Origin of the sequence: Bifidobacterium choloepi, assembly GCF_010667615.1 — a bacterium.
In the GTDB taxonomy this organism is placed as follows: Bacteria; Actinomycetota; Actinomycetes; order Actinomycetales; family Bifidobacteriaceae; genus Bifidobacterium; species Bifidobacterium choloepi.
Genome location: NZ_VYSG01000001.1, coordinates 517,904 through 575,574, shown reverse-complemented (window position 1 = coordinate 575,574; position 57,671 = coordinate 517,904). Strand labels below are relative to the sequence as shown.

Sequence of the window (57,671 nt, the reverse complement as noted above, 5' to 3'; positions counted from 1 at the left end):
CGCGGTCGACCCCTCGGCTCGGCTTCGCCTCGCCGATCCCCTTCCAAGGGATTTTTCTGCTGAATGGTGTCTCGCCGGCAGGCGCCGGCACGATTCCTGCGGGCGAATCGTTCCCGCGGAAGAATCGTGCCACTATCCCAACCAGCGTCGCCGGCCACTGGGCCGGCGGAACTTGAAAGAAGCATCCGACATGAAAATCCTCATCGCTCCCGATTCGTTCAAGGGGTCGCTGACGGCCCGGCAGGCCGCCGACGCGATGGAACGGGGCGTGCGCCGCGCGATGCCCGACGCCGAGATCGTCTGCGTGCCGATGGCCGACGGCGGCGAGGGCACCGTCCAGTCGCTCGTCGACGCGACCGGCGGCCAGCTCGTCACCGCGACGGTGACCGGCCCGCTCGGCACGCCCGTCGACGCCACCTACGGCATCCTTGGCGACGGCGCGACCGCCGTCATCGAGATGGCCGCCGCCAGCGGTATCCAGTTCGTCGACGACAACACGAAGAACCCGCTCGTCACGACGACCTACGGCACCGGCGAACTCGTCCGCGACGCCCTCGACCATGGCGTGCGCTCGTTCATCGTCGGGCTCGGCGGCTCGGCGACGAACGACGGCGGCGCCGGCATGGCGCAGGCCCTCGGTGTGAAGTTCCTCGACGCGGCGGGGGAGGAGCTGCCGTTCGGCGGCGCCGCGCTCGCCGACCTCGCGACGCTCGACGTGTCCGGCCTCGACGCCCGGCTCGCCGAATCGACGATCCGGCTGGCTTCCGACGTCACGAATCCGCTGACCGGCCCGACCGGCGCGTCCGCCGTCTTCGGCCCGCAGAAGGGCGCGACGCCGACGATGGTCGCCGAACTCGACGCGGCCCTGGGCCACTACGCCGCCGTCGTGCGCGAGTCGCTCGGCCGCGACGTCGAGACGGTGCCGGGCGCCGGCGCCGCCGGAGGCCTGGGCGCCGGATTCCTCGCGTTCACGAACGCCGACATGCGTTCCGGCGTCAAGCTCGTCGTCGACGCCACGCACCTCAAGGACGCCGCCGTCGGCGCCGACGTCTGCCTGACCGGCGAGGGCGGCATCGACCGGCAGACGAAGTTCGGCAAGACGCCGATCGGCACCGCCCGTGCCGTCAAGTCCGTCGCGCCCGACTGCACCGTCGTCGCGATCGCCGCCAACGTCGGCGACGGCGTCGACGAGCTGTACGGCGAGGGCATCGACGCGATCTTCGGCATGCTGCCGGGCGTCGAGACGCTGCCGCAGGCGATCGCCGACGCATCGGCCAACCTCGAGCACGCCGCCGAGAATGTCGCCAGGCTCGTCGCGCACGCCGCCTGACCCTGCGCCGCCGGCCATCCGTTCCGGCGGCGGCCGGCGGCACCGGCGACGATTCTTCCCGGACAGCCGCGTTTCCCGGCGACTGTCCGGTCCCAGGAGCCGCCCTTTCCTTTCTCTCTCCCGACGGCGCCTGTTTTTCCGGTCCGTCCGGCCTTCTCCGGCCGGGCGGACCGGTGTCGTTGGCGAAACGTTTTAGCAATTTTGCTTTCTCCCGGCCAGTCCCGGCAAAACTCCTGATAGCATGAAACAGTTCCGTCAAGGGAGAGAGAGCAACCATCATGCAGTATCTAGTCCTGCTTCTCGTCGTCGTTGTCGTCGTGCTGATCTTCGCGCTGTCCGGCAACCGCGGCGTCGACAAGATCGAGGCGTCGTTCGAGGACGTCACCGACGAGCAGTACGCCATCCTCAAGGATTCGCTCATCGAGGTCGTCTCGAAGGACGAGCACATCTGGAACCAGGTCGGCCTCGTCTCGTCGATCAAGCCTCACGGTGCCAAGGACACGGTGCGCGTGCTGTGGTTCAACAAGGTCATCAGGAACGATTCGTACGGCCAGATCGCCATCGCGCAGATGTTCATCTCGAAGAAGACCGTCAAGGACCACGACCTGCACGTCGGCGACTACGTCAGCCTGCGCCTCGACGCCCAGCGCGGCGCCAGCATCAACTTCCAGTGACCACCGGGAATCTTCCCGTCCCCGACATGTCAGGAACGGAAGAATCGTTCCATTTTTCTTCTTGTCCGGCGACGACGCTGGTACAGTGGACGACTAACGGACACTCGGGAAGGGGAACGGCCATGCTGATTGCCGTCGACATCGGAAACACGAACATCGTGATGGGATTCCTCGACGAAGGCAAGATCGTCGGCAGCTACCGGCTGACGACGAAGGTCGAGCACACGTCGGACGAATACGGCATGATGATCACGCAGTTCCTCAGCCTGAGCGGCTACGAACCCGACGACGTCGACGACGTCATCGTCGCGTCCGTCGTGCCGAAGGTCATGCACTCGTTCCGCTCGTCGCTCATCAAGTTCCTCGACATCGACCCGATGGTCGTCGGCCCCGGCGTCAAGACCGGCATGAACGTGCGGATCGACAATCCGAGCACGCTCGGTGCCGACTGCCTCGCCGACTGCGCCGGCGCCTACTATGTCTACGGCGGCCCGGTCCTCGTCATCGACTTCGGCACCGCGACGACGTTCAACTACGTCGACGAACGCGGCACGATCTCCGCCGGCCTGATCACGACCGGCATCCGCACGGCCGCCGCCGCGCTGTGGGGCAACACGGCGCAGCTGCCGGAAGTCGAGATCACCCGGCCCGACTCGATCATCGCGACGAACACGAAGGACGCGATGCAGGCCGGCCTCTACTACAACTTCCTCGGCGGCGTGGAGCGCACGATCCAGCAGTTCCGCGACGAGATCGGCGAGGACTTCAAGGTCGTCGCGACCGGCGGCCTGGCGAGCGTCTTCCGTGACGACACCGACCTCATCGACGTCGTCGATCCCGACCTCATCTTCAAGGGCATGGACGTCATCTACGAGAAGAACGCCGACTGAAGTCAGTCCTCGATCGTGAAGCCCTGGTTGGCGCCGTATTCCTTGAGATTGGCCTGCCACTCGGCGATGCCGGCCTTGAGCGTGACCTCCTCGCCCGGCTCCGACGGCAGCGACGATTCCGGCTTGATGCCGTTCTCGACGAGCTTCAGCGCGTCGCGGTACTTGTTTTCCGCCGTGGCCCACGTGTACGCCTTGCCGACCGTCGACTTGAAGTCGGTGCGCGCGTACACCTCGAACGGCAGGTACTGGTAGCCGGTCGAGACCCGCTTGGCGGCCTCGGCGAGCACCTCGTTGTATTTCTGGCCACCGAAGAAGTTCACGGCGACGCCGCGCTCGTCGGTCACCGTCGTCCGGTTGAGGAAGTCCGAACTCTCGAGCGTCTGGATGTCGGCGGGGAACGCGCCGCCGTCGACGCGGGTGTTGATGCCCTCCTGCGACTTGCAGACGTACCGGATGAACCGGAACGCGGCGTCCGGCACGCGGCTCGTCGTCAGGATGCCCAGCGCCGAGCCGCCGTTCTCGGCGTTCGTCGCCTCGCCGTTCTCGGTCGGCATCTGTCCGACCCTCCACAGGCCCGCCGACGCCGGCACGTCGGCCAGCAGCAGCGACGGCATCCATGCGCCGGCGAACAGCGACGCGATCTCGCCGTTGCCGACGGCTTCCTTCCAGCCGTCGGACCATGTCGTCAGCGTCGTGTCGACAAGGCCCTCGTCGATCATCTTCTGCCAGAACTCGGTGAACGTCATCGTCCCCTCGTCCTTGTTGAGATTGATCGAGACTTCCTTGCCGTCGTGCGACGTCGAGAACGGCCGGCCGCCGGCCAGCCAGATCATCGATTCGTAGAAGCTCGCGTCGCTGCCGGAATCGGCCGTGATGTACACGCCGATCTGCTTGAGTTTCTTGGCCGCGTTGTAGTAGTCGGCCCAGGTCTTGATTGTCGTCGGGTCGACGCCGGCCTGCTCGAAGACGTCCTTGTTGTAGAAGAACGCCATCGGGCCCGAATCCATCGGCACGCCGTAGACGTCGCCGTCGAGCTGCACGGATGCCCACGTGCCCGGCGTGAACACGTCGTCGTAGCCGGCCGTCCGGTCGGTCAGGTCGACGAGCTGGCCGCTGACGGCGTACTGCGGCAGCGCGTAGTATTCGAGCTGCACGACGTCCGGCGTGTTGTAGCCGTCCTGGATGGCCGAGTTGAGCTTGTCGTAGCTCGCCGTCGAGACCTGCTTGATGACGATGTCGGGATTCTCGTGTTCGAAGTTCTCGATCAGCGTCTTCATGCTCGGCTCCCACGACCACACCGTCAGCACGGTGCGGCTGTCGGCGTTGCCGCACGCCGCGACGGCGATCGTCATCGTCAGCGCCGCCGCCAGCGACAGCACTCTCTTCGCCCAGTTGGACACGGTTCTGTTCTCCCCGAAACGTTTCGTCACAAGTCGCGAACCCATGTTCGCGAACGATTCGACCAGTCTACCGTCACGCCGTCATTTCGGCGGAAATCGTATATGAAAGAGAATCAATTAAGCACTAGTTTACTGGTGACTATCTCATGGACGATATAGAATACGATATGTTATATGTCAGCAAACCAAGTCGGGAGAATCGCATGAAATACGTACCGACGAAAGTGCGGCGGGACTTGAGGCTCATCGGGGAGCGGTTTCAGCAGCAGCGCAAGCTGCTCAACCTGACGATCGCCGACGTCGCGCAGCGGGCCGGCGTCTCGCCAACGACCGTCGCGAACGTCGAACAGGGCAAGTCCGTCAGGACCGACTCGCTGCTGAGCATCGCGCGGATCCTGCAGCTCGCCGACCCGCTCGTCGCCGCCGTCGACCCTTATACGACCGATCTGGGCCGCATCCGCGCCAACCAGATCCTTCCCCAGCGTGTCCGTCACTGACCATCGGAGGCCCAGCCATGACCATGCAGCTTTCCCCACGCGCCACCGTGACCGTCGCGACGACGACGGCCGACGGAGAGGAAATTACCGCCGGCACGCTGTACTGCAGCGGCGACGACCTGACGTTCCGGTACTCCGGCTCCTATCTCGAGCGCAATGGCGCCACGCCGCTGTTTCCCTCGCTGCCATTGTCGTCGGCGTCCTACTATTTTCACGGCCTCGGCCCCTTCTCCGACGCGGCGCCGGACCGCTGGGGACGCAAGGTCCTTGCCCGCGATCTCAAGCGCACCAGACTGACCGAAAGCGAATACCTGCTTGGTGTCAACGACCTGACCCGGCAGGGAGCACTGCGATTCCTCGACGATGGTGTTCCGCTCGCCGGCGAGGAAGGTGTGCCGGTGCTCGCCAACCTGCCCGAACTGCTCAACACCGCCGACGCCGTCGAGGAAGGTCGCGAGATCGACGACACGGAACTCCGTCGGCTCTACCGCGCCACCGGCTCGCTCGGCGGCGCGCGACCCAAGGCATCTGTCATGGATCGCAACACCCTCTGGCTTGCCAAGTTTCCCAAGCCGAACGGCGACGAATGGGATGTCATCGGCTGGGAGGCCGTCACGCTCGAAATCGCCGCGATGGCTGGCATCGACGTGCCGGAGCATCGTACCGTCGGCATCGCCGACGTCAATGGCAACCAGCGCACCGTCCTGTTGACGGAACGATTCGACCGACTCGGCGGCTCCGCTCCGGACACCATGCAGCGCATTCCGTACATGTCCGCCATGACGGCGCTGGAAGCCGTCGACGGCGAAGGTGGCGATTGGCTGGATCTCGCCGAGGAAACCCGCACGCTGGGCGCCGACACGGTCCAGCTCTGGAAACGAGCCATGTTCGGCGCCGCCATCGGCAATCTCGACGACCACCTGCGCAACCACGGATTCCTGCGTCTCGCCCCGGGTGACGGATGGCAGCTGGCCCCGGCCTTCGACCTCAATCCGGAGCCATGGGACGATCATGCCGGCGACAGTCATCAGCTGGCTCTCTTTGGCGATGCGGAGGTAACTGTCGGCCGCCTAATGGGTGACGACAGCCTGTCGCTATTCGGCGTGACGCCTGTGGAAGCCGCGCAATGGCTGCCCATCCTGCGGTCCGCCGTGTCCCAAATGATGCCCCGGGCCTCGCTGCGCCATGTCGACAACCAATCCCGTTCCGTCATGGAATCCCGGCTCGGCCACGCGCTGTCCGTACTCGACGAGCTCTGAACTGTGGTGTTTTCCGTTGTACGTCGCGACTGGTGATCATGTCCTTGAACGATTCGATGCGGGCTTGAGGAGGGGCGTCGGGTTCCGCTCTCCGTAGGCACGTGTTTTGTGGTCCGGAAATGCGGGCTTGAGGAGGGGTGTCGCCATTCCATCTCCTTAGGCCCGTGTTTTTCCGACGAAAACCAAGGGCTTGGAGTGGGTGGTCGCCAGGCAGCCTCCATGGGCCCGTGTCCGGCTGAAGCCGGGTGATAGTTGGTCCACAAGAACCGCGCAGACGACATTCGTGGCGGTTTTTGGCGGTCTTGTAGTGGAAAGAGTCGGCATGTGCGTGACCCGCTGGCAAGCATATACAATGACCGCCATGGAAGGGAACCGGTTGGTGACCGCGATGAAGCGGCATCTTGCGAATCTTGAAGAGTCTGCTCCGCGGGTGAAGGATGCATACGGACTTATTGGCAGGCTGTGCGAATCGAACGATTCTCGCGTGGCATTCGGGGCGCGCATGAAGGGGATTCCCTGGCATTCGTTGCCGTTGCTCTACGATCTCGATATCAAGACGATGACGCGTGCCGTCAAGTCTCTCGAACAGGACCTGGCACAAGGCGACCCCGACCCCGACAGGGTGGAGAGGGAGGAAGAACGGTTCGTCAACCTGTACATTCCGATTTTCCAAGCCATTCAGGAAGAACTGCAACTGCTAGATCTGGCCGTGGCTGCCGAAAGCGCTTCTACGGAAGCCTTCGCCGCGCAACTGTCCGACGGGGACCGCGCCCGCATCGACAACGGCATCCGCCACTTCCTCGAGACCACGATGTTCCGCCCGAGGAATTCCACATCTCCGGATAGGGAAGGCATCGATAATGCGCAGACCGTGAGTCAGCGTGAATCGTCGCCACAGAATGGGAAAGAAGCCGGATTCGCCTACGATACCGACCTGCATACCCCCGCTGCCCGGGCACTCGCGACCGGCGACTACCGCACGATGGCCATCTATGCCGCGCTCGCCGACGAACCGATGTGGGATGCCGCCAGGCAGCGGTACCGGGAACTTCACCGGGAGGAGCGGGAACGCAAGAAACGGGAAGCCGAGCGGCGCAAGGCCGAACGCAGGATCCGCAAGCGCGAGGAGATCGCGGCGAAGGCCAAGGCGACGCCGTTGCCGGAGTCCAGCCCGTGCTTCGACGTGGCGGGCGCAGTACATGACATGCGATGGCTGATGGGACATGCGGAGGAGGAGCCGATTGCGTATCCGAACGGGCTCCGCCACGACGTTGGCGATCTGGACCGTTTCAATCCTGGCAAGGATCCGGACAAGCCGGACGAATCGTTGCCGCGACTGGTCAATCCCCACGACAACATTCCCGTCCGCGAACTCGCCGGCGGCTGGTACTTCAGGCATGACGATCCGATCATCGGGCCGCTGCTGCCATCCATCTACATCACCATTCCCGTCTGGCAAGACGGTCGCGTGGTCGGTCGCGACCGCCTCTGGTGCTATCCGATGGTGAAAGTCAGGCACACCGGCGTGGTCACGACGTGGGAGCACGCCGGCGACGCGCCGTACGGCATCGCCTGCTATCACGATGTGCGCAGTGACGACTACTGCACCGACGAAGTCGACGTGTCCGACCCCGAAGGCGACGAGGCGCTCGGCTGGGCTGTCGACTACTACGCCGACGGCGTGCGCTTCACGGCACCCGAAGACCGGCAGGACCGGATCGACAGCTTCCGCGCCGCCGAAATCCTGTTCCGGCACGCCGCCGGCCGCGGATCGGCGCTGGCGTGGCTGTGTCTGGGCTACCTGTACGAATACGACCGTGCCGAAGGCCAGTACTATCGCTCCGCCTTCGACTGGTCACCCGAAAGCGAGACCGAACAGGGACGCCGGTTCTACTCCGCTCCGAAGAAGCCCGAGCTACCGGTGCGCGCCGCGGCATGCTTCCGCCGCGCCGCCAGCGCCGGCATCGCCGAAGCCTGCTTCGCCTACGCCGAACTGCTGCGCAAGCATTCTGACCTGTCGGACAATCCGTGGGTGGTCGGCGAAATCCGCGCGGCCGCCGAGGAAGACGCCGAGGTGCCGATGCTGTTCACGTCCGGACTGCTCACGGGACCGGACGGCGATCCGGACGCCGGCGTCACCGCCGCCGACTGGTACCGTCGCGCCCACGACATGGCCATGCTCCAGCACAACACGCGCATCGCCGGCTCGGCGGCGCTGCGTCTCGGCGACATGGCCGCCAACGGCGAAGGCGACGAACATGGCCAGCCGGACTACCGCGAAGCGCTCGGCTACTACGAGACGGCCGTCACCAGCCTCGAACAGACCGTGCGCTCCGGCCTCGACCTGTTCGACCAGCTGCTGGGCGAAGCACAGGACGGCGTGACGACGATGACGCAGCTGCTGGGCAACGCGCAGGACGGCGACGCATCATGACCGGCATGACACATGACGAGCTGCTCGCCACGCTCGAACAATGCCGCGGCACATTGGCGGACGCGCTGGCCACCTACGACCAGATCAGGCAGCAGGCACTGCCGCAGGTCAGAGCCGACTACGCGCTGAAAATAGGCGTGTGGGAAACACGGCTCGTCGAGACATCGCTCGAAGCCGCCCGGGAAAAACGGCGATTCGCGCTGCTGCAGACACTCGTCAACCAGGGCAGCACGCTCGACGAACACCATCTGCGAGCCGTCGAGGCACAGCTGGTCGCGGAATACCAACAGTGGATCGAATCGCTGGAGCAACAGCGCAAGATACTGACGCAGCTGCTCGACCAGCGAGCCGAATCGTCCATGCTCAAGCCCGACGACGCGAGGAAAGTCAACAAGCTGTTCCGCACGCTGGCGCGGCGGCTGCATCCCGACCTGCATCCTGGCGACGCACGGCGCGCCGAATACTACCGGATGGCGCAGGCGGCACTCGCGAACGGCGACCTGACTGCGCTCGAGTCGCTGGTAGTCCTGACGGCAAGCCAGGCCGACGACCCCGACTACGGCACGTTCTCCGACGACGAGCTCGCCCATGAAATCGAGATGATGCAGGCGAAAATCGAGGAACTCGGGCATCGCGTCGACGAGCTGCTGAACACGCCGCCGCTCGCGTACCGGGAACAGCTCGGGGACCCGGCGTGGATCGAGGAGCGGACGGCCGGTCTCAAGAGTTCCGTCGCTGCCTACGAACGGCAGCGCGACCACTACCGCGAGCGCATCGCGGCGCTGAAGAAAGGACAGTCATGACTGACGGCCACGATTCGCACGACCTGTTGTCGTTCGAGAACCTTGGCGGTGGCGAACAGGCCATTGCGCTCGCGAACCTGGCGGCGAACGGCGGCTTGCCGCAGCCGTACGGCCAGGAGATCCTGCTGATCGAGCGCACGTATCTCGTGGCGAACCGCGGTTTTCACGATCCGCATCGTCCCGACCCGTACGATCCCGCGAAACTGCAGCCGCTGGTCGACGGGACGGCGCGTGGCACGAAGCTGACGTTCCGTCGTCACCCAGACGACATGGCCGACCGGTGGACCGTCGAAGTGCTGCTTGGCGAACGGTCGCTGGGTTTTCTGCGCGCGCACGAGAACGAGATCATCGCGCGGCTGATGGACGCCGGCAAGCGCGTGTTCGGCGAGCTGCTCTATGGCGAGCGGCTCGGCAACTACCTGCGCATCTACGTCAACGTGACGATGGAAGACTGATTGGACGCACAAGATTTTCGCCGTTTTGAAATTCCATGCGTTTTCTCACAAAACCGAACAGTGAGCATGGCCATGTTCCAGCGTTTTTAAGAGTCAAGCGCGGAAGGTGACGCACAGGATTTTGAATGGTGAAAAATCCTGTGCGTGCATCAGGGGCATGCACGTTACAAGGTTGCGAATCCTGTGACAAGTTCCCTATGTTTTTCTTTCCTGTGACTGCTCGCTTCTCGCGGATATCGCCATCCCGCGATCGGATTACGGGATTGCGACATCCAGGGGAAGTGCAGCACAATTGATCGCGAGGAGGGAACCATGGCGAAGAAAATCGACACCGAGACGGAGCGCGATTCCGGTTCGCGGCCGTTCAATGCCGTGGTCTATGACATCGTCCGTCGTATTCCCCGGGGGTGCGTGGCGACATATGGACAGGTGGCGGCGCTGGCGGGGCGGCCGCGCAATGCGAGGATGGTCGGATATGCGCTGCATGCCAATCCGGCGGAAGGCGAGATTCCATGCCACCGCGTCGTGTTTCGCGACGGATCGCTTGCGCCGGGCTTCGCGTTCGGCGGTCCCGACGTGCAGCGCGCACGGCTCGAGGCGGAGGGCGTCCCATTCATCGGCGAATCGTCCCGCGGCAACGCCGGTGCCCCGGGCTTGCGCGTCGACCTTGCCGCCTGCCAGTGGCGGCGGTAGCGGAGCAGGTCTTTTCGATGTCGCAAACCCGGGCTCGCAGCTCGGGTTTGTGACATCTTGGGGAACCGGCCGGCTTGCGCCGGCGGGGGGATCCGCTATACTCGGGAACCGGGCAGCCGACCCGGGTTCGGGCGGTGAGCTGACAAGACAACACATGACACAACCAGACGGAGCCATGGTGGCTGCGGACGCGGGCAGGCGGGGAGAATCGTACCTTCTTCCGGCCCGCAAGCCATGCCGCCAACGTGACCGGCACTGCCAGATGCAGGCCGGCCGCGCCGCCATGACCGTCGAGGCGCGACGGACCGCATAGGGAACCCCGGCGCGCCGGGGGAGAAGACAGATGACGAAGAAGAACAACGGGACGACCGTCAACGGGATGACGCTCGACCCGACGCTGGCCGGACGGCTGAAGGGGCCGAAGTCCGGCGTGCCGAAGCGGTGGGTGGCCGTGCTCGTGATCGTCGCGTTCATCGCGGCGTTCCTCGTCGCGTGGATCGTGCCGAAAAGCCAGGCCGAACAGCCCACGCGACAGGACAGCGTGACGATCGGGCTGAAACTGGCGCCGACGAACCTCGACATTCGCGGCACCGCCGGATCGGCGCTCGACCAGCTGCTGATCGGCAACGTCTACGAAGGCCTCGTCGCCCGCGACGAGTCGAACGGCGTCAAGCCGGCGCTCGCGAAGAGCTGGACCGTCAGCGACGACGGCCTGACGTACACGTTCTCGCTCAACCGCGACGCGACGTTCTCGAACGGCGACAAGCTGACGGCGGCGGACGCCGTCTGGTCCATCCAGACGCTCGTCGACAACCAGTACCACGACTACGACCAGCTACGCAACTTCAAGTCGGTCAGCGCACCCGACGACTACACCGTCGTCATCGCGCTAAGCGAGCCGTACCCCGACCTGCTGTGGGCGCTGACCGGCCGCGCCGGCCTCGTCTTCGACAGCAAGGTCGAATCGAACGCGGCGACGGCGACCGACATGAAGACGTCGGCGCTCGGCTCCGGCCCGTACGCCGTCGCCAGCTTCAACGAGAACGATTCGGTCGTGCTCAAGGCCAACCCAGACTACTGGGGCGAGTCGAAGGCGCAGACGGCCACCGTCGTCGTCAGGTACTTCACCGACGACAACGCCGCCGTCAACGCGCTGAGCTCCGGCGACGTCCAGGTGCTCGCGCCGATCAGCTCGTCGCTCGCGACGACGTTCGAGAACAATCCGGCGTACATTGTCCAGGCCGGCGACGGCACCGACAAGTACGTGCTCGGCATGAACAACGCCGCCGACAAGGCGACCGGCGACATCCGCGTGCGCCAGGCCATCCGCTACGCCATCGACCACGAACAGCTGATCGCCTCCCGCGGCGGCACCGACAAGCTGCTCGGCGGCCCGATCCCGTCGCTCGACCCCGGCTACGAAGACCTGACCGGCCTCTACCCGTACGACCTCGACAAGGCGAAGGAACTGCTCGAGGAAGCCGGCTACGACGAGAACAACCCGCTGAAACTCACGCTGACGTACGCCAACACCTACGGCACCGAAATCGGCGACCAGCTGCGCTCGCAGCTCAAGAAGGCGAACATCGACCTGACCGTCAACGTCGTCGAGTTCTCGACGTGGCTGCAGCAGGTCTACACCGACAAGGACTACGACCTGTCGATCGTCGACCACAACGAGAGCCACGACTTCTCCAACTACGCCAACCCCGACTACTACTTCAACTACACCGGCGACCACGCCGCCGACGTGCAGCAGCTGACGGCGCAGGCGCTGTCGTCAGCCAGCGAATCCGACAGCGAGACGCTGCTCGCCAGGGCCGCGCGTCTCGTCTCCGAAGACGCCGTCTGCGACTGGCTGTTCAACTACCGCGTCACGACGGCGATGGCCGCCGGTGTCTCCGGTTTCCCGGTCAACATGAACCAGACCGTCATGCCGCTCTACGACGTGGTGTACGTCGCGTAAGGATAGCCCATGAAATTCACGCTCCAACGACTTGGATTGCTCGTCGTGGCGCTCGCGGTCGTCTCGGTGCTGATCTTCGCGGCCATCCGCGTGCTGCCCGGCGACGTCGCCGCCGTCATGGCCGGCATGAACGCGTCGCCGGCCCGCATCGCCGCGCTGCGCGCCGAACTCGGCCTCGACGAACCGCTCGTGGTCCAGTACTTGAGCTGGCTCAAGGGCGTCGTCACCGGCGACTTCGGCACGTCGATGCTCACCGGCCAGCCGATCGCCGCGATCGTCGCCGGCCGCGCCGCCGTCACGTTCCCGCTGATCCTGCTCGGTCTCGCCATCGCGCTTGTGCTCGGCATCTCGCTCGGCTGCGCCGCCGTCCTCGCGCGACGCTGCTGGGTCCGCTCGCTGCTGCAGGCCATCGCCGTCGTCGGCGGCGCCGTGCCGGCGCTGTGGGCCGGGCTGCTGCTCATCCTGCTGCTCGGCAGCGGCACCGGCGTGCTGTCGGTGCTGCCGACGCAGGGCTTCCCGCAGGACGGCTGGGCGTCGCCCGGCCGCGCGCTGACCTGCCTCGTGCTGCCGGCGCTGACGGTCGGCATCATCGTCGGCGCGTCGATCATGCGCTACACGCGCTCGGCACTGCTCGACGTCGAGACGAACGGCGACGTCATCGCGCTCGCGATGGCATGCGGCATGACGCGCCGTCGCGCAATGGTCACCGTCGGCCTGCGGCTCGCGACGCCGCAGCTCGTCTCCGTCGTCGGCCTGACATTCGCCGAGATGATCACCGGCGTCATGGTCGTCGAGAACCTGTTCGCATTGCCCGGCATCGGCACCGGCCTCGTCACCGACATCGGCCAGCGCGACCTCATCGCCGTCCAGGGCGAGCTGCTGATGCTCGCCGCCTTCTTCCTCGTCGTCGGATTCGCCGTCGACGTCGCCCACCGCACCCTCGACCCACGACTGGAGCGTGCCGCATGAATCGCAATGTCACTGGCAAGAGTTCCCGGTTGCGCATCGTCTGCGCGTCGATCTGGCGCCGGCCGACCGGCAAGTTCGCCGTCGTCGTGCTCGGCCTGTGGATCGCCGTCGCCGCCGTCTCGCTGTTCTGGACGCCGCGGTCGCTGTGGGACACCGACGGCTTCAATACGTGGGCCGCGCCGTCGGCCGCCCACTGGCTCGGCACCGACGGCACCGGCGCCGACGTTTTCAGCTGGCTGATGGCCGGCTCGGCGACGAACCTGCTGATCGCCGTCCTCGCGGTGCTCGTCGCCGGCCTGCTCGGCACGGCGCTGACGGCCGCGATGATTTCGGCACGATTCTCCCGCGGCGACGCCGACCGCGGCCGTGGCGCCGATGCCGACGATACCGGCAGCGTGTCCGGCACGCGCCGGAATGTCCGCGTCGCCGGACCGGCAGGATCGTCGGCGCTGGCGCACGGCTCGGTCGTCGCCGTCGACGCGTTGATCTCGATCCCGACCATCCTCGTCGCGCTGATGCTCGCCGTGCCGTTCGGCGGCTCGATCTGGGTCATCGTCGCCGCCTGCGGCCTGAGCTACGGCCTCAACCTCGCGCGCGTGGCACGACCGGCCGCGCTGCTCGTCGCGAACAGCGCCTATGTCGAGGCCGCGCGCCGGGCGGGAGGATCGTCCTGGAATGTGCTTGTCCACCATGTCCTGCCGAATATCCGGCCGGTCATGACGGTGCAGCTGTCGATGGCCGCCGGCACGTCGGTGCTCGCCGAGGCGGGCCTGACCTACCTTGGCGTCGGCGTGCCGTCCGGCACCGCGAGCTGGGGCCATTCGCTGGCGACGTCGGCGAAATTCATCGCCGTCTATCCGGCGACGGTGCTGTGGGTGGGCCTGACCGTCACGCTCGCCGTCCTCGCGCTCAACCTGTTTGGCGACGCCCTGCGCGACGCCGCCGATCCGCTGACGAATCCGGCGTTGCGGCAGAACAGCGCGCGGATCGTCACCGATGACGATGCTGACGGCGACCACGACTACGTGACAGTCAGTATCAGGATTACGGAGGCGGACGAATGAGCGTGACCATCGAGAACCTGACCGTCGACTACGGCGGCCGGCGGATTGTCGACGACGTGACGATGACGGTCGGCGACGGCGAACGCGTGGGGCTGATCGGCTCGTCGGGCTCCGGCAAGTCGATGATCTCGCGGGCCGTCATGGGCCTGCTGCCGGACGGCTTCGACGTCGGCGGCCGCATCGACGTCAACGGCACGCAGGTCGTCGGGCTGCCCGACGACGTGATGGCGCTGCTGCGCGGTGCCGGCATCGGCATGATTTTCCAGAATCCGCAGGCGGCGCTCAATCCGGTGCAGACCGTCGCCGGCCAGGTGGAGCTGCCGCTGAAGCTGCACTACGACCTGACGAAGAAGGAGCGGCGTGCGCGGGTGCTGGAGATGCTGGCGAAAGTCGGCTTGCCGGAGCAGTTCGCCGACCGGCCGGTGACGGCGCTGTCCGGCGGCCAGCAGCAGCGCGTCGCGATCGCGACGGCGCTGGTGACGTCGCCGCGGTTCATCATCGCCGACGAGCCGACGACAGCGCTCGACTCGACGACGCAGAAGCAGATCGTCGACCTGCTCGTCTCGCTCGTCGACGGCCTCGGCGCGTCGATGCTGTTCATCACGCACGATTTCTCCGTCCTCGCGCACGCGACGACGCGAAGCTACGTGCTCGACGACGGCAGGATCGTCGACGAGGGCGCGACGGCGGACCTGCTCGCCGCGCCGTCGGTGGCGCGGACGAGGACGCTCGTGACGGCGGCGAAGACGCTGAGCCTGCGGTGAGCCGAATGTCTGGAAGGGAAGAACGATTCATGGAAAGCAACGCAAGGCGGCACGATGTCAACGGAAACCGGCCGGTCGTCGAGGCGAGGGGACTGGTCAAGTCGTTCGGCCGCGGCCGGAAGGCTGTCGAGGTGCTGCACGGCGTCGACGTGACGGTGCGCGAGGGACAGTGCGTCGCGATCATCGGCGAGTCGGGTTCCGGCAAGACGACGACGTCGCGGATCCTGTTCGGCATGGACGTGCCGGACGCCGGCACTGTCACGTGGCATGCCGCCGACGGGGGCGCGGCCGGCGACGGCACGATTCCCGCGACCGGCGTCGTCTACCAGAATCCGTTCGACTCGCTCGATCCGCGCTGGACGGCCGCGCAGTCGATTGCCGAACCACTGCGGCTGCGCGAGCCGGGGCTGTCGCCGGTCGACGTGGAGCGGCGCGTGGCCGAGGCGCTCGAGATCGTCGCGCTGTCGCCGGCCGAGTTTGCCGGCCGCTATGCGTGCGACATGTCCGGCGGCCAGGCGCAGCGCGTCGCGATCGCCCGGGCCCTCGTCGTCAGGCCGTCGGTGCTGCTCGCCGACGAGCCGATGAGCGCGATCGACGTCGCCGCCCGCGTGCAGATCCTCGAGGCGCTGCAGGCCGCCCGCGCCGTCAACCCGGCGATGGCGATCGTCGTCGTCTCGCACGACCTCGGCGTCGTCCAGCACCTCGCCGACTGGATCGTCGTCATGCATGACGGCCATGTCGTCGAGTCCGGTCCCACCGCCGACATCCTCGGGCATCCCGGGGCTGACTACACCCGCGAACTGATTGCCGCCGCTCGCCTGTAAGGCCGTGATGTCATGTAAATCCGCGTGATAGTATTAGTAAAATCCTTTACTAAAAGGTCGCGAGGTCGCGGCCGGGGGAAGCACGGGGAGGATTATTCGATGGTCACGATCAAGGAGATCGCCGAGAAGTCCGGCTATTCGCAGGCGACGGTGTCGCGGCTGCTCAGCGGCGACGACAGGCTGTCGATCAAGGACGCGACGCGACGCAAGATCATCGAGACATGCGAACAGCTCGGCTACGAAATCCAGGGCGGCCACGGCACGCTGCCGCGCACCATCGCCGTCCTCGACCTTGTCAATCCGGAGGACCATGTGCAGGACGAGTATTTCGCCGCGCTGCGCACCATCGTCGTGGAATGCGCGGCCGAGCAGCACATGACCTGCACGTTCCACCGCGACGTGCCCGGCCTGATCGCCGCCGCCGGCGACTATGACGGATTCGTCGCCGTCGGCGCGGAACTCGACGACTACGCCGATCTCGCCGCGCTGCACGACGTGCTGCCGTACGGCGTCTTCCTCGACACGAACCCGGCGCCGAACATGTTCGATTCGGTGGCACCGGACCTGTCGCAGACCATCCTCGACGCCCTCGATGCGTGCGTGGATGCCGGCATGTACCGCGTCGGCTACATCGGCGGCCTGGGCCACATCATGGGCACCCATGACTATCCCGACGACATGCGGCACGTCGCATTCGAGAACTGGGCGCCGCGGCTCGGCCTCGACATCGAGGGTCTCGACTTCATCGGCGGCACGTTCAACGTCGAGAGCGGACGGCGACTCGGGGAACGAATCGTCGCCGAGCTCGGCACGAAGCCGGGCTCGCATCCGGCCGGCGGCAAGGGGCTGCCCGACGCCTTCATCTGCGCCGCCGACGTCATCGCCGTCGGCGTGCTGCAGGCGTTCACGGCCGCCGGCGTCATCGTGCCGCGCGACGTCAGCCTGATCTCGATCAACAACCAGCCGATCGCCCAGTACACGTCGCCGGCGCTGACGACGTTCGACATCGACCAGCACGAACTCGCGAACACCGGCATCCGCACGCTCGCCGACGCCATCGCGACGAAGCGCACGGTCCGCCATCACGTCACGTTGTCGACGAGCCTCGTCTGGCGCGACATCAAGAGAGGAGAAAGCGGGGAAAGGAGAGGGGCTGCAGGCTACTTCAGCCGGATCGTCACGTCGAGGACGAGCGGGTTGAAGCTGTCGAGCTGGTACTGGCGGTGGACCGGGGCGCCCCACGAATCGTCGCCGCCGACGCCCATCTGGCCGGCCAGCAGCCGCAGGAACGTGTGACGCACCGGCGGCAGCTCGTCCGCGTGCGTCGCGTTCTCGATCGCCAGCGACGAATAGGGCAGCAGGCTCGCCGCGAACGGCTCGCCGGCGGCAGTCACGCGCATGCCGTGGCCGTCGGCGTCGAACGCCTCGATCCAGCGCACGTCCTCGTGATTGCCGGTTTCCTGCGGCACCAGGTACGGCGCGAAGTCGTCGGCCGCCGTCGACTCGAAGATGCCGAGCTTGCCGCCGGCCTTGCGATCGCGGTAGGTTTCCGCCGGTCCGCGACCGTACCAGCGCAGCCGGTCGACCGACGCCGGCAGCGCCCACTCGAGACCGAACGCCGGAATCGTCGCCGCGTCGACATCGCCCGGATACGTCGCCGTCAGCCGCAGCGTGCCGTCGGCCGTGGCCCGGTAGCGCACCGTGACGAGCGGACGCTGCGGACACGCCAGCTCGAACGTGTATTCGGCGACGATGCCCGTGCCGGCACCGCGCCGCACGGTGCCGTCGCTGTCCGCCGGCAGCGGCGCCGGCGTGGCTTCGCCGCCGTCGAGTGTCCAGAACTCCGACTTGACGCAGCGGGCGTAGCGGCCGGCGCCGAACCACTGGGCACGCTCGAAGCCCGACCCGTTGCCGCGGTCGTTGTCGGTCAGCGGACGGAACGTCAGCAGCTGCGGCGGTGCGACGACGAGGTCGGGACGGCGCGGGTCGCGCCGGCGCAGCGAGACGATGCCCGGCTTCGCGCGCGACAGCAGCACGTCGACATCGGTGCCGTCGGCGGTGTCGCCCGCCTGCAGGCCGAGATTCCAGCGGCCGTCGACGACGGTCGCGGAAGCCGCCGGCGCGGTGTCTGTCTTCTGCTTGTCTGTCTTCTGCCTGTCCGTCGGCTGTCCTTCCGGCGTGCGAATTGTCATCTGCCCGAAGCCGAGTTCCTCCATGCCCGGCACCCACTCGGTTTCGACGGCGTTGAGCAACGCCACCTCGAACGTCCATTCCGCGTGCACGTCGTCGATGGCCGGGAAGTCGATGTCGTGGCGTTCGGTGGCGCCGGCCGGCACGTCGAGGCGATAGTCGCCCGACCAGACCGGTTCGCCGTCGCGCAGCAGCCGCGCGCGGAACACGTAGGCGTCGCCGGTCGAGACGAACAGGTTGCGGTTCTCGACCGTCACGCCGTGCTCGTCCGGCATCAGCCGGACCGGGCAGTACAGCTGGCGCACTTCCTGCGCCTTCGGCGACAGCGTGCGGTCGGCGAACACGATGCCGTCGCCGGCGAACTCGCCGTCGTTCGGCCGGTCGTCGAAGTCGCCGCCGTACGCCAGCCGCGTCTCCAGTCGCGCCGACGGACGGCCGGCCGACCGGTGCTGCGTTCCGGAAACAGTCAGGTCGCCGTCGCCGGCTGCCGGAATCTCCTGCTCGAGCGCCTGGTCGATGAAGTCCCAGATGAAGCCGCCCTGATAGCGCGGGTAGAGGTCCTCGAGCGCCGTGTACAGCGACATGCCGCCGACCGAGTTGCCCATCGCGTGCATGTATTCGCAGGAGACGTACGGCTTCGCGGCCGCGTCGCCAGTCAGCGTGCCGCCGAAACCGTCGGCGCCCTGCGTCAGGTAGTCGACGATGTCGTCGGGCTTCGCGTACATGCGGCTCTCGATGTCGGACACGTCGCCGAACTCGCGGGCGTGGAAGACGCCCTCGTAGTGGACGAGCCGGTGCGGGTCGAGCGTGCGCGCGGCGGTCGCCATCGAGCGGAACACGTCGCCGCCGAACGACTCGTTGCCGAGCGACCAGACCAGCACGCTCGGATGGTCGTAGTCGCGGCGCACCATCGAGACGGTCCGGTCCACGCAGGCGGCCCGCCATTCGTCGCGGCTACCGGGGATCGCCGTCGCCGGCGTCTCGACGTCCGCCGGTCCGGCCCACGTGCCGTGCGTCTCGAGATTCGTCTCGTCGACGACGTAGATGCCGGCCTCGTCGCACAGCTCGTACCAGCGCGACTGGTTGGGGTAGTGGGAGGTGCGCACGGCGTTGATGTTGAGCCGCTTCATCGTCGCGATGTCGCGGCGCATGTCGTCGTCGGTGACGGCGCGGCCGGTGCGGCAGTCGAATTCGTGACGATTGACGCCGCGGAACACGATCCGCTTGCCGTTGAGTTTCATGACATGGTCGTCGGCATCGAGTTCGAACCGGCGGAAGCCGAGCCGCTGCGTCGCCGTCTCGACAATCCCGACAGGTTCGGCCGTCGCGGCTGCTTCGGCGGTTCCGTCCGTTGCGGTGGCGTCGCCGTCACGTTCCAGCGTCACCGTCAGCCGGTACAGCGTCGGCTGCTCGGCGCTCCACGGCGCGACGTCGTCGATGGTCGCCTCGACATGCGCGGTCGCGCGGCGACCGTCGGCACCATCGGCGGACACAAAATCGACCGTGAACGATTCTTCCCACGCGGTGTCGCCCGCGGCGTCGGCCAGGACGGCGTGCACGGTGCAGGGGGCCGGCGCGGCGAGGGAGCCGTCGGTGCCGACGGCGGCCTCGACGACGACGTCGCCGGCCAGCGTGCCGGTGCCGGTGGATGGATCGTAGTCGGCGACGAACGGCATGTCGACGACATGGAAGGCGGGACGGGCGTCGAGGTGGACGCTGCGGAACAGACCGTGCAGCCGCCAGTAGTCCTGGTCCTCGAGCCAGCTCGCCGAGCCGTACTGGTAGCAGGCGACGGCCAGCACGTTGCCGGACGGGCGCACGACGGCCGAGACGTCGAACTCGCTCGGCGTGAACGAATCCTCGCCATAGCCGACGAACACGCCGTTGAGCCAGACATAGATGGCCGTCTGCGCGCCGTCGAACGTCAGCGTGACCGGACGGCCGTCGCCGATCGCCGCAGCGACCGCCTCGCCGGCGTCGAACGACTTGCGGTACAGCGCCACGAAGCCGTCGGCCGGAACGTCGGGAGCCTGTGGTGCCTCGTGGCCGTCCCACGGGTACTGGATGTTGACGTACTGCGGCCGCGCGAAGCCCTGCGTCTCGAGGTTGCCGGGCACGTCGATAAGCGAGAATGCCGATTCGTCGAGGTCGGGCCGGGCGAAGTCCGGGCGCTCCGGATCGAACCGGTCGGCGCGGTCCATCAGGACGAGCCAGTCGTCGCCGTCGAGCGACTGCCTCAGGCCGGACGGCGCGGCGAGATCGTCCGGCGTGCCGGCGAACACCGCATGGGAGGTGTGGGCGTCGAGCCGGTTGACGGCGAAGACGCCGGGATCCGTCAGCCATGCCTTGCGGGGGAGGTCCTCGTGCATGGCGGAAGCCATGGGGAGCAGGAGATTCGCAGATGCCGGCGAAGCCTCGGTGAACGTCGTTGTAGTCAGGGCCATCGTGCCGCTTCCTTTCTGTTGAACACTTCTTCGTGTCATCATAGTGAACGAAATTAGTAAATATATTTAGTAAATGATGATAGTCGCGATAGGGGTAGACGGCAAGCGGCGTTCGTTGGCAATCTGCCCGGTTTGGGCATTCAATCCGCTTCGGCAGCGGTGACAACGCCGGGAAAGTGGCTTTAATGGCGGCTTGACAGGGCGGACGAATCGTTCGATTGTTGACGGAAAAATTGCGCCGAGAAGAAACGGGTGGCAATGACGACACGCCTGAATTTTACTAAAACTAGTAAATAATTTTACAAAAATAGAAAAATGATTTATTGTTAGTCGTGGCGGTCAGCGATGACCGCCACCGATAACGACATCGGCACCATAACCGAGCCCACCGCGCGGCAGTCCCGTGACGGGACGATCCACCTGGTTCTTCTAAGGAGAAGATCGATCATGCAGGAAGCCTCTCAGCAGACCGGCGGCGCCGTCGCCGCCGGATCGACCGGTAACGGCACCGGCAAGAAAGTCAACTACGGACGCCGCGTCGCCTACGCGTTCGGCAATCTCGGCCAGGCGGCGCTCTACAACGCGCTGTCCACCTACTTCGTCGTCTACGTGACGAGCGCGATGTTCGCCGGCGTCGACCAGGCGCTCGCGACGAAGATGATCGGCATCATCACCGGCCTGATCGTCGTCATCCGCATCGCCGAGATCTTCATCGACCCGCTGCTCGGCAACCTTGTCGACAACACGACGACGAGGCTCGGCCGCTTCCGTCCGTGGCAGCTCATCGGCGGCATTTCGTCGGCCGTCCTGCTGATGATCGTCTACACTGGCCTGTTCGGCCTCGTCAACGTCTCCGAAGGCTGGTTCATCGTCCTGTTCGTCGTCGCGTTCATCGTCCTCGACGTCTTCTACTCGCTGCGCGACATCTCCTACTGGGGCATGATTCCGGCACTGTCCGAGGACTCCCACGAGCGCTCCGTCTACACGTCGCTCGGATCGTTCACCGGCTCGATCGGCTACAATGGCATCACCGTCGTCGTCGTGCCGCTCGTCTCCTTCTTCACCTACAAGTTCACCGGCCAGTGGACCGAAGGTCAGTCCGGCTGGAGCGCGTTCGGCGTCATCGTCGGCATCTTCGGCATCCTGACGGCGCTGTCCGTCGCGTTCGGCACGAAGGAAAGCGACAGCGCGCTGCGCCAGAAGGCCCAGAAGAACGGCAACCCCATCCAGGCGTTCGCCGCCATCGCCAAGAACGACCAGCTGCTGTGGGTGGCGCTGTCCTACCTGCTGTACGCGATCGCCAACGTCGCCACCACCGGCGTGCTGTTCTACCTGTTCAAGTTCGTGCTCGGCATGCCCGACGCCTTCTCGATCGCCGGCGTCGTGCCGATCGTCATCGGCCTCATTGCCGCGCCGGCCTACCCGGTCCTCAACCGCGTCATTCCGCGCAAGTTCCTGTACGTCGCCGGCTGCGTGTTCATGATCGGCGGCTACCTGCTGTTCATCTTCGGCTCGAAGAGCCTGCCGGTCATCGTCGTCGCGCTGGTCCTGTTCTACATCCCCGGCACGCTGATCCAGATGACGGCGATCCTGTGCCTGACCGACTCGATCGAGTACGGGCAGCTCAAGACCGGCCGGCGCAACGAGGCCGTCACGCTCTCCGTGCGCCCGATGCTGGACAAGATCGCCGGCGCGTTCTCGAACGGCATCGTCGGCTTCATCGCCGTCGCCGCCGGCATGACCGGCACCGCGACCGCCGCCGACATGACCGCGTCCAACATCCACACGTTCTCGATCTTCGCCTACTACATTCCGCTCGCGCTGATCGTGCTGTCCCTGATCGTCTTCCTGACGAAGGTCAGGATCGACGAGAAGGAACACGCGAGGATTGTCCGGGAACTCGAAAAGGAACTCGCCGACGGCGAACTTGTCGAGGAGGCCGTCCCCGACGAGGGCGCCGACCTCACCGAGGCGCCGGTTCTGGCGGAAAATCCGGGTATTGGGGGTGCCGGCCGGGCGGCATAGGCAGGGGAGACTTCGCACTTTCCGGAAGGGCATTTGGAAAGTGCGAGGATCCCGGCCTCGCCCGACTGATCTCCCGAAGGGAGGAGATGACGGAATCCCGCCATCTTCTCCCTTTTTCTCGTTTTCTCCGGAAAGAAAAACCTCGCACTTCCCAAATGACCGGTCGAAAAGTGCGATGTCGCACCCATGCATGGACAACCGGCCCCTGTCGTCCGTGCCGGGGAGAACGGATACTGCCGAACTTGGAAAGCGTCGGCCTTGCGCCTCTGTTGTCCGTGCGGGGGAGAGCCTGTCGGACGCCGACAAGTATCTTTGCCGCGACTGACTTGCGCCCCTGCTGCCCGTGCGGGGGAGAGCGGCCGGATTCCGGGCGACACGCGGAGCGGAATATGTCGAATTTGCAAAAGTGGTTCACCGGTGTATCATCTTCTTCAGGTACAACAGTGTACCAACCGGAAATACAACGATCTGTATTGCCGGATGTCATTTCGCCGTCTTCGAAGTTGAGGACGCCGATGGCAATGTTCACGGTTCGAAAGAAGTAGAGCAATGAGAGCACGCAAATTCACTCCGGTCCTCGCTTCGCTGGCAGCCCTGGCCACCGTCATGAGCCTAACGGCATGCGGCAGCGGCAGCAGCAGTTCGAGCGGCGCGCAGGGCGACGCCGACAACGCCGAGATCACGTTCTGGGGCTGGGATTCCGGTGGCAGCATGAGCAAGCTGATCGCGGCGTTCGAGAAGGCCAACCCCGGCATCACCGTCAAGTTCAGCTCCACCGGCAACGCCGAGAACACGCAGACGGCACTGGCCAACGCGGTCGCCGCCGGCAAGGGCGCCCCGGACGTCGTCATGCTGGAGGACGCCACCGTCATGCAGTTCGCCGTTACCGGCGACCTCGTGGACCTGAAGCAGTACGGCGCCGCCGACGAGGCCGACAAGTTCGTCTCCGGCCCGTGGAACATGCTCCAGTACAACGGCGACCCGTACGGCATGCCGATCGACTCCGGCCCGGAAGTGCTCTTCTACAACAAGGCCGTCTTCGACAAGGCCGGCGTCAACGCCGACGACATCAAGACGTGGGATGACTACTACGAGGCTGCGAAGAAGATCCGCGCCACCGGTTCCTACATCACGAACAACTCCGGAAGCTCGATGGACTACCAGCCGTTCACGGCCCAGGCCGCGCAGGCCGGCGCCAAGCCGTGGACCGTCGACGGCGACAACATCACGATCGACATGAACGACGAGGGCATGCAGAAGTACACGGCGTTCTGGCAGAAGCTCATCGACGAGGACCTCGTCGACACCTCGATCGCCAACTGGTCGGACGACTGGAACCGCGCCCTCAACGACGGCACGATCGCGTCGCTGACGATCGGTGCCTGGATGCCGGTCAACCTGATGAGCGGCGCCCCGGACCAGTCCGGCAACTGGCGCGTCATGCAGCTGCCGCAGTGGACCGAAGGCGAGGACTACACGGCCGAGGACGGCGGATCGTCGCTGGCCATCTCCTCCCAGTCGACGAACCAGGCCGCGGCCTATAAGTTCATCGAGTACATGACGCTCGGCGATGGCGCCGTCACGATGTCCGAAACCGGTACGTTCCCGGCCCTGAAGTCCATTCTCAACTCCGACTCCTTCGTCGACCCCGACTCCGACGCCAACAAGACGACCAACGAGTACTTCGGCGGCCAGAACGTCAACAAGATCCTCGCCGAGGCCGCCCAGCGCCCGGTCAACACGTTCCAGTACCTGCCGTACAACTCGTTCGCCCAGACCGAGTACGGCGACGACATCTCGCCCGCCTACACCGGCAAGGAAACGCTCGCCGACGCGTTCAAGACCTACGGCGAGAAGCTCGCCGAACACGGCACGCAGGAGGGCTACACCGTCACGAACAAGGACTGAGGCGCCACCCGACGCGCCATTGTCACGCAACCGACCGCCGGTTCCGGTCACGGTCACGACCAAGGTCAAGGACCAGGGACCCGTGACCCGGGCTCCGGGAACCGAAACCGGAAACCGGTGCCGGCGGTCGGCATCCATACCCAAGTAGCCATGCATCATTAGGAAAGGCAAGAATCATGAGCGCTACGACTGCCCAGGCGGCGAACATGCAGGCGCAGGGAGAGCCCCGCGTGAATCGCAGGCGCCGCGACTGGCGCGGATGGAAGTTCATGTGGCCATTCGCCGCGGTCTTCCTGTTCGTCACCGTCATCCCGATCTTCTACGCGATCTACATTTCGTTCTTCCAGAACCGCATGATCGGCGGCACCGTCTTCGTCGGCTTCGCCAACTACGTGCGGCTGTTCAAGGATCCGCTGTTCTGGAGCGCCGTGGGCCGCGTAGCGCTCTTCACCGTCGTCCAGGTGCCGATCATGCTGTTCCTCGCCGCGCTGATGGCGCTGGCGCTGGACTCGATGAAGCTGTACGGCACGAAGTTCTTCCGCATCTCGTCGTTCATGCCGTACGCGGTGCCCGCCGTCGTCTCGACGATGATCTGGGCGTTCATGTACAGCGCGAAGTACGGCCTCGTCGGCTCCCTCAACGACTGGTTCGGCACGCACCTCAACGTACTGTCGCCCAGCGTCCTGCTCGCCGCGATCGGCAACATCAACACGTGGGAATTCACCGGCTACAACATGCTGATCTTCTACAGCTCGCTGTCCACCATCCCGCACTCCCTCTACGAGGCCGCCGCCATCGACGGCGCCAGCGAATGGCAGATCGTGCGCCGCATCAAGCTGCCGGAGCTCAAGGGCTCCCTCGCGATCACCGTCATCTTCTCGATCATCGGATCGTTCCAGCTGTTCAACGAACCGAGCATCATGCAGAACATGGTGCCGGGCAACGCGATCAGCAGTTCCTACACCCCGAACATGTACGCGTACACGCTGAGCTTCTCCGGCGGCCAGACCAACTACGCCGCCGCCCTGGCCATCGTCATGGCCATCATCACGATGGCGATCGCCTATCTCGTCCAGCTCAAGAGCATGAAGGAGCAGATGAATTGAGCACCGCAACCCTCCAGGAAACTGCCGCTCCCGCCGTCCACAGCCGCCGCGACGCGCGCCGCAAGGAAAAGGAACTCGAGCGCCGCCGCCTGCGCGACGAGAAGGCCGAGCGCCGCCGCGCCCGCCAGGCCGGCTTCGCGAACGTCGCCAACCCCCGCCGCTCGAAGATGCTGACGATCGTCTGCGCCATCTTCGCGATCTACTGCCTGTTCCCGTTCCTCTACCTGCTCATCAACGCCACGAAGACGCAGGCCGATTTCACGTCGACGTTCGGCCTCGGCTTCGGCAAGACGTTCGCGCTGTGGGACAACATCAAGACGGTGTTCACCTACCAGGACGGCATCTTTAGCCGCTGGTTCCTCAACACGATCCTCTACGTCGTCGTCGGCGCCGGCGGCGCCACGCTGCTCGCCGTCATGGGCGGCTACGCGCTCGCCAAGTTCCGCTTCCCGGGACGCAAGGCCGTCTTCGTCGTCATCATCGGCGCGATCTCGGTGCCCGGCATCGCGCTCGCCGTCCCGCAGTTCCTGCTGTTCGCGCAGATCGGCCTGACGAACTCGCCGTGGGCGATGATCATCCCGTCGCTCGTCAGCCCGTTCGGCCTCTACCTGATGTGGATCTTCTCGGAGCAGGCCGTGCCGACCGAATTGCTGGAGGCCGCCCGCGTGGACGGCGCCAGCGAGATGCGCACGTTCTTCACCGTCTCGTTGCCGCTGCTGGCGCCCGGCATCGTGACGACGGCGCTGTTCACGATCGTCGCGACGTGGAACAACTACTTCCTGCCGTTGATCATGATCAGGGACTCGAGCTGGTATCCGCTGACAATCGGCCTGAACCAGTGGAAGGACCAGGCGTCGAACGCCGGCGGCCAGGCCATCCAGAACCTCGTCATCACCGGCTCGCTGATCACGATCATCCCGCTCGTCATCGCGTTCCTGCTGCTGCAGAAGTACTGGCAGTCGGGTCTGGCGGCCGGCGCCGTCAAGGAATGAGAACGATTCGTCCCGCCGACGGATCACCATCGAACATGCCGCCCGTTCCGGCGGGCGGCCCGAATCCAACTCACGAGGAGCAACCAGCGTGAAGAATCGTGTACAGAACTGGCCCGAACTGCTCGGCGACCATGCCGGTGGCATCGCCTACGGCGGCGACTACAACCCCGACCAGTGGCCGGAAGACACCTGGGCCGACGACATCCGGCTCATGAAGGAAGCGGGCGTCAACGTCGTCGCGCTCGGCATCTTCAGCTGGGACCGCATCGAGCCGGCGAAAGGCGAATGGAACTTCGACTGGCTCGACCGCATCATCGGCATGCTCGGCGACGCCGGCATCTCCGTCGACCTCGCGTCGGCCACGGCCAGCGCGCCGCTGTGGCTGTACGAACGGTATCCGGAAGTGCTGCCGGTCGACAAGTACGGCCACGTCGTCCACTCCGGCAGCCGCCAGTCGTGGAGCGCCTCGAGCCCGGTGTACCTCGAGCACGCGCTCGACCTGTGCCGCAGGCTCGCCGAACGCTACGGCGACCATCCGGCCGTCACCGCCTGGCACGTCGGCAACGAATACGGCTGGAACAACCACTTCGACTACTCCGACAACGCCCTCAAGGACTTCCGGAAGTGGTGCGAGCGGCGCTACGGCACCGTCGACCGGCTCAACGACGCCTGGTGCTCGGCGTTCTGGTCGCAGGAAATGCGTTCGTTCGACGAGGTCCAGCTGCCCCGCCACATGGGCGCCGACGCGATGGTCAACCCGGCCCAGCAGCTCGACTTCGAACGGTTCAGCAACGACAACATGCTCGCCTTCTTCCGCAGGGAGCGCGATGTCATCAAGTCGGTCTGCCCGGACAAGCCGGTCACCACCAACTTCATGGTCTCCACCGACCAGTGCTGCATGGACTACGCCACGTGGGCGCCGGACGTCGACTTCGTCTCGAACGATCACTACTTCCACGAGGGCGCGCTGCACCTCGACGAGCTGCTGTGCTCGGACGCGCTGGTGGAATCGCTGGCCGGCGACCGCCCCTGGTACCTGATGGAGCATTCGACGTCGTCGGTGCAGTGGAAGCCGGTCAACGCCCGCAAGCGCCACGGCGAACTCATGCGCGACGCGATGGCCCACGTCGCGATGGGCGCCGATGCCGTCAACTTCTTCCAGTGGCGCCAGTCGCGCGGCGGCGCCGAGGCATTCCACTCGGCGATGCTGCCGCACGCCGGAGAACACACGGCCATCTTCCGCCAGACATGCGAGACCGGCGCGGCGCTCGACGCGCTGTCGAAGGCCGGACTGGCCGGCACGACCGTCGTGCCGTCGCGCATCGCCGTCGTCTTCGACGCACAGTCCCAGTGGAGCACCGCCATCCCGACGCTGCCGACGACGAAGCTCGACCACTGGCACGACGTGCGCGACTGGTACCGCACGTTCCTCGACGCCGGAGTGCGCGCCGATGTCGTGCCGCTCGCCTCCGACTGGAGCGGCTACGACCTCGTCGTGCTGCCGACGGTGCTGATGCTGTCAGACGACGACGTCGCCCGGCTCGAACGGTACGTGGCGCAGGGCGGACGAATCGTCGTCAACTACGCCACCGGCCTGGTGGACGAATCGTTCAGGGTCGGCCTCGGCGGCTATCCGGGCGCTGGCGACGGCACGCTGCGCACGATGCTCGGCGTCGGCGGCGAGGAATTCAACATCGTCGGCGGCATCGACGGCGAACCCGACGCCGTCGAGGTCGCCGGGTTCGGTTCGTCGACGCTGTGGCAGACCGTCGTCCGCGACGTCGCCGACGACGTGCGGATCGTCGCCGCCTACACCGGCGACGGCGCGCGATCCTGGGAACTCGACGGCGTGCCGGCCATTGCCGAACACGACTACGGCAGCGGAGCTGCATGGTACGTCGGCTGCGACCTCGCCGTCGACGAGCTGGCCAGGCTCGCCGAAACGACATTGCTGCCGGCGATCGGCATGACCGGCGGCGCCGGCGACGTGACCGTCGTCGAGCGCACCGACGGCGCGAACCTGTTCCGCTTCGCGTTCAACCGGCGCGGCGAGGACGTCGCGATGCTGCAACCCGACGGCGACGACGAGGAACTCCTGCTGTTCCGAGGTCGCCGGGAGGGGGATATAGTGACGCTGCAAGCCAATGGGCTGCTGATCACGAAGGAGCCGGCGACGCGGCGACGATGAACGTCCGCGGCCCGGCGGACCGACGACGGAACGAGGCGAGGCGATCATGGAAGAACACGGTTCCCGCAAGCGCGTGACCCTGCGCGACGTGGCCGCCCGGGCCGGCGTCTCGCTCAAGACGGCGTCGAACGTCGTCAACGGCAACGGCCGCATGACCGACGCCACCCGCGAGAAAGTGCAGCGGGTCATCGACGAGCTCGGCTACCAGGTCAATATCGCCGCCCGCAATCTCAACCGGCGCAAGACCGGCTTCATCACGCTCGCCGTGCCGACGCTGACGCCGCCGTACCTGGCCGAGCTGGCCAACCGCGTCATCGATGAGGCGCGCCGGCGCGGCTGCAGCGTCTACGTCACCACGTACGCCGAGGGCACGGCCAAGGGGCTGCAGGACCTGCTGCGCGACTTCAACTCGACCGTCTCCGACGGCATGATCCTGTCGCTGAGCGAGGTCGCCTCCGTTTCCACCGACGACCTCGACGTGCCCTATCCGCTCGTCTGCGTCGGCGGCCGCGACACCCGCGGCCGGGTGGACCATGTCACGCCCGACGACATCGCCGCCGGCGCGACGGCCGCCGGCTACCTCATTGACCGCGGCAGCACGCGGCTGTCCGTCATCGGCGCCCGTGCCGACTACGCCGACGGCTTCGACAGCCTCAAGGACGTCACCGAAGGAAACGCCGAACTGCGCCTGCGCGGCATCGTCGAGGAGCATGCGCGCCGCGGCATGGCGCTGTCGACGGACCTCGTCGGCTACACCGGCCAGGACTGGTCGATCGGTTCCGGCGTCGAGACGATGCGGCGCGTCATCGCCTCCGGCCACCCGTTCGACGGCGTGGTGGCATTGAACGACCAGCTGGCCATCGGCGCCAGCGTGACGCTCGCCGCGGCCGGCATTCCGGTGCCGGACGCCGTCCAGGTCATCGGATTCGACGACATCGAGGAAGCCGCCTACCTGCCGACGCCGCTGACGACGATGGCGTCGCGCCTCGACTGGATCGCCGCGACGGCCGTCGACCGCATTCTCGGCCGCATCGCCGGCACCGTCACCGAACCCGAACTCATCCGGACCGAATCGTACGTCATCGCCCGCGCCACCACCCGGTAACGCCACCGGGTCACGTACCCGGTAGCGCCGCCGTCGGTGCGGGACGGCAGCTTGCCCGTCGAATGCATCATGGACGGTCCCCGCATGGACGATTCGCGCATGGACGATTCGCGCATGGACGATTTGCGCGGGAACAGTCCCGCCCGACTGTCCCCGCCTGACTGTTCCCGTGCGGCACGCGATCCGGCGCCGGACGACACGAAATGGCCATCCTGTCGCAACAGATCCGGCGTCGCTGCCCGACTTCGGCCACAATGCGGGCGTCCGGCTGCCGACGGAACGGCGGACGGCGATAATCGGGCCCAAGCGGAGACGAAACACTCCGGAACGGGGTTGCCGGAAACGGCGACCGATCCGACAGCGCCTGCCGGATCGGTCCGCTCGTGACGGCGACGACGGAGGACGAAAGGGGTCCGGCCATGGGAATGATCACGAGAGTCGGCATTGTCGGCATGGGACACGTCGGCGCGCATGTCGCGAACAGCCTGCTGCTGCAGGGCGTCGCCGACGAGATCTATGTCACCGAGCAGTGCACAGGTGCCGACGATCACACGGCCAAGCTGCGGGCCGAAGTCCAGGACCTGCGCGACTCGCTCGCGTTCTGCCCGCACAATGTCGCGATTTTCGACTGCGGTGACGACTACGGCCGGCTTGCCGCCTGCGACGTCATCGTCAACGCCGCCGGCAACGTGACATTGTCGGCGACGGACCGCGACGGCGAACTGTTCTACACGACGGAAACGGCGAAGAAATTCATCCTGCCGCTCGCGGCCGCCGGCTTCGACGGCCGGTGGGTCAACGTGTCGAATCCGTGCGACGTCGTCGCGACCGAGATCTGGAAGCTGTCCGGCTGTGATCCGCGCCGCGTGCTCGGCACCGGCACGGCCCTGGACTCGAGCCGCTTCAAGAACGTGCTGTCGCAGACGACCGGCATCGACCAGCATTCGATTACCGCCTACATGCTCGGCGAGCATGGCGCCAGCATGTTCGCGGCGTGGAGCGCCGTCGCGTTCGGCGGCAAGCCGCTCGCGCAGCTGCGCGACGAGCAGCCCGACCGGTTCCGCTTCGACCGCAACGTCCTCGAGGAGGCGGCCCGCCGCGGCGGCTACGTCACGTATGCCGGCAAGCAGTGCACCGAATACGCCGTCGCCGACGCCGCCGTGCGGCTCGTGCGCGCGATCGTCTCGAACGAGCACGTCATCATGCCGTGCTCGACGCTGATGACCGGCGGCGAGACGACGTACGGCGAGGAGGGCTTCTTCACGTCGCTGCCGTGCGTCATCGGCGCCGACGGCGTCGAGGAGATCGTCCACCTCGACCTGACGGCATCCGAAGAGGAGCAATTCCACGCCAGCTGCGCCCATGTCAAGGCGAACGCGCGCCGCGTGGGCCTGGCATAGACGACCGGTCTCGCACTTTCGGAAAGGGCACTTGGAAAGTGCGAAAATTCCGAAGGAACCGACCACACCGTGAAAGGGGAGGAATGGCGGATTTCCGCCATTCCTCCCCTTTCACTTGTCATGATGCTCCCGCGGGATCTTCGCACTTTTCGAATGCCCTTCCCGAAAGTGCGAAGTGGAGTCCCTTACTTCAATACCGACGGCCGGCGTGTCGCCTCGACGACGTCGCCGAAACCGTTCGCGATCATCCAGTCGTCGTTGAAGATCTTCTCGAGATAGCCGCGGCCGGAATCCGGCGCGAGGACGACGACGGTGGCTTCCTTCGACAGTTCGTGCTCGCGGGCGTAGTCGATCGCCGCCGCGACCGCCATGCCCGACGAGCCGCCGACCAGCAGCCCCTCCTCGGTGGCGAGCCGGCGTGTCATCGTCAGCGCCTCGGCGTCGCCGACCGTCACGAGCTCGTCGGGAATCGACCGGTCGTAGGCGGTCGGGAAGAAGTTCTTGCCAACGCCCTCGATGACATACGGATGCGTGGAACCGTCAGGCGAGTTGAAGATCGAGCCGTCCGGGTCCGCGCCGACGACGGTCACGGCACCGTTCGAGACTTCCTTGAGATACCGTCCGGTGCCGGAGATCGTGCCGCCGGTGCCGATGCCGGCGACGAAGTGCGTCACCTTGCCGTCGGTGTCGCGCCAGATCTCCGGGCCGGTCGTCAGGTAGTGGCTTTCCGGACCGTTCGGGTTCGAGTACTGGTCGGGCTTGAACGCGCCGGGAATCTCGGCGGCAAGCCGGTCGGACACGGCGTACGACGACGTCGGATCCTCGGGCGGCGCGCTCGCCGAGGCCATCACGAGCTCGGCGCCGTAGGCGCGCAGCACGGCCCGCTTCGACTCGCTCACCTTCTCGTCGATGACGAAGACGGTCCGGTAGCCCTTCTGCTGGGCGATCATCGCCAGGCCGACACCGGTGTTGCCGCTCGTCGGCTCGACGATGACGCCGCCGGGCTTGAGCTTGCCTTCCCGTTCCGCCACGTCGATGATCCTCGCGGCGATGCGGTCCTTCGACGAACCGCCCGGATTGAAGTACTCGACCTTGACGGCGATCGTCGCGTCGACGCCGTCGGCGACATGGTTGAGCCTGACCAGCGGCGTGTTGCCAATCAGTTCGGATACGTTCTCGACAATGGCCATGCGATCCTCCTCGTGATCGTGAAAGGAAGAATAAATGGAACGATTCTTCCCACATCGTGTCACATCGGGTGAACACGACGACCCGCGGTTTCCTCCCCGGAGAAAGCCGCGGCTGATGCTACTTTCCCAGCGCGGCGAAGGCCTGCGCCAGATCCGCCTGCAGGTCCCGGACATCCTCGATGCCGACCGAGAGACGGACGAGATTTGACGGGACTTCCAGCGTGGTGCCGGAGACCGAGGCGTGCGTCATCGCGCCGGGGTGCTCGACGAGGCTTTCCACGCCGCCCAGCGACTCGGCGAGCGTGAACAGCTCCGTCGATTCGGCGAACTTCTTCGCGTTCGCGAACTTCTCGTCGTCGTTCGCGCCGCCAAACTGGATGGAAATCATCCCGCCGAACCCGCCGTCCATCTGCCGCGCGGCGACGTCGTGGCCGGGATGGGATTCGAGACCCGGATACCAGACACGCTCGAGCGGGGCCGACGGCTCGTCGGGATCCGCCAGCGTTTCCATCCAGCGGGCGAGTTCCAGCGCGTTCGACGAATGACGGCGGACGCGGAGTTCGAGGGTCTTCAAACCGCGGATGTCAAGCCAGGAATCGAACGGCGACGGCACGGCGCCGGCGGCGTTCTGCAGGAACGCGACGGGCTCGGCAATGGCGGGATCGTTCGTCAGCACGGCGCCGCCGATGACGTCCGAATGGCCGCCGATGTATTTCGTCGTCGAGTAGACGACGGCGTCCGCGCCGTCGGCGAGCGGATGCTGGAGAATCGGCGATGCGAACGTGTTGTCGACGACGACGTTCGTCCCGCGTTCGTGGGCGAGCGCGGAGACGGCGGCGATGTCGGTAATCCCCAGCAGCGGGTTCGACGGCGTCTCGACCCACAGGTACCGGTAGTCCTTCTCCCGCAGCGCATGGCCGACGGCGGCCGGATCGGTGATGTCGACGACGTCGAGCGTGACGCCCCACGGCACGAAGACCTTCGCGAGCAGGCGGTAGGTGCCGCCGTAGACGTCGTTGCCGATGAGGATGGCGTCGCCGGGACGCAGCGTGGAACGCAGCAGGACGTCGATGGCGGCCAGGCCGGACGAGAAGCTCGTGGCGAACTCGGCGCCCTCGACGGCGGCGAGCTGCCTGTCGAAACCGTTGCGGGTGGGGTTGACCGACCGCGAATAGTCGAATCCGTTGCGGGGACGTCCGACGCCGTCCTGCTTGAACGTCGACGTCATGTAGATCGGCGTGGAGACGGCGCCGGTGACGGGATCGGGTTCCTGGCCGGCATGGATGGCGCGGGTGGACCGGGAGGCGGATGAGAGATTGGTCATGATGAAGTCTTTCTGTTTTTCTGTTTTTCTGGTTCGCGGCTTCCTCCCCGGAGGGAGCCGGGCAATCCGGCAGGATGCTCGATGGGAACTGGCGGGGATGCCGGAAGGCGGAATTACGACAGGGCCGGAGCGCGGTCGGCGGCGAGGGCGGCATCGACGAGGCTTGGCTGGCTCGTCTCCGCGACGACGTCGGCGAAGCCGTGGTCGATCATCCAGCCGTCGTCGAAGATCTTGTCGAGATAGCCGCGTCCGGAATCCGGGGCGAGGACGACGACGGTGGCGGCTTGCGGCAGGTGGTGGTCGCGGGCGTAGCGGATGGCGGCGGCGACCGCCATGCCGGACGAGCCGCCGACAAGCAGCCCTTCCTCGGTGGCGAGGCGCCTGGTCATCGCGAACGCCTCGGCGTCGCCGACCTGCACGATGTCGTCGACGACGGACCGGTCGAACGCCGCCGGATAGAAGTCCTCGCCGACGCCTTCGGTCAGGTAACCGTGGACGTGCTCCGGATCGGAGTAGATCGATCCCTCGGGATCGGCGCCGACGACGGTCACGGCACCGTTCGAGACTTCCTTGAGATAGCGGCCGGTGCCGGAGATCGTGCCGCCGGTGCCGATGCCGGCGACGAAATGGGTGACTTCGCCGTCCGTGGCGTTCCAGACTTCCGGACCGGTCGTCGCGTAGTGGCTGGCCGGGCCATTCGGGTTCGAGTACTGGTTCGGCTTGAACGCGCCGGGGATCGTGGCGGCGAGACGGTCGGAGACGGCGTAATAGGAGCGGGGGTCGGACGGTTCGACGTCGGTCGGCGTCACGACGACCTCGGCGCCGTAGGCCCGCAGCACGGCCCGCTTCGACTCGCTCACCTTGTCCGGCACGACGAAGATCGTGCGGTAGCCCTTCTGCTGGGCGACGAGCGCGAGGCCGACGCCGGTGTTGCCGCTCGTCGGCTCGACGATGACGCCGCCGGGCCGTAGCCGGCCTTCGCGTTCGGCCGCGTCGATGATCCTCGCGGCGATGCGGTCCTTCGACGAGCCTCCCGGATTGAGATACTCGACCTTGACGGCGATCGTCGCCTCGACGCCGTCGGCGACATGGTCGAGCCGGACGAGGGGAGTGTTGCCGATGAGTTGCGTGACGGTATTGGCAATGGTCATGATTCGTTCCTGATTTCATGCGATTCGCGCGCCCGACCGGCCGGAAACGCCGGCCGCGGGCGCTGGATGTTCGATTGGACGGGATATGTGACGAAGATGTCGCCCGAAGCCCGCGTACGACGGGAAAATCGATCGGAACCGCTGAAATCCGGAACCATGACGATGTCGACGATAAGACGTCGCAAACGTGAACAGATGACCCGTTCATGGACGAGTCGTCACGGCCGGGAAAGCCGGAATGGCAGATCTCAAGTCATGCGTCGGTGACCGCGCGCGTCAGGCGTTCGGTTAGCGACAACAACATGAGCGATTGATCATGGCCGCCACCGTAGCACGACGGGGGCCCGGCATGCGCCGTCCGTGTCTCGTATCGTGGACACCGGTTGTCGGCGAACGGGCCCGCGACGCCGGTCGGGGACGGTGGCCATGGCGTCCGATCGGCGCTGCGGTAGACTTGAATCCTCACGTTCGCCAACGAATCGGGGGAGAAGGATTGCGCAATACGGAGGCGCTCGCGGCGCTGCAGAAGTACTTCGGGTACGAATCGTTCAGGACGGGACAGGCCGACGTCATCGACGGAGTGATGGACGGACGCGACGTCCTCGCCGTCATGCCGACCGGCGCCGGCAAGTCGATCTGCTATCAGGTGCCGGCCGTGCTGCTGCACGGCGTGACGATCGTCATTTCGCCGCTGATCTCGCTGATGAAGGACCAGGTCGACTCGGCGAACGACAACGGCATTCCGGCCGCCTTCGTCAACACCACGCAGGCGCCCGACGAGCAGGCGATGGTCTTCGCGCAGGCCGAGGCCGGCGACGTCAAGCTGCTCTACGTCGCGCCGGAACGACTCGAAACGCCAAGGTTCCGCCAGTTCGTGGCCGCCGCCGACATCGCGCTCGTCGCCGTCGACGAGGCGCACTGCGTCTCGCAATGGGGCCAGGACTTCCGCTCGAGCTACCTGGGGATCGGCGACTTCCTGCGTTCGCTGCCGGACCGTCCGCCGGTCGCCGCGCTGACGGCGACGGCGACGGAAAAGGTGCGCGCCGACATCGTCGGCCTGCTGGGCCTCGACGATCTGTCCGTCACCGTCACCGGCTTCGACCGGCCGAATCTCTACTTCGACGTGCAACGACTCGCCCGCAAGGACAAGACCGACTGGATTGTCGACTACGTCGCGTCCCACCCGGACGAATCGGGCATCGTCTACTGCGCGACGAGGAAGGAAGTCGAACAGCTCGCCGACGACCTCAGCGCGCTCGTGCCGGCCAGGCTCGGCAGGTGTCCCGACGACGACCATCCGGTGGCGTTGGGATACCACGGCGGCATGGCCGCCGACACGCGCGAGCATGCGCAGCGCATGTTCGTCAACGACGACGTGCCGGTCATCGTCGCGACGAACGCGTTCGGCATGGGCATCGACAAGTCGAACGTGCGGTTCGTCATCCATAACAACATGCCCGAAAGCGTCGAGGCGTACTACCAGGAAGCCGGCCGCGCCGGCCGCGACGGCGAGCCGAGCCGCTGCACGCTGCTGTGGAACGACGGCGACATCAACACGCGCCGCCGCCTGATGGACATGGACCACGACAACGAGCGGCTGTCGGCCGAGGAACAGGACATCGTCCACGTCGCCAAGCGCCACCTGCTCGACGGCATCGTCGGCTACTGCCGCACGACCGAATGCCTGCACCGCTACATGACGCGCTACTTCGGCGAGACGGTGTCGCCGGCGCTCGCGGGAAACGGCGCCGATCCCGCCGGGGAAGCGACCGGCGACGGCAAGGCGACCGGCGCCAACGGCGGCCCGCGATGCGCCGGCGGCTGCGTCAACTGCGACAGCGAGTTCGAGACCGAGGACATCTCGGCGATCGCCCGCGCCATCAGCATGTGCGTGCACGACGTCCACCAGAACGTCGGCACCGGCAAGATCGTCAACATCGTGCGCGGCTCGAAGTCCGCCGACATCCTCGCGATGGGCGCCGAACGGATGATGTCGTACGGCAAGCTCGCCGCCGTCCCGCAGGACAAGGTGCGCGACGTCGTCAACCAGATGGTCGCCGACGGCTTCCTGAGGATCGCCGACGGCAAGTACTCGGTCGTCCTGTTCGGCCCGCGCGCCGCCGAGACCGTCGACCCGTCGTTCCACTACGAGATGAAGAAGATCGTGCGGCCGTCGCGCCGCCCGGCCGGCGGTGTCTACGGCTCGCGTGGCCGCGGCGACGGATTCGGCGCGCCGTCCGGCGGCACGAACCGGCGGGTTGTCGACTTCGGCGTCGATCCGGCCGACAACGAACTGTTCGAGAAGCTGCGCGCGCTGCGCCTCGAGATCGCCCGCGAGATCGGCAAGCCGCCGTACATCGTCTTCTCCGACCGCTCGCTGCACGACATGGCCGCCCGCAAGCCGACGACCGACGACGAATTCCTCGAGGTCGGCGGCGTCGGCGAAAGCAAGCTCAGGAAGTACGGCGAACGCTTCATGGCCGTCATCCGCGACAACTGAAAAACGCCCTGGAAGGGAGCCGGGTGGGATGGAGCGACATGCGCCAAGAAGAGCGGTGTAGCATGGGGCGGAAGAATCGTACAGAACCTGCCGAAAGGAACGGAAGATGACGGACAGCAAGCCGGTGGTCGAAAGCTTCCAGCTCGACCACACGAAGGTGAAGGCGCCGTACGTGAGGTATATCGACACGCAGACCGGACCGAACGGCGACGTCATTTCCAACTATGACCTGAGGCTCGTGCAGCCGAACGAGAACGCCATCCCGACCGGCGGCCTGCACACGATCGAGCACACGATCGCCGTGCTGTTGCGCGAGCGCATTCCCGGCTACATCGACTGCTCGCCGTTCGGCTGCCGCACCGGCTTCCACCTGCTGACGTGGGGCGAGCACTCGACCGAGGACGTCGCGAAGGCGCTCAAGGAGTCGCTCGAGTTCATCGCGAACGAGGCGACGTGGGACGACGTGCCGGCGACGACGATCGAGAGCTGCGGCAACTACCGCGACCACAGCCTGTTCACGGCGAAGCAGTGGGCCCGCGACATCCTCGCCCAGGGCATCAGCTCCGATCCGTTCGAACGCAAGGTCGTCTGAGCGGTGACGTCGACAGACACGACAGCCCCGACCATGCCGAAGACGACGGCGCCGGAAACGTCGGCTCCGTCGCCGCAGGCCACCGCACGTCCGGAACGACGCTTCCGGCGCGCGACGATGGCCGACTATCCGGCGATGGCGGCGATCTACGAGCATGCGCGGCGCATCATGCGCGAGAACGGCAACCCGACGCAGTGGGGGCACGAGTTCCCGCGCGAGTCGGTCGTGCTCGACGACATCGCGAACGGCCGCACGATGCTGCTCGTCGACCGGCCGGAAGGCGAACAGGCCGGCATGGACTGCGACGATCCGTCCGCCGAAACCGATTCCGAAACCGACGGCGAGACGCTGCCGTTCGGCATGCTGGCGACCGGCGAGCGGATCCTCGCGCAGTTCGCGCTGTGCCCCGGCATCGACCCGACCTACGTGTCAATCGAGGGCAGCTGGCTCGACGACGATCCGTACGTCACGATCCACCGCATCGCCGCGTCCGGCCTCGGCCCACACGCCGCGCGCGACTGCCTCGAGTGGGCGCTCGCGCACTACGGCAACGTGCGCGCGGACACGCATCCGAACAACAAGGCCATGCAGCACGTCCTCGAAACCGGCGGCTTCGCGCGCTGCGGCCTGATCCAGCTCATCGACCGGCCGAAGGACACCACGCGCATCGCGTACCACCGTCACGAATGGTGACTGTCGAAGCGGCCCCGGAAGGCAGCTGCCGGCAAAGCCGGCCGAGGGCCGGCTGGTGCCGACAAGCCGCCAGCCCGCGCCTTTGTTACGAACGGGGGCATGGCGACAGTCATCACGGTGAGCAAGAATGGGAGCCATGACTCTGAGCGCAGCTCCGCAATGGAGCTTTTCATCCGACCAAGGCAACGCCAACTACCGGGACGCCCGCCGCCGCTATCCGGCGCAGGCCGTCATCGACATGCGCGCGCTGCGGGACAACATGCGCCGGCTCGTCGCGATGGCGAACCAGCCGGCGGCCGGCCAGGGGAAGGCCGGACGGCAGGCGAACGGCCACCGCACCGAAGTGATGGGCGTCGTCAAGGCCGACGCCTACGGCCACGGCCTCGTGCCGACGGCGCTCGCCGCGCTCGCCGGCGGGGCGACATGGCTCGGCACGGCGCAGGCCCGCGAGGCGCTGCTGCTGCGCCATGCCGGCATCGGCGTCGACCGCGCCCGCATCCTGACGTGGGTCAACAATCCGCTCGAGGTCGCCTACGACGAGCTCATCGCCAACGACATCGACATCTCCGTCGGCACCGCCACGGCGATGGAGAAGGTCGCCGCCGCGGCGAAGGCCGTCGGCAAGCCGGCCCGTGTCCACGTCAAGGTCGACACCGGCTTCGGCCGCAACGGCTTCACGCCGGCACAGGCCGAGGAGGCGTTCGCGCGCCTCGGGGATCTCGCCGACGAGGGCCTGCTCGACGTCGTCGGCCAGTGGAGCCACCTCGCCGTCGCCGACGCTCCCGACATCCCCGAGTTCGTCGAGGAAACCGACCACCAGATCGCATTGTTCGAACGATTCACGCGACAGATGACGAACGCCGGAATCCCGCCGAAAATCCGCCATCTGGCCAACACGGCCGCGACGCTGAGCCGGCCGGCCATCCACTACGATCTCGTGCGTCCCGGCGTCGGCCTGTACGGCTACGAGGCCGATCCCGCGATGGGCACGCCCGCCGACTTCAAGCTCGTGCCGGCGATGACGCTGCAGGCGCAGCTGAGCTCCGTCAAGGACATGCTGCCGGGCATGGGGCTGTCGTATGGCCGCGTCTACCTGACCGAGGAGCTGACGTCGACGGCGATCGTGCCGGTCGGATACGCCGACGGCATCCACCGCTCCGCGTCCGGATTCGACCTGTCGGGCTCGCGGCACACGTCGAAGCCCGGCGGTCCGGTGCGCGTGATGACGAACGACGGTCCGAAGCTGTTCCGCGTCTCCGGCCGCGTGTGCATGGACCAGTTCATCATCGACCTGCACGGCTCCGCCGCCGAGCTCGGCGTCGGCGTCGGCGACACCGTCGTGCTGTTCGGTCCCGGCCGCGGCGAGGCGTACGCCGAGCCGACCGCCGACGACTGGGCACGCGCCGCGGACACGATCAGCTACGAGATCTTCACCTGCCTGCGCAATCGCGTCCCGCGCCTCTACCTCAACGCCCCCGAAGTCCTCTCCGAATCCGATCTCGCCCTGCTCGATCCGGCCTCGATCCTGTAGGAGGCCTCCGGTGTTTGCCTGTCGAGGTCCCGTGACCGGATCACGGGACCTCGACAGGCATCAAACCGTGAACGCGAGAAGCCCTGGCGTGCTAGGTTGGTGTCACAAGAGTGGCTACTCGGGGAGGTGGCGCGATGGGCGAGGACGACCGGGACGGTGCCGGCGGCAACGGGATGCGCGACGGCTACACGGCCCATGACACCGAACGCTGGGCGCCCGAGCCTCCCAAGTCGGCCAGCCGCACCGAATTCGAACGCGACCGCGCCCGGCTCATCCATTCGTCCGCGCTGCGCCGCCTCGGCGCGAAAAGCCAGATCCTCGTCGCCGGCACCGACGACTTCGCCCGCACGCGCCTGACGCACACGCTCGAGGTCGCGCAGATCGGCCGGCAGGTCGGCGCCCTGCTCGGCTGCGATCCCGACGTCGTCGACTGCGCCTGCCTCGCCCACGACCTCGGCCACCCGCCGTTCGGGCACAACGGCGAACGCGCCCTCACCGACATCGCGAAGGACATCGGCGGCTTCGAGGGCAACGCCCAGACGTTCCGGCTGCTCACGCGCCTCGAGCCGAAGATCTTCTTTCCCGACGACTACGCCGGACCGGCCGGCCCCGGCATCGGCGCCGCGGACTTCCGTTCCCGTTCCGGATCCGGTTCGTCCGCGCGAATCGTGACAATGAAGCCGTCGCCGCTGGCCGGCCGTTCCGCCGGCGTCAACCTGACGCGCGCCGCGCTCGACGCCGCCGTCAAGTATCCGTGGACGTACGCCGAGGCCGCCGACCATCCGAAGGGGGAGCGGAGCCTGAAATTCTGCGTCTATCCCGACGACGAGGCGGCGTTCCGGTGGCTCAAGTCCGGCGCGCCGCGCAACGCGACGCCAATGGAATGCCAGGTCATGGACCTCGCCGACGACATCGCGTACAGCGTCCACGACGTCGAGGACGCGATCGCGACCGGCACGCTCGACCCGGCCGACCTGCGCCGCGCCGACATCGCCGACAAGCTCGTCGCCGACACGCGCGCCTGGTACGGCCGCCAGTGGGACGGCGACCGGCTCGCCGCGGCGTTTCTGCGGCTGCGTCGCCTCGGCGCGTTTCCGGACATGTTCTCCGGTTCGCGGCGCGACCTCGCGCACCTCAAGAACATCACGAGCATGCTGATCGGCCGGTTCGCCGGGTCGGTCGAGGCGGCCACGCGCGAGACGTACGGTCCCGGCCCGCTGACGCGCTACTGCGGCTCCGTCGTCGTCCCGCAGGACACGCGCTACGAAATCCTCGTGCTCAAGGGCATCGCCGTCCACTTCGTCATGGCCCCGCGCGAACGCGAGCCGCTGCACGGCGAGGAACAGCAGATCGTCCGCGACCTCGTCGCCGTCATGATGAACGATTCGCCCGCTCCGTCCGTCGCCCTCGAACCGGTCTTCCTCGACGACTGGGCCAATGCCGCCGACGACGCCGGCCGCCTGCGCGTCGCGATCGACCAGGTCGCCAGCCTGACCGACGGCTCCGCCATCGCCATGCACAGGCTGCTGTGCGGGTGAGCTTTCGCCCGGTCTCGTTCTTCTTTGCATTATCGTATCCCGGTGTCCCGGTCCCGTGATCCGGTCGCGGGACCGGGACATGCGGAAGACAGGGACGGAAATGTGACATGTCGGGGGAGAGGCGAGGCTCGACGGAGGCGTTTTGGTATGCTGGGAGCTTATGGCCGGCATGATCAAGAAGGAAGACATCGAGAAGGTCCGCGCAGCGGCGGACCTGTATGACATCGTATCCGCGAGCGTGCGGCTCAAGGCTTCCGGAGCCGGCGCGTACGTCGGCCTGTGCCCGTTCCACGACGAGAAGACGCCAAGCTTCAACGTGCGTCCGTCGGTCGGCATGTGGCACTGCTTCGGCTGCGGCAAGGGCGGCGACGTCTTCAAGTACGTCGAGGAAATGGAGAGCCTCGATTTCCGCGACGCCGTCGAGTTCCTCGCCGACAAGTACCGGATCGAACTGCACTACGACGCGCCGCGCGGCAACCTCGGCGCCGGAGCCGCCGACGGCGCGCTCGGCGGGGGCGAAGTGCGCTCGAAGCGCGCCCGGCTCATCGAGGCGAACGAGGAGGCACAGAACTTCTTCGTCTCGCAGATCACGACGAAGGAGGCGCTCCCCGCCAGGAAGCTCCTCGACGGCCGCAACTTCACGCAGGCCGACTGCGCGCATTTCGGCTGCGGCTACGCGCCGCAGGGCTGGGACAACCTCGTGCGCCACCTGTCGAACAAGGGCTTCACGCACCAGGAAATCCTCGACGCCGGCCTGGCCAGGCAGGGCCAGCGCGGCATCTACGACTACTTCCGCGGCCGCGTGACGTGGCCCATCCGCGACAGCACCGGACGCACGCTCGGCTTCGGCGCCCGCAAGCTCTACGAGGACGACGCGATCGCCGCCAAGTACATCAACACGCCGGACACGCAGCTCTACCACAAGGAAGAGGTGCTGTACGGCATCGACCTCGCCAAGAAGGCCATCCTGAAGAAGCGCCAGGTCGTCATCGTCGAGGGCTACACCGACGTCATGGCGATGCACCTGGCCGGCGTGGACACCGCCGTCGCGACGTGCGGCACGGCATTCGGCGAGAAGCACGCGAAAATGGTGCGACGGTTCGTCGGCGACGACAAGATCGGCGCCATCCAGCTCGTCGGGCCGACGAAGGTGGCCGGCCAGTCGCTGAGCTCCCGCGTCGTCTTCACGTTCGACGGCGACTCGGCCGGCCAGAAGGCCGCGCTGCACGCGTTCGGCCTGGATACGGCGTTCCTGTCGCAGACCTTCGTCGCTGTCGCCGAGGACAACCTCGACCCCTGCGACCTGCGCATCGAGCGTGGCGACGAGGCCGTGCGCTCGCTGATCGACGGTGCGTCCCCGCTCTACGACTTCGTCATCGACACCGTCGTCGACAAGTGCGACACGGCCTACACGACCGGCCAGATGGCCGCCGTCAAGGCCGCGGCGCCGCTCGTCGCGCAGATCCGCGACCGTTCGCTCGAGGACCTCTACACGCGCAAGACGGCCCGCAGGATCGGCATCGACCTCGACATCATGCAGCGCGAGGTGCGCTCGGCCCGCAGCCAGCTGCACGTGCGCACTGAGGACGCCTACGCGCCCAGGTTCGGCCGGTTCGAGCAGCTGCGCGCCGAACGCGGCGTGTCCGGGCCGGGCAATCCGGACGTCAACCGCGCCGCGTTGCAGGCGCTCGCCCGGCAGGACGCCCGCGAGCAGGACTACTACCGCGTGGACGACGAGATCTTCATGTCCGAGCAGCAGTTCATGGCCACGCTGATCCAGCTGCCGCGCGCCATCGACCGGACGATGTTCGACCAGCTCGCGACGATCTGCTTCGTCACGCCGGTCTTCCGCACGCTCTACCAGGCCGTCACGGCGGCCGGCGGCCTGCCCGATGCGGACACGCCGATGGGCCTGTGGCTGCACAACCTGACCAAGGCCGGCGGTCCGGCGCTCGAATCGGTCATCAACGAGCTCGCCGTCATGCCGCTGCCATTGCCCGGCAACTCGGCCAACCAGGCCGCCGACGCCGGTCATCCCGACCACATGGACCAGGCGCTGCGCGCCGCCACGCCGACGGAAGCGAGGTACGCCCGGGAGCTGACGGCGCGGCTGCTCGACCTCGGCTACATGCGCACGATCGGCAACATCCGCCGCCGCATGGCCCAGCTGCCCGAAGGCGACGAGAAGACCGAGCTGCTCGCCCGCAACCTCCAGCTCGAGCAGGAGCGCCAGCAGCTCAGGGCCGATCTGTTCTAGGCCTTCTAGGCCACGACATCTCAGGAACTGGCATCCTCGAAGACGAAGCCGATGGCGGCCTCAGTGGCGTTGGCGGCGACGAACTGGACCGACAGCTGGCGCGCGGACGACGTCACGGTGACGGGCACGACCTTGAGCGCGGGGGAGGAGGCCCGGCAGGAGACGCGGCTCGTCGCGATCGCCTGGCCGTCGACGACCATGTTGATCGTGACGGTGCCGACGCCGGCGCAGTACACGTCGATGTCGTAGGTGCCGGCCGCGCGCGGATTGAGGACGAGCAGGTCGTCCTGACGCACGAAATGCGTGCCGTCGCGCTCCGGCTCGGTCCACGACGAATATTCGGCGTACGGCGTCCGGTCGGACTTCGTCAGCCGGTGCGGCAGGCCATCCCGCTCCAGCCCGATCGCCGCGTTGACGGCGTTCATCCACTGCGTGCCGGTCGCCGTCGACGGCACCGGATCGTCGGAGTCGCCGTTCGTCAGGGTCTTCGTCATCGAGTCGTCGGACACCACCTCGTCGGCGTCGCCAGTCTTCGACGTCGCCCCGTCGTCGTGGTAGGAAGTCGTCGTGAGCACGGTGGAGGGATCGTCCGTCGTCGCCGGCTGGCCGATCGGCCATGCCAGACCGACGGCCGACGCCAGCGACAGCACGGCGAGGGCCGCCGACGTCGCCAGCCTGCGCCACTGCCGCGATCTATCCATGCGATCGCCCACTTCCCCAACTTCCGGCTCCCCAATGCCGGCCGTCCCGCCGACTGGCATAGTCGGACGAAACTACTATCGGACTTAGTATAGAAAATTCACGGTTTTTTGTAAGAAATTTCAGTCGTTTTTGTGGGAATAGCTGATTATTGTCGAAAATTTCCGCCGATATTCGACGATTCCTGCCGGGACTGTCCGTCGCCGTCGTTGCCGACGGCGAACACGATGACCCCGTTACGAGGTCGACGGGGGTGCCTTCCGTACCCCCTTTGTCCGAACGCTGGACAAAACGGTCGGAGGGAAATCCCAGTGTTTTCTAAGGGAAACCGAAGGAAAAAATACCGGATGGACGGAAATTCAACCCGCCGAAACCGTTGGAATCACGGGTAGATGGGAGGGTTCCATGTAGGATGGAACGGCATTTACACAACTTTCACGGAGGAGCGGATGGGTCAACGGTTGCTCAGGGTGCTCAGGAGCGAAACCATCCTCGTCGTCGCCACGTTGCTGGCGCTGATTTCATGCTTCATCGTCCCGCCCGACGGTGAATACTGGGGATACGTTCACGTCAGCACCATTGCCCAGCTGGCCTGCCTCATGCTCGTCGTCTGCGGCCTGCAGCGAATCGGAGTGTTCCGCATCATCGGATCGTCGCTGCTGCGCTGCGTCAACACCGCCCGCGGACTCGCGATCACGCTGATCGCCCTGACGTTCTTCTCGGCGATGTTCATCACGAACGACGTCGCCCTCGTCACGTTCGTGCCGTTCGCCATCGCCGTGCTCAAGATGGCCCGTCTCGAGGACAAGTCGATCGTGCTGTGCTCGCTGATGACAGTCGCCGCGAACTGCGGCTCGATGCTCACGCCGATCGGCAACGCCCACAACCTCTACTTCAAGGCGCTCACCGGCATGTCGACGGTCCAGTTCGTCGGCGTCATGGCGCCGTATTCCGCCGTCGCCGCCGTGCTGCTCGTCATCGCCAGCTGCATCGTCTTCCGCGGCGAGCCGGTCAGCGAGTTCAAGTCGATGGACAGCGAGGGCATCGAACGCTCCGTCCTCGCGCCGAACAGTGGCGTTCCGCAGCCGGACGAGATCCGCATCATGGGCTACGGCAAGCCGGGCTCGCACGCCGGCTGGCGCTGCGTCGTCTACATCCTGCTGTTCCTGCTGTGCATCGCGACGGTCAGCGACCTGACGCCGCTGTGGCTGATGTGCGTCGTCGTGTTCGCCGCGTTCCTGTTCACCGACATCCGTGCCTACCGTCACGCCGATTGGGCGCTGCCGCTGACGTTCATCATGTTCTTCATCTTCATCGGCAACATGAAGCGCGTGCCGGAGTTCACGGCGATCGCGCAGGCGACCGTCGGCGCCCATCCGCTGCTCGTCGCCGTCATCTTCAGCCAGTTCATTTCGAACGTGCCGTCGACGCTGCTGCTGTCCGGCTTCTCGAATGCCTGGGTGCCGCTGATCATCGGCACCAACCTCGGCGGCATGGGCACGATCATCGCGTCGATGGCGTCGCTGATCACGTACAAGGCGATCGCCAAGGAATACCCGGCGAAGAAGCTGCGCTACCTCGGCGTCTACATGGGCATCAGCTTCGCGTTCCTGATCGTGCTGACGGCGCTCGCGCTCGTCATCGAGGGATGAATCGTTCCGCGCTTTCCGTACTATTCCTACGCGAGAGCCCCGCAACCGGTTGGTTGCGGGGCTCTCGCTTCGCTGGAATCAATGATTCCCGACGGTGCCCTCGGCCGGACTCGAACCGGCAACCTTAGGATTAGAAGGCCTCTGCTCTATCCATTGAGCTACGAGGGCGCGGGACAGCCGTCCGGCACTCAGTATGACACCCGCCGCCGACCGTCACAGGACGGCGCGGATGTCGGCGACGATGTCGGCGACCGTCATGCCGTAGCGGTCCAGCAGGCTCGCGAGATTCACGCGGTCGGTAAACTCCTTGCGGGCGCCGAAGTTGAGCGTCTTGACGCCGGCTTCCGGCATGCAGTTCGCGTAGAACGCCGTGATTTTCTCGCCCCAGCCGCCTTCGAGCTGGCCGTCCTCGATCGTGACGACGACGTCGTGGCTGGCCGGCAGCGTGCGCAGCGTCGCCTCGTCGATCGTCGAGAACTGCAGCGGGTCGATGACGCTCGCCTCGATCGGCTCGCCGGCTTCCCGCGGCGAATGGCCGCCGGCGAACGCCCGCCGCTCGGTCGCGCCGGCGCCGAGGTTCCTGTCGAACGATTCGTCCGACAGGACGGCCCCGAGCGAGCACTGCCTGCCGTCATTGCCGGCGGCGAGCGCGTCGGCGACCCGCTGCGCGAGGATGGCGGCGTCGCCCAGGCCGATGATGGCGACGCGGCTGCCGTGATGCTTGACGACGTAGCGGTCGAACGGATGCGAACGGTCGGCCACGCGGGCGTCGACGGCCGCCGCGACGACGCCCGCCGGGTCGTCGACGCCGGCGATCTCGGCGTCGAGGATCGTCTGGCCGGGCACGCGGATGACGACCGGCGACGTGTTCGTTAGCGACGTCGACCAGTCGAGCATCTTGAGGAACATGCGCCGGTTCGTCGGCGCCAGGCACGTCAGGTTCGGGATGTTGCCGAAGAAGCCGATGTCGTAGGCGCCCGAATGCGTGTTGTCGGCGTCGGACAGGCCGCCGCCGAACGACAGCAACGTCACCGGGTTGCCGTTGAGCGAGAGCTCCTGCTGGATTTCGTCGTAGGCGCGCTGGAAGAACGTCGCGCTCGTCGCGACGACGGGACGGCCGCCGGCCTGCGCGATGCCGGACGCGAACGCGACGGCGTGCTCCTCGGTGATGCCGGTGTCGACGTAGTGCTTGCCCGCGCGCTCGCGGAACTCGCGCGTGATGCCGTTGGAGCCCGGCGTGGCCGGCGAGACGACGACGAGTCCGGGCTCGCCGGCGAACCGCTGCTCGAGTTCCGCCATCGCGAGCTGCCCGTAGAACTTGCGCGCGCCCTGCGAGGGATCGGCGGGATGCGGGGACTCCTCCCGGCCCGGCTGCGCCTCGCCGACCCCCTCCGAAGAAGGGATCGGGGACGTGGAGGAGGCCTGGACGATCGGGTCCTGCCAGTGGTTGGCTTCGCAGCGGCCTTCGCGGTAGCCGTGGGCGACGTCCTCGGGGTCGGTGTCCATGCCGAGGCCCTTTGTCGTGTGGATGTGGACGACGATCGGATGGTCGATGTCCCTGACGGACTCGAACGCGTCGACAAGGGCGTGCACGTCGTTGCCGTCCGGCACGTACATGTAGTCGAGGCCGAACGCGTGGAACAGGTTCGGCTCGCTTTCGCCGTTCGATTCGCGCATGCGGGCGAGCGTGGCGTACATGCCGCCGTGGTTTTCGGCGATCGACATCTCGTTGTCGTTGAACACGATGATCATGTTGCCGCCCTGCTCGGCGGCGTTGTTGAGGCCCTCGAACGCGACAGCCGAGCTCAGCGCACCGTCGCCGATGACGGCGACGACGTTCCCGATCGCGGACGAATCGTCCATGTCCCTCTGCTTCGCCAGTCCGCACGCCAGCGAGACCGACGTGCCGGTGTGGCCGAGCACGAAGCGGTCGTGCTCGCTTTCGTCGGGGTTGGTGAATCCGGTCACCGTGCCGAACAGCGCCGCGTTGCGGAACGCCTCGGCGCGGCCGGTCAGCATCTTGTGGGCGTAGCTCTGGTGGGACACGTCGAAGACGATCGCGTCGGCGGGGGAGTCGAAGACGCGGTGCAGCGCCACGCACGCCTCGACGAGGCCGAGGTTCGAGCCGATGTGGCCGCCGTGGCGCTTGCCGAATTCAAGCAGTGCCGCGCGGATCTCGGCGCACAGGTCCTCCAGCTGCGCTGCCGTCAGTCTCTTCACGTCCGCCGGAGTGGAGATGGTCGCTAGCAGGTCACTGGTCATGTATCGCCCCTCAAAAACATGGTTGTCGTACGGCCGTCCGGTCTCGGTCCGCGGACGCCGGTCTTTCGATAGTAGCGTTGCGCCGGCACAAATCGTTTCACTGGCCGCCGGTGCTACAGTGGGCCTCACTATTTCTTTCAGGGAAGGAAGGCCAATGAAGGCAGTCTTTGCATCCTCGATCGACTATCACAATCCGCTGGCGGCGCTGACGGTGGGCGAGCGGCCCGACCCGGAGCCCCGCGCCGACTGGAGCGTCATCCGCACGTCGGCCGTGTCCGTCAACCACCACGACATCTGGAGCCTCAAGGGCGTCGGCCTGACGATGGAATCGACGCCGATGATACTCGGCACCGACATCTGCGGCGTGCTGGAGGAGACGCCGCTGGGCGCCGACGGCAAGCCGGTGAAATGCGGCGCGACGGTCCATGGCGGCGGCACCGTCCTCAAGGCCGGCGACGAGGTCGTCGCCTACACCGTCGTCGGCGGTCCCGACGGCGGCGCCGGCACGCTGCCGGGCCAGCGCCGCACGATCCTGTCCGAACAGTATCCGGGCACGATGGCGCAGCGCTGCGCCGTGCCGACGGCCAACCTGTTCCCCAAGCCGAAGAACCTCGACGTGCTGGAAGCCGCCGTGCTCGGCACGAGCTGGCTGACCGCCTACTCGATGCTGTTCAGCCGCGCCCGCGTCAAGCCCGGCGACACTGTCCTCGTCCAGGGCTGTGGCGGCGGCGTCGCGACGGCCGCCATCCAGATGGCGCACGCCGCCGGCCTCGAGGTCTTCGCGACGTCGCGCAGCGAGACTCGCCGCGACCGCGCGCTCGCGCTCGGCGCCGACGTCGCCGTCGCGTCCGGCGAGCGCCTGCCGCACAAGGTCGACGCCGTCATCGACTCGGTCGGTTCGGCCACGTGGAGCCATTCGGTCAAGTCGGTGCGCCCCGGCGGCACGATCGTCGTGTGCGGCGCGACGGCCGGCGACCAGCCCGGCGCCGAGCTGACGCGCATCTTCTTCCAGGACATCCGTGTCCAGGGCAACACGATGGGCAGCCGCGACGACTTCGCGTCGATGCTGCGCTTCGTCGAGCACAACGACCTGCATCCGGTCGTCGACTCCACCTACCCGGTCGACCGCGCTCCGGAAGCCTTCGCCAAGCTGATCGAGGGCCGCGTCTTCGGCAAGACTGTCCTGCAGTTCTGACGAGAAAGGAAAAATGGACGCCGGACGGCCACGTTCCCGCACCCCCTACTACAGTGGGGGAGGTCCCGACCAAGGGAATATTCCGGCCTACTGGAGGTGACCATATGACGCAAGACGTCAATCCGGCAAGCGCGCCGGTCGCGGTGATCATGGGATCGGCGAGCGACTGGGCGACGATGAGCCATGCCTGCGAAATGCTCGACCAGTTCGGCGTGCCCTATGTCAAGCGCGTGATCTCGGCGCACCGCACGCCCGAGCTCATGGGCGAGTTCGCCCGTGACGCGCGCGCGAACGGCTTCAGGATCATCATCGCCGGCGCCGGCGGTGCCGCGCACCTGCCGGGCATGGTCGCCGCGCAGACGACGCTGCCGGTCATCGGCGTGCCGGTCAAGTCGCGCGCGCTGAGCGGCCTCGACTCGCTGCTGTCGATCGTGCAGATGCCCGGCGGCATCCCGGTCGCCACGACGGCGATCGGCGACTCCGGCGCGACGAACGCCGGCCTGCTCGCCGTCTCGATGCTCGCGATGACCGACGACGCGCTGGCCGCGAAGCTGCAGGACTACCGCGACGGACTGAAGGAGAAGGTGGCCGCATCCAATGCCGAGCTTGTCTGACGAAACGAACGCAACCCTCGAAACACTGCTGCCCGGCGGCACGATCGGCATCGTCGGCGGCGGCCAGCTCGGCCGCATGATGGCCCTCTCGGCCCGCTACGCCGGCTACCGCGTCGGCGTGCTCGACCCGACCGACAACTGCCCGGCCGCCCAGGTCGCCGACTTCCAGGTCGTCGCCGACTACGGCGACGAAGCCGCCATCGCCGACCTCGCCGCCAGGAGCGACGTGCTCACCTACGAATTCGAGAACGTCGACGCCGCCGCGCTCGACGCCGTGCGCGGCGCCGGTGTCGCCGGCGGCGAGCCCGGCACCGTCGCCATCCCGCAGGGCACCGACCTGCTGCGCGTGACGCAAAACAGGATCCGGGAGAAGACCTTCGTCAACGACCACGGCATCGCCACGGCCCCGTGGCGCGCCGTCAACTCGCGCGCCGACGTCGACGCGGCACTCGCCGAGATTGGCTATCCGGCCGTCCTCAAGACGGCGGAAGGCGGATACGACGGGCACGGCCAGGTCGTGCTGCGGTCGGCCGACGACCTCGCGAAGGTCTGGCCGGACGAATCGTTCCCGCCGTCCATCCTCGAGGGCTTCGTCGACTTCGCGTTCGAGGCGAGCGTGCTCGTCGCCGGCAACGGCCGCGACTACGTCACGTTCCCGATCGTCGAGAACATCCACCGCCACAACATCCTCCACCTCACGCTGGCACCGGCGAACGTCGACAACAACGTGCACGATGCCGCCCGCCAGCTGGCACTGACGCTGGCCGAAGGCTTCAGGCTTGCCGGCACGCTCGCCATCGAGCTGTTCGTCATGCCCGACGGCACGCTGATCGTCAACGAGCTGGCGCCGCGCCCGCACAACTCCGGCCACTACACGATCGAGGCGTGCGACTTCGACCAGTTCGACCTGCACGTGCGCGGCATCTGCGGCCTGCCGCTCGCCGAACCGAAGCTGCTCAGCCCCGCCGTCATGGTCAACGTCCTCGGCCAGCACGTCGACGGCGTGCGCGCGGCACTCGCCGGCCATCCCGACTGGCACGCCCACGACTACGGCAAGGCCGTCGCCAAGCACGACCGCAAGATGGGCCACGTTACCGTCCTGACCGACGATCCGGAGGCCACCGCCGCCGGACTCGAGGCCACCGGCATCTGGAGCGACCTGTCCTGACGTCCGCGGCCGGGTCGACTACTATGGGGAACCATGGCTAGACAGACTCGGCAGAAGGACGCCATCGTGGCGGCGCTCAGGGCGCACGGCGAATTCGTGTCCGCGCAGCAGCTGCACCAGGCACTCGAGGACGCCGGCGAGCACATCGGACTGGCGACGGTCTACCGGCAGCTCAACGCGCTCGCCGACAGCGGCGAGGCGGACACGGTGCGGCTCGACGGCCAGCAGCTGTTCCGGCTGTGCGGCACCGGCCACGCCGACGGCGATGACGGCCACGACGGCGCCGAGCCGCGCCGGCACCATCACCATCTCGTCTGCACGTCGTGCGGCAAGACCGTCGAGATCGATCCTCCCGGCGAACAGTGGCTGCGCACGATCGCCGACCGCCACGGCTTCACGATCGAGTCGCACACGCTCGAGCTTTTCGGGCTGTGCGCCGACTGTCGCAAGAAACAGGACGACGCTTCGGATGCGTCCTGATGCTTCCCGACACACAATAGAGAGGTGGGGGGGCCGGGGGGGGGGGGGGGGGGGGGGGGGCGGGGGGGGGGGGGGGGGGGGCGCGCCCCCCGCCCCCGGGCGCCGGGGGGGGGGGGGGGGGGGGGGCCGGCCGGCCCCCCCCCCCCCCCCCCCCCCCCCCGCGCCCGCCCCCCCCCCCCCCCCCCCCCCCCCCCCCCCCCCCCCCCCCCCCCCCGGCCCCCCCACCTCTCTATTGTGTGTCGGGAAAAGAATCCCGCGACTACTTGTCCGACTTCATGCTGCCGAGCATCGAGAGGGTCTCGCGGACCGTCAGGTTCGGCAGGTAGGCGCGCAGGACGGCGATGCCGAGGTTGGCGAGCTTGGCCGGGTCGGCATAGCACAGGTAGACGGGGTAGGCGGCCGGCTGGAACTTCTTCTTGAAGTTGTACAGCGACTTGAAGCCGTATTCCGGCTCGAGGAAGTCGGCGACGAGCGCGAGCGCGTGCTGCAGGATCAGCGTGCCGGAAACGTTCGAGTCGTCGTCGCTCGTCGCATCCGACGACGAGTCGAGGCCGGTCAGCGGCGCCGCCGACAGCGAGACGAACTCGACTTTCTCGTCCGGTGACGATTCGCCCAGGTCGTGCATGCGCTGGGCCATGCGGGCGATGAGGAATTCCATGATGCCGTTCGGCGAGTCGGTGCGGTGGCGCATGAAATCGAGCGTCCAGCCGATGATCCGGCCGTCGCGCCACGTCGGCAGCCAGCTCGTGACGCCCTGGACCGTGCCGTCCGCATCGATCGCGTACAGCACCTTGACGCGCGGATCCTTCAGCTCCTCGACGCCGCCGAGCGTGAACTTCATCTCCGGCAGTGCCTTGCCCTCGCTCCACTGCTCGGAAATCTCCTCGAACTGGCGTTGGACGGAGTGCGGACACTCGTCGTACGTCGTGAACTCGTCGACGATGCCGTCGCGCTTGGCCTTGTTGATCGCCGTGCGGATGTCCTGCCACTTCTTGCCGGTCGTCTTCCACGACGCCGGGTCGATGACCATTTCCTCGCCGACGAGCAGCGAATGCCAGCCGAGCGACGACAGGTGGTCGCGGGCGTTCTGGTGGACGGCGTAGAACACCGGCGTCCACGAATGCTCGCTGCAGAAGCGCGAGAAGTCGTCGAGATCGGCCATCCACTCGTCGGGGTCGCCGAACGGCCCGGTCGTCGTCAGCGCCACGCCGTTGAGCACGCGGTAGGCGACGCCGGAGCGGCCGGTGTGGGAAATCCAGTAGTCGTTGCCTTCCCACGTCGTCATGAAGCTCATCGACTCGCCGCCGGCCTCGACGAGCTGCTCGGCGCGCGAGCGCGCGTGCTCGTCGTCGATGTCGCCGACGCGCAGCCAGACGATCGACGCGACGACGAGCACGGCCCAGAACACGATGCCGACGCCCTGGTAGACGATCGACGCGAGAATCGTCGTCGGCAGGAACGCGAGCCGGGTGTGCGTCAGGAAGCCGATCGGCAGGAAGCGGCCCGGCAGGTCGGCGAGCACGACGGCGAACGACGGCCTCGGCGAGAACTGCGAGGAGCACAGGCCGGCGAACAGCAGGTAGACGGCGGCGCAGGCGACGAACGTGACGACGACGACGATCAGGCCCCAGCGCATGGCGCGCGCCGACGTCTTGAGCGAGAAGTGGCGCAGTTCGGCGGCCGTGACGATCGCGAACGCGGCGGGCACGGCGACGTTGACGACGCAGCTCCACAGCGCGGTGCCGGAGAAGCCCCGCACGGAGCCGTTGAGCGTGTACGGCACGAGCAGGTAGTAGCACAGCGTGAAGATCGCCGAGGCGCCGTAGAAGATGATCGCGAACCACGCGGCGGTGCGCCGACCGCGGTACATGCCGACCGCGATGACGAGCATGACGACGAGCGGCAGCAGCGAGCGGACGACGTCGCCGGGCATGGCGGCGCGGGCCAGTTCGTACTGCGTGAAGCAGCCGGACGTCAGCGTGCCGTGCATGCAGGCGGCCAGTTTTCCGCTGTTGACCGACGACGGCGACATGATCAGCGCGAGCGTCGTCAGCGGACCGGCGGCCGCGCGCGACGTCGTCGCGACGACCGGGCCGAGCGCCAGCACGACGCCGACGGCGCCGAGGATGTGCCGGGCCTCGTAGCTCGACGCGTGCTGCCAGTGCCACTGGTCGGTCTGCGGCGGCCCGGCCAGCGCGCGGCCGATGAGCTGGCCGATGACGGCGGCCATCAGCGTGCAGTAGTCGCCGGGATTGCCACCGTAGAGCAACACGACGCAGATGGCGCAGTAGCCGACGATGCGGATGCGCCGGCGCCACAGCTGGCCGGTGAACGCCGTCGCCGCCATCAGGCCGCCGACGACGAGCGTGACGGGGGAGAGCGTGAACGGAATCGAGTAGATCGTCGACGACGTCGACAGCAATGCGCTGACGGCCGAGCACAGCAGCAGGCCGACGAAAACGCCGGCGACGGCGGAGACGATGCAGGTGAAGATCGTGCGGACGGCGCCGAGGATCGGCTCGGCCAGGCACAGCATGAGCATCATCAGCGCGGCCTCGACGAGCAGCTGGAAGACGCCGCGCGTCAGGAACAGCGACGGGATGAGCTTGCCGAAGTCGAAGTGGCCCAGGTCGGTGGACAGCTCGTTGTATGGCAGCGACTTGTGCTGGACGGCGAAGACGAGCCACCACAGGATGTTGATGACGATGAAGCCGCCGGTCACCCACAGCGCGAACGCCTGCTCGCGCCGCCAGCGGCGGAAGTCGCGCAGCAGCTGCGCGCCGGCGTCGTCGCCCGGACCGTGTGCCTGGTCGTGTTGTTGGCTCATGACTCGTCTCCCTCTCGTTCGCGTCCCGTCCGGCATCCCCGCTGCCGGCGGCGATCGCGTTCGCCGGCGGCTGAACGGGAAGAATCGTACATAATCGGGCAACCTGATTCCCACCCTACCGTCGCCGTGCCGGCCCGCCGCGAGGTTCGTCGATTCGCTGAAACGCCGGCGACCACCTTGACAAACCGGCTTGACAAACCGGCGGCGGCACACGCGCCGCCGGTTGTCGCCTTCTGGGAGAAAAATGTCGAGAGTTACTGTGTTTCCAAACAGCAGGCCGAATGCGGCCGACATGCGGCGGGACGATCGTGCCCGCTCGCCCCACGAAGAGAAGATTCGAAGAAGAGGGATCGAGAAGACCCGAAGACATAACCAGTTACGGAGAAGTTCGTGCAGAAAGACCAGGAGAGGACCGGCGCCGTCGACGACGCCGAACAGCAGGCGGCGCAGGCCGCCACGCAGGAGACTGCGCAGACAGGGAACCAGACAGGGAAAAAACAGTCGACGGAACAGCCGGCGGAGCAACCGCCGGCACGAGCCGGCGAGCCGGACATCGAGGAACTGACGATCAGGAGAATCGACGGCAACGGCTCGCACGGAGGTGATGGCATGGACGATTCACACGGCGACGGCGCGGGCAACGGCGGCAACGGTTCGCGGCACGGCCACTGGGCCATCGGCAAGAACGGCAAGCGCCACTGGTGCTTCCCGGGATGGCTGTACGGCATCCTGTTCGTCGTCTTCGACTTCTGCTTCCTCGCCATCCTGCAGTGGAGCGTCACGCAGACGACGAGCGGCGTCGACCTCGTCTCGACGGCCGGCGGCATCGGCGAGATGATCGGCAAGATCGGCACCGGCAACTGGGTGTTCGCGCTCAACATGCTGCTCATCGGCCTGATCTACCTGACCGTGCTGATGATCTTCAACCGCTTCTGGATCGCGACCGGGCTGATGTTCGTGCTCAGCTGCATCATCGCGACCGTCGAGCACCTCAAGATCGAGGTGCGCTACGAGACCGTCTATCCGTCCGACCTCAACTTCATTTCCGGCGGCAACGGCGGCGAGATCGCCAGCTTCATGCCCGACGACGGCGCGAGGGTCATTATCGGCATGGTGATCTTCATGCTGGTGCTCGTCGCGCTGTGCGTGTTCCTCAACCACATCGACGGCCGCCACGGCTCGATGATCCGCTTCTCCGGCAAGTCGAAGGCGCTCGGCGCCGTCATCCGCCTGTTGCTCGTCGTGCTGCCGGCCGGCTTCGTCTCGATGTACACCGTCGACGTCGGCACGACCGATTCGTGGGCGTACGGCGTCTCCCGCGGCCTCGGCGACATCCCGTCGATGTGGGATTCGGTGTACGACGCCCAGCGCAACGGCGTCGTGCCGTCGTTCATCCGCGCGATCAACCCGAAGGTCATGGACGAGCCGGCGAACTACTCCGAGGAGACGATGAAGGAAATCGCCGAGAAGTACTCGAACGTCGCCGACACGATCAACGAGAGCCGCTCGAACACGATGACCGACTCGACCGTCATCGCGATCCTGTCCGAGACGTTCTCCGACCCGGAGAACGTGCCCGGTGTCACGCTCAACGAGGACCCGATCCCGAACATCAAGCAGATCATGACCGAGACGACGAGCGGCAAGATGCTGTCGTCCGGCTACGGCGGCGGCACCGCCAACCTCGAGTACATGGAGCTCACCGGCCTGTCGATGGCGAACTTCGACTCGTCGCTGACGAGCCCGTACCAGCAGCTCATCCCGAACGCAAGCTGGACGCCGACGTTCAACCAGATGTGGGGCTCGGCCGACAACTCGATCGCCGTGCACCCGTACGAGGCGTCGATGTACTCGCGCGAGACCGACTACGTCAAGTTCGGCTTCTCGAAGTTCTACGCGCTGTCCGGCGGCACCGACAAGATCCAGTACACCGACAAGATCGACAGCTCGCCGTACGTGTCCGACGAGTCGGCGTACAAGGAGACGCTCGACCAGGTCAAGTCGACCGACAACTCGCAGTTCATCCAGCTGATGACGATGCAGAACCACATGCCGTACAACAACTGGTACGAGGACAACCAATTCGAGGTGACGTCGAACGACGACGGCAAGTCCGAATCCGAGATCTCGAACATCGAGACGTACGCGAAGGGCCTGAGCTACACCGACGAGGCGACGAAGGAATTCCTCGACGAGCTCGACAAGATCGACAAGCCGATCACTGTCATCTTTTACGGCGACCACCTGCCCGGCATCTACAAGACGGCCGGCGAGGACTCGGCGAACTCGATCGCGCTGCACGAGACCGACTACTTCATCTGGTCGAACAAGGCGAGTGGACAGCAGGGCACGAAGATCGCCGACGACGCCTACACGTCGCCGAACTTCCTGATGGCCGAGGCGGCCGAGCAGATGGACGCCAACGTCTCGCCGTACCTCGCGTTCCTGACGTCGCTGCATTCGAAGGTCGCCGCGATGGAGCCGCCGGTCGTCAACACGATCCAGGGCTGGGACCGCATCCCGGCCGGCTCGACGATCTACCTCGACGAGGACGGCAAGCAGGTCGCCTACGACGACCTCGACGACGAGACGAAGCAGATGCTCGAGGACTACAAGCT

41 protein-coding genes, 1 tRNA gene and 1 pseudogene (1 of these 43 cut by a window edge) are annotated in these 57,671 nt (G+C 66.7%); 34 read left to right on the top strand and 9 right to left on the bottom strand.

Annotation, left to right across the window (positions count from 1 at the left end; translation table 11 throughout):
* Positions 1-190 precede the first annotated feature (190 nt).
* The 3 genes from F6S87_RS02330 to F6S87_RS02320 all read left to right on the top strand — a co-directional run bounded on the left by F6S87_RS02330 (position 191) and on the right by F6S87_RS02320 (position 2,894).
* Complete coding sequence (locus F6S87_RS02330) at positions 191-1,330, top strand: glycerate kinase (protein ID WP_163227034.1); 1,140 nt, start codon at positions 191-193, stop codon at positions 1,328-1,330.
* A gap of 278 nt (positions 1,331-1,608) precedes the next feature.
* Positions 1,609-2,004: a hypothetical protein gene (locus tag F6S87_RS02325; RefSeq protein ID WP_163227033.1), complete on the top strand. Its 396-nt coding sequence runs from the start codon at positions 1,609-1,611 to the stop codon at positions 2,002-2,004.
* 122 nt (positions 2,005-2,126) lie between these two features.
* Positions 2,127-2,894, top strand: coding sequence for a type III pantothenate kinase (locus F6S87_RS02320; protein WP_163227032.1), 768 nt, complete (start codon positions 2,127-2,129; stop codon positions 2,892-2,894).
* A 2-nt stretch (positions 2,895-2,896) separates the two neighbouring features.
* Here F6S87_RS02320 and F6S87_RS02315 read toward each other — a convergent pair whose 3' ends face one another.
* Positions 2,897-4,246, bottom strand: a complete 1,350-nt coding sequence (locus tag F6S87_RS02315; protein ID WP_231129363.1) for an ABC transporter substrate-binding protein — start codon at positions 4,244-4,246, stop codon at positions 2,897-2,899.
* Between the two features lie 251 nt (positions 4,247-4,497).
* Here F6S87_RS02315 and F6S87_RS02310 point away from each other — a divergent pair, with 251 nt between their 5' ends.
* From F6S87_RS02310 to F6S87_RS02255, 12 genes and pseudogenes are all read left to right on the top strand, one after another.
* Positions 4,498-4,791, top strand: a complete 294-nt coding sequence (locus F6S87_RS02310) for a helix-turn-helix domain-containing protein (RefSeq protein WP_163227030.1) — start codon at positions 4,498-4,500, stop codon at positions 4,789-4,791.
* 17 nt (positions 4,792-4,808) lie between these two features.
* Positions 4,809-6,050, top strand: coding sequence for a type II toxin-antitoxin system HipA family toxin (locus F6S87_RS02305; protein ID WP_231129308.1), 1,242 nt, complete (start codon positions 4,809-4,811; stop codon positions 6,048-6,050).
* Between the two features lie 502 nt (positions 6,051-6,552).
* On the top strand, positions 6,553-8,484 hold the full coding sequence (locus F6S87_RS02300; RefSeq protein ID WP_163227029.1) for a hypothetical protein: 1,932 nt from the start codon (positions 6,553-6,555) through the stop codon (positions 8,482-8,484).
* A complete protein-coding gene (locus F6S87_RS02295; RefSeq protein ID WP_163227028.1) occupies positions 8,481-9,287 on the top strand; it encodes a hypothetical protein in 807 nt (268 codons plus the stop codon). Before F6S87_RS02300 ends, F6S87_RS02295 begins: the two co-directional genes overlap by 4 nt.
* Positions 9,284-9,742: an HIRAN domain-containing protein gene (locus tag F6S87_RS02290; RefSeq protein WP_163227027.1), complete on the top strand. Its 459-nt coding sequence runs from the start codon at positions 9,284-9,286 to the stop codon at positions 9,740-9,742. Before F6S87_RS02295 ends, F6S87_RS02290 begins: the two co-directional genes overlap by 4 nt.
* A gap of 312 nt (positions 9,743-10,054) precedes the next feature.
* Positions 10,055-10,435, top strand: a complete 381-nt coding sequence (locus tag F6S87_RS02285) for an MGMT family protein (protein WP_163227026.1) — start codon at positions 10,055-10,057, stop codon at positions 10,433-10,435.
* A gap of 343 nt (positions 10,436-10,778) precedes the next feature.
* Positions 10,779-12,401: an ABC transporter substrate-binding protein gene (locus F6S87_RS02280; RefSeq protein WP_163227025.1), complete on the top strand. Its 1,623-nt coding sequence runs from the start codon at positions 10,779-10,781 to the stop codon at positions 12,399-12,401.
* Between the two features lie 9 nt (positions 12,402-12,410).
* A complete protein-coding gene (locus F6S87_RS02275) occupies positions 12,411-13,370 on the top strand; it encodes an ABC transporter permease (protein WP_163227024.1) in 960 nt (319 codons plus the stop codon).
* On the top strand, positions 13,367-14,434 hold the full coding sequence (locus F6S87_RS02270) for an ABC transporter permease (RefSeq protein WP_163227023.1): 1,068 nt from the start codon (positions 13,367-13,369) through the stop codon (positions 14,432-14,434). The genes F6S87_RS02275 and F6S87_RS02270 overlap by 4 nt, the downstream gene beginning before the upstream one ends.
* Entirely contained in the window at positions 14,431-15,198 is a 768-nt protein-coding gene (locus F6S87_RS02265; protein ID WP_163227022.1) for an ABC transporter ATP-binding protein, read from the top strand. Before F6S87_RS02270 ends, F6S87_RS02265 begins: the two co-directional genes overlap by 4 nt.
* A gap of 29 nt (positions 15,199-15,227) precedes the next feature.
* Positions 15,228-16,022: an ABC transporter ATP-binding protein gene (locus F6S87_RS02260; protein WP_163227021.1), complete on the top strand. Its 795-nt coding sequence runs from the start codon at positions 15,228-15,230 to the stop codon at positions 16,020-16,022.
* A 99-nt stretch (positions 16,023-16,121) separates the two neighbouring features.
* Positions 16,122-17,141 (top strand): annotated as a pseudogene (locus F6S87_RS02255) (LacI family DNA-binding transcriptional regulator); the annotation flags it as partial.
* A gap of 41 nt (positions 17,142-17,182) precedes the next feature.
* On the opposite strand, the gene F6S87_RS02250 reads toward F6S87_RS02255, so the two are convergent.
* Positions 17,183-20,593 carry a glycoside hydrolase family 2 TIM barrel-domain containing protein gene (locus tag F6S87_RS02250; RefSeq protein ID WP_163227551.1) on the bottom strand — a complete coding sequence of 1,137 codons (3,411 nt, stop codon included), beginning with the start codon at positions 20,591-20,593 and terminating at the stop codon, positions 17,183-17,185.
* Positions 20,594-21,103: 510 nt separating this feature from the next.
* Here F6S87_RS02250 and F6S87_RS02245 point away from each other — a divergent pair.
* The 7 genes from F6S87_RS02245 to F6S87_RS02215 all read left to right on the top strand — a co-directional run bounded on the left by F6S87_RS02245 (position 21,104) and on the right by F6S87_RS02215 (position 31,380).
* Positions 21,104-22,681, top strand: coding sequence for a glycoside-pentoside-hexuronide (GPH):cation symporter (locus tag F6S87_RS02245; protein ID WP_163227020.1), 1,578 nt, complete (start codon positions 21,104-21,106; stop codon positions 22,679-22,681).
* Positions 22,682-23,230: 549 nt separating this feature from the next.
* Positions 23,231-24,589: an ABC transporter substrate-binding protein gene (locus F6S87_RS02240; RefSeq protein ID WP_163227019.1), complete on the top strand. Its 1,359-nt coding sequence runs from the start codon at positions 23,231-23,233 to the stop codon at positions 24,587-24,589.
* Between the two features lie 176 nt (positions 24,590-24,765).
* Entirely contained in the window at positions 24,766-25,695 is a 930-nt protein-coding gene (locus F6S87_RS02235; protein WP_163227018.1) for a carbohydrate ABC transporter permease, read from the top strand.
* Positions 25,692-26,687, top strand: coding sequence for a carbohydrate ABC transporter permease (locus F6S87_RS02230; RefSeq protein WP_163227017.1), 996 nt, complete (start codon positions 25,692-25,694; stop codon positions 26,685-26,687). Before F6S87_RS02235 ends, F6S87_RS02230 begins: the two co-directional genes overlap by 4 nt.
* Positions 26,688-26,775: 88 nt before the next feature.
* A complete protein-coding gene (locus tag F6S87_RS02225) occupies positions 26,776-28,875 on the top strand; it encodes a beta-galactosidase (RefSeq protein ID WP_163227016.1) in 2,100 nt (699 codons plus the stop codon).
* Positions 28,876-28,921: 46 nt separating this feature from the next.
* Complete coding sequence (locus F6S87_RS02220; RefSeq protein ID WP_163227015.1) at positions 28,922-29,980, top strand: LacI family DNA-binding transcriptional regulator; 1,059 nt, start codon at positions 28,922-28,924, stop codon at positions 29,978-29,980.
* Positions 29,981-30,399: 419 nt separating this feature from the next.
* Entirely contained in the window at positions 30,400-31,380 is a 981-nt protein-coding gene (locus F6S87_RS02215) for a lactate/malate family dehydrogenase (protein WP_163227014.1), read from the top strand.
* A gap of 185 nt (positions 31,381-31,565) precedes the next feature.
* Here the strand turns inward: F6S87_RS02215 and F6S87_RS02210 are convergent, their stop codons facing one another.
* The 3 genes from F6S87_RS02210 to F6S87_RS02200 all read right to left on the bottom strand — a co-directional run bounded on the left by F6S87_RS02210 (position 31,566) and on the right by F6S87_RS02200 (position 35,045).
* Positions 31,566-32,570 (bottom strand): pyridoxal-phosphate dependent enzyme, encoded by a 1,005-nt coding sequence (locus F6S87_RS02210; protein WP_163227013.1) that lies wholly within the window; start codon positions 32,568-32,570, stop codon positions 31,566-31,568.
* A gap of 118 nt (positions 32,571-32,688) precedes the next feature.
* Positions 32,689-33,894 (bottom strand): cystathionine gamma-synthase, encoded by a 1,206-nt coding sequence (locus tag F6S87_RS02205; protein WP_163227012.1) that lies wholly within the window; start codon positions 33,892-33,894, stop codon positions 32,689-32,691.
* Between the two features lie 113 nt (positions 33,895-34,007).
* Positions 34,008-35,045, bottom strand: a complete 1,038-nt coding sequence (locus F6S87_RS02200) for a pyridoxal-phosphate dependent enzyme (protein ID WP_163227011.1) — start codon at positions 35,043-35,045, stop codon at positions 34,008-34,010.
* Positions 35,046-35,538: 493 nt separating this feature from the next.
* Here F6S87_RS02200 and F6S87_RS02195 point away from each other — a divergent pair, with 493 nt between their 5' ends.
* From F6S87_RS02195 to dnaG, 6 genes are all read left to right on the top strand, one after another.
* Positions 35,539-37,545 (top strand): RecQ family ATP-dependent DNA helicase, encoded by a 2,007-nt coding sequence (locus F6S87_RS02195; protein WP_231129307.1) that lies wholly within the window; start codon positions 35,539-35,541, stop codon positions 37,543-37,545.
* A gap of 106 nt (positions 37,546-37,651) precedes the next feature.
* A complete protein-coding gene (locus F6S87_RS02190; protein WP_163227010.1) occupies positions 37,652-38,137 on the top strand; it encodes an S-ribosylhomocysteine lyase in 486 nt (161 codons plus the stop codon).
* A gap of 117 nt (positions 38,138-38,254) precedes the next feature.
* Positions 38,255-38,830: a GNAT family N-acetyltransferase gene (locus F6S87_RS02185; protein ID WP_163227549.1), complete on the top strand. Its 576-nt coding sequence runs from the start codon at positions 38,255-38,257 to the stop codon at positions 38,828-38,830.
* 127 nt (positions 38,831-38,957) lie between these two features.
* Positions 38,958-40,361 (top strand): alanine racemase, encoded by a 1,404-nt coding sequence (gene alr, locus F6S87_RS02180; protein WP_407925099.1) that lies wholly within the window; start codon positions 38,958-38,960, stop codon positions 40,359-40,361.
* Positions 40,362-40,534: 173 nt separating this feature from the next.
* Positions 40,535-41,899 (top strand): deoxyguanosinetriphosphate triphosphohydrolase, encoded by a 1,365-nt coding sequence (locus F6S87_RS08680; protein ID WP_231129362.1) that lies wholly within the window; start codon positions 40,535-40,537, stop codon positions 41,897-41,899.
* Between the two features lie 160 nt (positions 41,900-42,059).
* The gene (dnaG, locus tag F6S87_RS02165) at positions 42,060-44,156 is read left to right on the top strand and encodes a DNA primase (protein ID WP_163227008.1); all 2,097 of its coding nucleotides are present in this window, start codon (positions 42,060-42,062) and stop codon (positions 44,154-44,156) included.
* A gap of 20 nt (positions 44,157-44,176) precedes the next feature.
* Here the strand turns inward: dnaG and F6S87_RS02160 are convergent, their stop codons facing one another.
* A complete protein-coding gene (locus F6S87_RS02160; RefSeq protein WP_163227007.1) occupies positions 44,177-44,857 on the bottom strand; it encodes a hypothetical protein in 681 nt (226 codons plus the stop codon).
* Positions 44,858-45,304: 447 nt separating this feature from the next.
* Here F6S87_RS02160 and F6S87_RS02155 point away from each other — a divergent pair, with 447 nt between their 5' ends.
* Positions 45,305-46,507: an SLC13 family permease gene (locus F6S87_RS02155; protein ID WP_163227006.1), complete on the top strand. Its 1,203-nt coding sequence runs from the start codon at positions 45,305-45,307 to the stop codon at positions 46,505-46,507.
* A gap of 95 nt (positions 46,508-46,602) precedes the next feature.
* On the opposite strand, the gene F6S87_RS02150 is transcribed toward F6S87_RS02155, so the two are convergent.
* Both F6S87_RS02150 and F6S87_RS02145 read right to left on the bottom strand, forming a co-directional pair.
* A tRNA-Arg gene (locus F6S87_RS02150) sits at positions 46,603-46,675 on the bottom strand.
* Positions 46,676-46,720: 45 nt separating this feature from the next.
* Positions 46,721-48,769, bottom strand: coding sequence for a 1-deoxy-D-xylulose-5-phosphate synthase (locus F6S87_RS02145; RefSeq protein ID WP_163227005.1), 2,049 nt, complete (start codon positions 48,767-48,769; stop codon positions 46,721-46,723).
* A 154-nt stretch (positions 48,770-48,923) separates the two neighbouring features.
* Here F6S87_RS02145 and F6S87_RS02140 point away from each other — a divergent pair, with 154 nt between their 5' ends.
* The 4 genes from F6S87_RS02140 to F6S87_RS02125 all read left to right on the top strand — a co-directional run bounded on the left by F6S87_RS02140 (position 48,924) and on the right by F6S87_RS02125 (position 52,226).
* Positions 48,924-49,964: a zinc-binding dehydrogenase gene (locus F6S87_RS02140; RefSeq protein WP_163227004.1), complete on the top strand. Its 1,041-nt coding sequence runs from the start codon at positions 48,924-48,926 to the stop codon at positions 49,962-49,964.
* 104 nt (positions 49,965-50,068) lie between these two features.
* Positions 50,069-50,578 (top strand): 5-(carboxyamino)imidazole ribonucleotide mutase, encoded by a 510-nt coding sequence (gene purE / locus F6S87_RS02135; protein WP_163227003.1) that lies wholly within the window; start codon positions 50,069-50,071, stop codon positions 50,576-50,578.
* Positions 50,562-51,746, top strand: coding sequence for a 5-(carboxyamino)imidazole ribonucleotide synthase (purK, locus tag F6S87_RS02130; protein WP_163227002.1), 1,185 nt, complete (start codon positions 50,562-50,564; stop codon positions 51,744-51,746). Before purE ends, purK begins: the two co-directional genes overlap by 17 nt.
* Before the next feature lie 33 nt (positions 51,747-51,779).
* The gene (locus tag F6S87_RS02125; RefSeq protein WP_163227001.1) at positions 51,780-52,226 is read left to right on the top strand and encodes a Fur family transcriptional regulator; all 447 of its coding nucleotides are present in this window, start codon (positions 51,780-51,782) and stop codon (positions 52,224-52,226) included.
* Positions 52,227-52,485: 259 nt separating this feature from the next.
* Here F6S87_RS02125 and F6S87_RS02110 read toward each other — a convergent pair whose 3' ends face one another.
* Positions 52,486-55,053: a bifunctional lysylphosphatidylglycerol flippase/synthetase MprF gene (locus tag F6S87_RS02110; protein ID WP_231129306.1), complete on the bottom strand. Its 2,568-nt coding sequence runs from the start codon at positions 55,051-55,053 to the stop codon at positions 52,486-52,488.
* A gap of 390 nt (positions 55,054-55,443) precedes the next feature.
* On the opposite strand from F6S87_RS02110, the gene F6S87_RS02105 reads away from it, so the two are divergent.
* Positions 55,444-57,671, top strand: the 5' portion of a protein-coding gene (locus F6S87_RS02105) for a sulfatase-like hydrolase/transferase (protein ID WP_331270744.1). 85 nt of this gene lie beyond the right edge of the window; the window shows 2,228 of its 2,313 coding nt (coding positions 1-2,228); it begins with the start codon at positions 55,444-55,446; its stop codon lies off the right edge, out of view.

Excerpts from the sequence above, each read along its gene's own strand:
- F6S87_RS02330 (WP_163227034.1), top strand. The coding sequence starts at position 191 with ATGAAAATCCTCATCGCTCCCGATTCGTTCAAGGGGTCGCTGACGGCC.
- F6S87_RS02325 (WP_163227033.1), top strand. The coding sequence starts at position 1,609 with ATGCAGTATCTAGTCCTGCTTCTCGTCGTCGTTGTCGTCGTGCTGATC.
- F6S87_RS02320 (WP_163227032.1), top strand. The coding sequence starts at position 2,127 with ATGCTGATTGCCGTCGACATCGGAAACACGAACATCGTGATGGGATTC.
- F6S87_RS02315 (WP_231129363.1), bottom strand. The coding sequence starts at position 4,246 with ATGACGATCGCCGTCGCGGCGTGCGGCAACGCCGACAGCCGCACCGTG.
- F6S87_RS02310 (WP_163227030.1), top strand. The coding sequence starts at position 4,498 with ATGAAATACGTACCGACGAAAGTGCGGCGGGACTTGAGGCTCATCGGG.
- F6S87_RS02305 (WP_231129308.1), top strand. The coding sequence starts at position 4,809 with ATGACCATGCAGCTTTCCCCACGCGCCACCGTGACCGTCGCGACGACG.
- F6S87_RS02300 (WP_163227029.1), top strand. The coding sequence starts at position 6,553 with ATGAAGGGGATTCCCTGGCATTCGTTGCCGTTGCTCTACGATCTCGAT.
- F6S87_RS02295 (WP_163227028.1), top strand. The coding sequence starts at position 8,481 with ATGACCGGCATGACACATGACGAGCTGCTCGCCACGCTCGAACAATGC.
- F6S87_RS02290 (WP_163227027.1), top strand. The coding sequence starts at position 9,284 with ATGACTGACGGCCACGATTCGCACGACCTGTTGTCGTTCGAGAACCTT.
- F6S87_RS02285 (WP_163227026.1), top strand. The coding sequence starts at position 10,055 with ATGGCGAAGAAAATCGACACCGAGACGGAGCGCGATTCCGGTTCGCGG.
- F6S87_RS02280 (WP_163227025.1), top strand. The coding sequence starts at position 10,779 with ATGACGAAGAAGAACAACGGGACGACCGTCAACGGGATGACGCTCGAC.
- F6S87_RS02275 (WP_163227024.1), top strand. The coding sequence starts at position 12,411 with ATGAAATTCACGCTCCAACGACTTGGATTGCTCGTCGTGGCGCTCGCG.
- F6S87_RS02270 (WP_163227023.1), top strand. The coding sequence starts at position 13,367 with ATGAATCGCAATGTCACTGGCAAGAGTTCCCGGTTGCGCATCGTCTGC.
- F6S87_RS02265 (WP_163227022.1), top strand. The coding sequence starts at position 14,431 with ATGAGCGTGACCATCGAGAACCTGACCGTCGACTACGGCGGCCGGCGG.
- F6S87_RS02260 (WP_163227021.1), top strand. The coding sequence starts at position 15,228 with ATGGAAAGCAACGCAAGGCGGCACGATGTCAACGGAAACCGGCCGGTC.
- F6S87_RS02250 (WP_163227551.1), bottom strand. The coding sequence starts at position 20,593 with ATGGCTTCCGCCATGCACGAGGACCTCCCCCGCAAGGCATGGCTGACG.
- F6S87_RS02245 (WP_163227020.1), top strand. The coding sequence starts at position 21,104 with ATGCAGGAAGCCTCTCAGCAGACCGGCGGCGCCGTCGCCGCCGGATCG.
- F6S87_RS02240 (WP_163227019.1), top strand. The coding sequence starts at position 23,231 with ATGAGAGCACGCAAATTCACTCCGGTCCTCGCTTCGCTGGCAGCCCTG.
- F6S87_RS02235 (WP_163227018.1), top strand. The coding sequence starts at position 24,766 with ATGAGCGCTACGACTGCCCAGGCGGCGAACATGCAGGCGCAGGGAGAG.
- F6S87_RS02220 (WP_163227015.1), top strand. The coding sequence starts at position 28,922 with ATGGAAGAACACGGTTCCCGCAAGCGCGTGACCCTGCGCGACGTGGCC.
- F6S87_RS02215 (WP_163227014.1), top strand. The coding sequence starts at position 30,400 with ATGGGAATGATCACGAGAGTCGGCATTGTCGGCATGGGACACGTCGGC.
- F6S87_RS02210 (WP_163227013.1), bottom strand. The coding sequence starts at position 32,570 with ATGGCCATTGTCGAGAACGTATCCGAACTGATTGGCAACACGCCGCTG.
- F6S87_RS02205 (WP_163227012.1), bottom strand. The coding sequence starts at position 33,894 with ATGACCAATCTCTCATCCGCCTCCCGGTCCACCCGCGCCATCCATGCC.
- F6S87_RS02200 (WP_163227011.1), bottom strand. The coding sequence starts at position 35,045 with ATGACCATTGCCAATACCGTCACGCAACTCATCGGCAACACTCCCCTC.
- F6S87_RS02190 (WP_163227010.1), top strand. The coding sequence starts at position 37,652 with ATGACGGACAGCAAGCCGGTGGTCGAAAGCTTCCAGCTCGACCACACG.
- F6S87_RS02185 (WP_163227549.1), top strand. The coding sequence starts at position 38,255 with ATGGCCGACTATCCGGCGATGGCGGCGATCTACGAGCATGCGCGGCGC.
- alr (WP_407925099.1), top strand. The coding sequence starts at position 38,958 with ATGGGAGCCATGACTCTGAGCGCAGCTCCGCAATGGAGCTTTTCATCC.
- F6S87_RS08680 (WP_231129362.1), top strand. The coding sequence starts at position 40,535 with ATGCGCGACGGCTACACGGCCCATGACACCGAACGCTGGGCGCCCGAG.
- dnaG (WP_163227008.1), top strand. The coding sequence starts at position 42,060 with ATGGCCGGCATGATCAAGAAGGAAGACATCGAGAAGGTCCGCGCAGCG.
- F6S87_RS02160 (WP_163227007.1), bottom strand. The coding sequence starts at position 44,857 with ATGGATAGATCGCGGCAGTGGCGCAGGCTGGCGACGTCGGCGGCCCTC.
- F6S87_RS02155 (WP_163227006.1), top strand. The coding sequence starts at position 45,305 with ATGGGTCAACGGTTGCTCAGGGTGCTCAGGAGCGAAACCATCCTCGTC.
- F6S87_RS02145 (WP_163227005.1), bottom strand. The coding sequence starts at position 48,769 with ATGACCAGTGACCTGCTAGCGACCATCTCCACTCCGGCGGACGTGAAG.
- F6S87_RS02140 (WP_163227004.1), top strand. The coding sequence starts at position 48,924 with ATGAAGGCAGTCTTTGCATCCTCGATCGACTATCACAATCCGCTGGCG.
- purE (WP_163227003.1), top strand. The coding sequence starts at position 50,069 with ATGACGCAAGACGTCAATCCGGCAAGCGCGCCGGTCGCGGTGATCATG.
- purK (WP_163227002.1), top strand. The coding sequence starts at position 50,562 with ATGCCGAGCTTGTCTGACGAAACGAACGCAACCCTCGAAACACTGCTG.
- F6S87_RS02125 (WP_163227001.1), top strand. The coding sequence starts at position 51,780 with ATGGCTAGACAGACTCGGCAGAAGGACGCCATCGTGGCGGCGCTCAGG.
- F6S87_RS02110 (WP_231129306.1), bottom strand. The coding sequence starts at position 55,053 with ATGAGCCAACAACACGACCAGGCACACGGTCCGGGCGACGACGCCGGC.